The sequence below is a fragment of the Streptomyces sp. NPDC004266 genome (assembly GCF_042874095.1).
GTDB lineage: Bacteria > Actinomycetota > Actinomycetes > Streptomycetales > Streptomycetaceae > Streptomyces.
In genome coordinates, this window is the sequence record NZ_JBIAMM010000009.1 from 225,603 (window position 1) to 282,501 (window position 56,899).

General features: G+C 75.3%; 42 protein-coding genes and 1 pseudogene (1 of these 43 running past the window's edge). 19 read left to right on the forward strand and 24 right to left on the reverse strand.

Annotation, left to right across the window (positions count from 1 at the left end):
• A protein-coding gene (locus ACFYUZ_RS22805; RefSeq protein ID WP_389312005.1) for a BTAD domain-containing putative transcriptional regulator crosses the window boundary here: on the reverse strand, positions 1-2,069 show its 5' portion. The gene continues 1,189 nt to the left of window position 1, outside the view; 2,069 of the gene's 3,258 nt are visible here — the first part of the coding sequence; the start codon lies at positions 2,067-2,069; its stop codon lies beyond the left edge, outside the window.
• Between the two features lie 181 nt (positions 2,070-2,250).
• Between ACFYUZ_RS22805 and ACFYUZ_RS22810 the strand changes: the two genes are divergently transcribed.
• The 3 genes and pseudogenes from ACFYUZ_RS22810 to ACFYUZ_RS22820 all read left to right on the forward strand — a co-directional run bounded on the left by ACFYUZ_RS22810 (position 2,251) and on the right by ACFYUZ_RS22820 (position 3,876).
• Positions 2,251-2,799, forward strand: coding sequence for a hypothetical protein (locus tag ACFYUZ_RS22810; protein WP_389312007.1), 549 nt, complete (start codon positions 2,251-2,253; stop codon positions 2,797-2,799).
• Between the two features lie 3 nt (positions 2,800-2,802).
• Positions 2,803-3,150: pseudogene (locus ACFYUZ_RS22815) on the forward strand (serine/threonine protein kinase); the annotation flags it as partial.
• Between the two features lie 117 nt (positions 3,151-3,267).
• Positions 3,268-3,876: a hypothetical protein gene (locus ACFYUZ_RS22820; protein WP_389312009.1), complete on the forward strand. Its 609-nt coding sequence runs from the start codon at positions 3,268-3,270 to the stop codon at positions 3,874-3,876.
• A 130-nt stretch (positions 3,877-4,006) separates the two neighbouring features.
• Here ACFYUZ_RS22820 and ACFYUZ_RS22825 read toward each other — a convergent pair whose 3' ends face one another.
• The 4 genes from ACFYUZ_RS22825 to ACFYUZ_RS22840 all read right to left on the reverse strand — a co-directional run bounded on the left by ACFYUZ_RS22825 (position 4,007) and on the right by ACFYUZ_RS22840 (position 8,187).
• Positions 4,007-5,383: a DEAD/DEAH box helicase gene (locus tag ACFYUZ_RS22825; protein WP_389312010.1), complete on the reverse strand. Its 1,377-nt coding sequence runs from the start codon at positions 5,381-5,383 to the stop codon at positions 4,007-4,009.
• 94 nt (positions 5,384-5,477) lie between these two features.
• On the reverse strand, positions 5,478-5,681 hold the full coding sequence (locus ACFYUZ_RS22830) for a cold-shock protein (protein WP_033201600.1): 204 nt from the start codon (positions 5,679-5,681) through the stop codon (positions 5,478-5,480).
• A 142-nt stretch (positions 5,682-5,823) separates the two neighbouring features.
• A complete protein-coding gene (locus ACFYUZ_RS22835; protein WP_389312012.1) occupies positions 5,824-6,639 on the reverse strand; it encodes a DUF817 domain-containing protein in 816 nt (271 codons plus the stop codon).
• Positions 6,640-6,741: 102 nt separating this feature from the next.
• Positions 6,742-8,187, reverse strand: coding sequence for a glyceraldehyde-3-phosphate dehydrogenase (locus tag ACFYUZ_RS22840; RefSeq protein WP_030689790.1), 1,446 nt, complete (start codon positions 8,185-8,187; stop codon positions 6,742-6,744).
• A gap of 137 nt (positions 8,188-8,324) precedes the next feature.
• Between ACFYUZ_RS22840 and ACFYUZ_RS22845 the strand changes: the two genes are divergently transcribed.
• Complete coding sequence (locus ACFYUZ_RS22845) at positions 8,325-11,390, forward strand: BTAD domain-containing putative transcriptional regulator (RefSeq protein WP_389312015.1); 3,066 nt, start codon at positions 8,325-8,327, stop codon at positions 11,388-11,390.
• 147 nt (positions 11,391-11,537) lie between these two features.
• Here the strand turns inward: ACFYUZ_RS22845 and ACFYUZ_RS22850 are convergent, their stop codons facing one another.
• The 3 genes from ACFYUZ_RS22850 to ACFYUZ_RS22860 all read right to left on the reverse strand — a co-directional run bounded on the left by ACFYUZ_RS22850 (position 11,538) and on the right by ACFYUZ_RS22860 (position 15,183).
• Positions 11,538-12,179, reverse strand: coding sequence for a GNAT family N-acetyltransferase (locus ACFYUZ_RS22850; RefSeq protein WP_389312016.1), 642 nt, complete (start codon positions 12,177-12,179; stop codon positions 11,538-11,540).
• Positions 12,180-12,222: 43 nt separating this feature from the next.
• A complete protein-coding gene (locus tag ACFYUZ_RS22855) occupies positions 12,223-13,311 on the reverse strand; it encodes a serine hydrolase domain-containing protein (RefSeq protein ID WP_389312018.1) in 1,089 nt (362 codons plus the stop codon).
• Positions 13,312-13,416: 105 nt separating this feature from the next.
• Positions 13,417-15,183: a VanW family protein gene (locus ACFYUZ_RS22860; RefSeq protein WP_389312020.1), complete on the reverse strand. Its 1,767-nt coding sequence runs from the start codon at positions 15,181-15,183 to the stop codon at positions 13,417-13,419.
• Positions 15,184-15,776: 593 nt separating this feature from the next.
• On the opposite strand from ACFYUZ_RS22860, the gene ACFYUZ_RS22865 reads away from it, so the two are divergent.
• The 5 genes from ACFYUZ_RS22865 (at position 15,777) to ACFYUZ_RS22885 (ending at position 23,474) form a co-directional block, all read left to right on the forward strand.
• Entirely contained in the window at positions 15,777-16,544 is a 768-nt protein-coding gene (locus ACFYUZ_RS22865; protein WP_389312022.1) for an IclR family transcriptional regulator, read from the forward strand.
• Between the two features lie 45 nt (positions 16,545-16,589).
• On the forward strand, positions 16,590-16,919 hold the full coding sequence (locus ACFYUZ_RS22870; protein ID WP_389312024.1) for a putative quinol monooxygenase: 330 nt from the start codon (positions 16,590-16,592) through the stop codon (positions 16,917-16,919).
• Positions 16,920-17,025: 106 nt separating this feature from the next.
• Positions 17,026-18,060 carry a LacI family DNA-binding transcriptional regulator gene (locus tag ACFYUZ_RS22875; protein ID WP_389312026.1) on the forward strand — a complete coding sequence of 345 codons (1,035 nt, stop codon included), beginning with the start codon at positions 17,026-17,028 and terminating at the stop codon, positions 18,058-18,060.
• A 150-nt stretch (positions 18,061-18,210) separates the two neighbouring features.
• Positions 18,211-22,704, forward strand: coding sequence for an aminotransferase class I/II-fold pyridoxal phosphate-dependent enzyme (locus ACFYUZ_RS22880; RefSeq protein ID WP_389312028.1), 4,494 nt, complete (start codon positions 18,211-18,213; stop codon positions 22,702-22,704).
• Positions 22,704-23,474, forward strand: a complete 771-nt coding sequence (locus tag ACFYUZ_RS22885) for a class I SAM-dependent methyltransferase (protein WP_389312030.1) — start codon at positions 22,704-22,706, stop codon at positions 23,472-23,474. Before ACFYUZ_RS22880 ends, ACFYUZ_RS22885 begins: the two co-directional genes overlap by 1 nt.
• A 126-nt stretch (positions 23,475-23,600) precedes the next feature.
• On the opposite strand, the gene ACFYUZ_RS22890 is transcribed toward ACFYUZ_RS22885, so the two are convergent.
• The 4 genes from ACFYUZ_RS22890 to ACFYUZ_RS22905 form a co-directional block, all read right to left on the reverse strand.
• Positions 23,601-24,692 (reverse strand): glycosyltransferase family 4 protein, encoded by a 1,092-nt coding sequence (locus ACFYUZ_RS22890; RefSeq protein ID WP_389312031.1) that lies wholly within the window; start codon positions 24,690-24,692, stop codon positions 23,601-23,603.
• Between the two features lie 48 nt (positions 24,693-24,740).
• Positions 24,741-25,613 (reverse strand): PIG-L deacetylase family protein, encoded by an 873-nt coding sequence (locus tag ACFYUZ_RS22895; protein ID WP_389312033.1) that lies wholly within the window; start codon positions 25,611-25,613, stop codon positions 24,741-24,743.
• Positions 25,595-27,433: a glycosyltransferase gene (locus tag ACFYUZ_RS22900; protein ID WP_389312035.1), complete on the reverse strand. Its 1,839-nt coding sequence runs from the start codon at positions 27,431-27,433 to the stop codon at positions 25,595-25,597. The genes ACFYUZ_RS22895 and ACFYUZ_RS22900 overlap by 19 nt, the downstream gene beginning before the upstream one ends.
• Before the next feature lie 587 nt (positions 27,434-28,020).
• On the reverse strand, positions 28,021-28,824 hold the full coding sequence (locus ACFYUZ_RS22905) for a glycosyltransferase family 2 protein (RefSeq protein ID WP_389312037.1): 804 nt from the start codon (positions 28,822-28,824) through the stop codon (positions 28,021-28,023).
• Between the two features lie 218 nt (positions 28,825-29,042).
• Here ACFYUZ_RS22905 and ACFYUZ_RS22910 point away from each other — a divergent pair, with 218 nt between their 5' ends.
• The 5 genes from ACFYUZ_RS22910 (at position 29,043) to ACFYUZ_RS22930 (ending at position 36,660) form a co-directional block, all read left to right on the forward strand.
• Positions 29,043-30,893 carry a glycoside hydrolase family 15 protein gene (locus tag ACFYUZ_RS22910; protein WP_389312039.1) on the forward strand — a complete coding sequence of 617 codons (1,851 nt, stop codon included), beginning with the start codon at positions 29,043-29,045 and terminating at the stop codon, positions 30,891-30,893.
• Positions 30,894-31,349: 456 nt separating this feature from the next.
• On the forward strand, positions 31,350-32,423 hold the full coding sequence (locus tag ACFYUZ_RS22915) for a phosphatase PAP2 family protein (RefSeq protein WP_389312041.1): 1,074 nt from the start codon (positions 31,350-31,352) through the stop codon (positions 32,421-32,423).
• Positions 32,424-32,466: 43 nt separating this feature from the next.
• Complete coding sequence (locus tag ACFYUZ_RS22920) at positions 32,467-34,692, forward strand: NADP-dependent isocitrate dehydrogenase (RefSeq protein WP_389312043.1); 2,226 nt, start codon at positions 32,467-32,469, stop codon at positions 34,690-34,692.
• A gap of 96 nt (positions 34,693-34,788) precedes the next feature.
• Complete coding sequence (locus ACFYUZ_RS22925; protein ID WP_389312045.1) at positions 34,789-35,079, forward strand: hypothetical protein; 291 nt, start codon at positions 34,789-34,791, stop codon at positions 35,077-35,079.
• An 87-nt stretch (positions 35,080-35,166) separates the two neighbouring features.
• Positions 35,167-36,660, forward strand: coding sequence for a sigma-70 family RNA polymerase sigma factor (locus ACFYUZ_RS22930; protein ID WP_389312047.1), 1,494 nt, complete (start codon positions 35,167-35,169; stop codon positions 36,658-36,660).
• A 5-nt stretch (positions 36,661-36,665) separates the two neighbouring features.
• Here ACFYUZ_RS22930 and ACFYUZ_RS22935 read toward each other — a convergent pair whose 3' ends face one another.
• From ACFYUZ_RS22935 to ACFYUZ_RS22950, 4 genes are all read right to left on the reverse strand, one after another.
• A complete protein-coding gene (locus ACFYUZ_RS22935) occupies positions 36,666-37,394 on the reverse strand; it encodes a CAP domain-containing protein (protein WP_389312049.1) in 729 nt (242 codons plus the stop codon).
• Between the two features lie 137 nt (positions 37,395-37,531).
• The gene (locus tag ACFYUZ_RS22940) at positions 37,532-38,404 is read right to left on the reverse strand and encodes a universal stress protein (RefSeq protein ID WP_389312051.1); all 873 of its coding nucleotides are present in this window, start codon (positions 38,402-38,404) and stop codon (positions 37,532-37,534) included.
• Between the two features lie 164 nt (positions 38,405-38,568).
• Positions 38,569-39,909, reverse strand: coding sequence for an acyl-CoA dehydrogenase (locus tag ACFYUZ_RS22945; protein WP_389312053.1), 1,341 nt, complete (start codon positions 39,907-39,909; stop codon positions 38,569-38,571).
• A 159-nt stretch (positions 39,910-40,068) separates the two neighbouring features.
• Positions 40,069-40,524 (reverse strand): RrF2 family transcriptional regulator, encoded by a 456-nt coding sequence (locus ACFYUZ_RS22950; protein WP_389312055.1) that lies wholly within the window; start codon positions 40,522-40,524, stop codon positions 40,069-40,071.
• Positions 40,525-40,948: 424 nt separating this feature from the next.
• Here ACFYUZ_RS22950 and ACFYUZ_RS22955 point away from each other — a divergent pair, with 424 nt between their 5' ends.
• Complete coding sequence (locus tag ACFYUZ_RS22955; protein WP_389312056.1) at positions 40,949-41,812, forward strand: glutathione S-transferase C-terminal domain-containing protein; 864 nt, start codon at positions 40,949-40,951, stop codon at positions 41,810-41,812.
• Between the two features lie 29 nt (positions 41,813-41,841).
• On the opposite strand, the gene ACFYUZ_RS22960 is transcribed toward ACFYUZ_RS22955, so the two are convergent.
• The gene (locus ACFYUZ_RS22960; protein WP_389312058.1) at positions 41,842-42,879 is read right to left on the reverse strand and encodes an NAD-dependent epimerase/dehydratase family protein; all 1,038 of its coding nucleotides are present in this window, start codon (positions 42,877-42,879) and stop codon (positions 41,842-41,844) included.
• 142 nt (positions 42,880-43,021) lie between these two features.
• Here ACFYUZ_RS22960 and ACFYUZ_RS22965 point away from each other — a divergent pair, with 142 nt between their 5' ends.
• Together ACFYUZ_RS22965 and ACFYUZ_RS22970 are read left to right on the forward strand one after the other, a co-directional pair.
• Positions 43,022-43,261: a DUF5133 domain-containing protein gene (locus ACFYUZ_RS22965; RefSeq protein WP_093877469.1), complete on the forward strand. Its 240-nt coding sequence runs from the start codon at positions 43,022-43,024 to the stop codon at positions 43,259-43,261.
• A gap of 19 nt (positions 43,262-43,280) precedes the next feature.
• A complete protein-coding gene (locus ACFYUZ_RS22970; protein WP_389312192.1) occupies positions 43,281-45,668 on the forward strand; it encodes an ATP-binding cassette domain-containing protein in 2,388 nt (795 codons plus the stop codon).
• A 49-nt stretch (positions 45,669-45,717) separates the two neighbouring features.
• On the opposite strand, the gene ACFYUZ_RS22975 is transcribed toward ACFYUZ_RS22970, so the two are convergent.
• Positions 45,718-46,359, reverse strand: coding sequence for a DUF6058 family natural product biosynthesis protein (locus tag ACFYUZ_RS22975; RefSeq protein WP_389312194.1), 642 nt, complete (start codon positions 46,357-46,359; stop codon positions 45,718-45,720).
• 334 nt (positions 46,360-46,693) lie between these two features.
• Complete coding sequence (locus tag ACFYUZ_RS22980) at positions 46,694-47,944, reverse strand: D-alanyl-D-alanine carboxypeptidase family protein (RefSeq protein WP_389312060.1); 1,251 nt, start codon at positions 47,942-47,944, stop codon at positions 46,694-46,696.
• A 347-nt stretch (positions 47,945-48,291) separates the two neighbouring features.
• Here ACFYUZ_RS22980 and ACFYUZ_RS22985 point away from each other — a divergent pair, with 347 nt between their 5' ends.
• Together ACFYUZ_RS22985 and ACFYUZ_RS22990 are read left to right on the forward strand one after the other, a co-directional pair.
• Complete coding sequence (locus tag ACFYUZ_RS22985) at positions 48,292-50,340, forward strand: NAD-binding protein (RefSeq protein WP_389312196.1); 2,049 nt, start codon at positions 48,292-48,294, stop codon at positions 50,338-50,340.
• Between the two features lie 108 nt (positions 50,341-50,448).
• Complete coding sequence (locus tag ACFYUZ_RS22990) at positions 50,449-51,654, forward strand: cytochrome P450 (RefSeq protein ID WP_389312198.1); 1,206 nt, start codon at positions 50,449-50,451, stop codon at positions 51,652-51,654.
• A gap of 78 nt (positions 51,655-51,732) precedes the next feature.
• On the opposite strand, the gene ACFYUZ_RS22995 is transcribed toward ACFYUZ_RS22990, so the two are convergent.
• From ACFYUZ_RS22995 to ACFYUZ_RS23015, 5 genes are all read right to left on the reverse strand, one after another.
• Positions 51,733-51,978: a hypothetical protein gene (locus ACFYUZ_RS22995; RefSeq protein ID WP_389312062.1), complete on the reverse strand. Its 246-nt coding sequence runs from the start codon at positions 51,976-51,978 to the stop codon at positions 51,733-51,735.
• A gap of 62 nt (positions 51,979-52,040) precedes the next feature.
• Positions 52,041-52,517, reverse strand: a complete 477-nt coding sequence (locus ACFYUZ_RS23000; RefSeq protein ID WP_389312063.1) for an NUDIX domain-containing protein — start codon at positions 52,515-52,517, stop codon at positions 52,041-52,043.
• A 58-nt stretch (positions 52,518-52,575) separates the two neighbouring features.
• On the reverse strand, positions 52,576-53,781 hold the full coding sequence (locus ACFYUZ_RS23005) for an FAD-dependent oxidoreductase (protein WP_389312065.1): 1,206 nt from the start codon (positions 53,779-53,781) through the stop codon (positions 52,576-52,578).
• Between the two features lie 66 nt (positions 53,782-53,847).
• Positions 53,848-55,326: an FAD-dependent oxidoreductase gene (locus ACFYUZ_RS23010; RefSeq protein WP_389312067.1), complete on the reverse strand. Its 1,479-nt coding sequence runs from the start codon at positions 55,324-55,326 to the stop codon at positions 53,848-53,850.
• Positions 55,323-56,849 carry an FGGY family carbohydrate kinase gene (locus ACFYUZ_RS23015; RefSeq protein WP_389312200.1) on the reverse strand — a complete coding sequence of 509 codons (1,527 nt, stop codon included), beginning with the start codon at positions 56,847-56,849 and terminating at the stop codon, positions 55,323-55,325. Before ACFYUZ_RS23015 ends, ACFYUZ_RS23010 begins: the two co-directional genes overlap by 4 nt.
• Positions 56,850-56,899: the final 50 nt, after the last annotated feature.

Below are 56,899 nucleotides of genomic sequence, written 5' to 3' on the forward strand. Positions count from 1 at the left end.
TAGCGGCCCGGATGCGGTTCCTGGAGGAGGCTCGCGTCCACCAGGTCCTCCAGGATCCCCTCGGCGTGCGCACGGGGACGGCCCAGCACGGCGGCCAGGCCCAGCCCGTCGAAACGGACGGTCGGTACCGCCCCCAACGCCCGGAACCCCCGCCGCAGTTCGGGCTCCAGCCGGTCGTACGAGAGGCGGAAGGCGGCCTCCACGCTGCGGTCCTCCGCCCGCAGCTCGCCGAGGCCGCGCACGTCGTCGGACATCCGCCCGGCCAGGAACGCCAGGGTCCACGACGGGCGGTTCTGCAGCCGGGCGCTCGCGATCCGCAGCGCCAGCGGCAGGCCGGCGCAGCGCCGGGCGAGCTCCAGGGCGGCCTCGGGCTCGCGGTCCGCCCGCGCCTCCCCGAGGAGCGCGCGCAGCAGACCGACCGCGTCACCGGTGCCCAGCGGCTCCACGGTGAGCCGCACGTCGGCGTCGAGGCCGGGCAGGCGCTGCCGCCCCGCCACGAGGACACGGCTTCCCGGCCCCGCGGGCAGCAGCGGACGGACCTGCCCGGCGCTCCGGGCACCGTCCACGACGAGCAGCAGCCGCAGCCCGCTGGTGGCCGCGCGCCAGGCCGTGACCAGGTCCGCCGGCTCGTCCCCGGCCCCCATGTCGGCCGCGTCCGAAGGGAGCGGGTCCTCGCCTCCGCCCCGTACCGTACGGAGCAGCCGGCGCAGGGCCCGGTGCGGGCCGGCGCTCTCGTCGGCGGCGCCGTACGCCTCCAGATCCACGAACAGGCACCCGTCCGGGTGCTCCTCGGCGAGCGTCCACGCGGCCCGCACGACCAGAGCGGTCTTGCCGACGCCCGCCGTCCCGTCCACGGTCGTCACGGTCACCGCTCCCGGGTGCACGGCGCCGGTGAGGACCGCGAGCTCCGCCTCGCGTCCCACCAGGCAGGCGGTGTCCCCGGGGAGCTCGTTGCGCCGGGGGCGGGGCAGCCCGGCACCGGACCGAACGGAGGGGGCGGCGTTCCCGTCCTCGCCGGTGCGGCGGACCGGGCCTTCGACGTCCCCCGCCGCGCCGGGGCGGGCCGGCCCTCGGGCGTCCCCGTTCCCGCCGGGGCGGGGGACGCCGTCGGTGTCCCCGTCCGCGCCGGGGCGAGCCGTCCCGGCGCCGCCACCGGCGCGGACCCGTCCCCCGTCCTCCCCCTTCCCGCCGCGCCCCTCGTACTCCGGCGGCGCGTCCCCCGCGCCGGGCGCGGCCGGCTCCCGGGGCCCCGGCACCCGGCCGAGGAGCAGGGCGTCGTCACGGCGCAGGACGGCCTGGTGGACGCGGCGCAGGTCCTCGCCGGGTTCCACGCCCAGCTCGTCGAGGAGGCGGGCGCGGGTCTCCCCGTACACGGCCAGCGCCTCGGCCTGGCGGCCGCTGCCGTACAGCGCGCGCATCCGGAGGGCGGCGAGGGGTTCGTCGTACGGGAGGGCCGGCGACGCCGCCATGAGGCCGTCCAGGGCCTCCGCGTGGCGCCCGAGCAGGACGAGGCACTCCGCGTGCTCCTGGTGCAGGGCCCTGCGCAGCCGTGCGAGCCGCTGCCGCTCGGTGTCGGCGAGCGGCCCCGGCAGGCCGGGCAGGGGCTCGCCGCGGAGCAGCGCGAGCGCCCGGCCGCCCGCGTCGAGGGCGGCGGCGAGGTCGCCCGAGGCCTTCGCCCGCCGGCCGCGGGCCGCCTGCTCGGCGAGCTCGGCGAGGTCGGTGCTGGCCCCGCCGGGCTCGAAGCGGTAGCCGCCGCGGCCGCCGCCGATCACCGACCGGTCCGGCCCGGCGTCCGGCGCGTCCAGTGCCCTGCGGAGCGCGTACACGTAACTGGGCAGGACGCGGTGGCCCGTGCCCGGCGGTTCGGCGCCCCACACGTCGTCGAGGAGCTGCCGGTACGTCACGAAGCCCGGGGCGCGCAGGACCAGGGCGGCGAGCACCGCCTGCCGGCGGACCGGACCGAGGGCGACCGGGACGTCACCGCGCAGGGCCCGAACGGGGCCGAGCAGGTCGATCCGCAGGGGCCCGCTCGCCCCGGCCGGGCCCGCGCCCCGGTCCGCCGGTTCCACACCCACGTCCTCGCCCCCCACGTCCCCCGTGTGCCCGGTGCCCGCACCGCTTCCCCGGACCTTCGCTTCAGCAGCATTTCATCGGCCTTCCACCGCTCCGCGCCAGGGTGGTCCCGTCGGGCCGGCTGCCGCCGTGGGGGCGGCAGCCGGCCCACGTCGTCGACAGCAGGGAGACACCGTCATGTCACAGGCCGGCAGCAGGTCCGGCGCGCGGCCCGCCCGCCGCGCGGCCCGATGGGAGCGCTACCGGGTGACCCATCCGTTCTCCGCGCGGGACCAGGCGGGTCTGTGGGGCGCGATCGTGGGCGTCGTCGGGCTCGCCGTCCTGCTCGGATGGGCGCTCGACATGAAGGGCGGCGTCGTCGTCATGGCGGGGCTCCCCTTCGTCATCTCCTGGTACGAGAACCGGCGCACGGCGTTCCAGTTCGACGCGGCCGGCGCCCGGTTCGGCACCGTCCTGCTGCCCTGGAGCGACGTCACCCAGCTGGTCGTGGCCACCCCGGAGGGCGGCACGCACACCCTGATCGGCGCGCGGCTGCGCCGCGGCGCCTCCCTCCCGGCGGGCGGGACCGTCCTGGCCCACGACCCGGAGATGCCCGCGCCCATCCACGTCGCGGTCCTCCGCGCCAAGTTCGACCTGCGGAAGATGGTGGCCAAGGCGCGCAGGTACGCACCGGCGCACCTCCAGATCGTCCTCGCCGACCCGTCCGGCGAACGCGTGGCGGGGTAGACCCACCGCGAACTGAAGCCGTCCAACGTGCTGGTGACCGTGGACGGGCCGCGCGTGATCGACTTCGGCATCGCGCGGGCGAGGGACGGTCTCGGCGGAGACGGCCTCCACACCCGTAAGGGCATGCTGATCGGCTCGCCGGGCTCCCTGTCGCCCGAGCGGGTGCGCGGGCTCGAACTCGCCCCGGCCGGCGACGTGTTCTGCCTGGGCGCCGTGCTGGTGTACGCCGCCACCGGCCGGCTCCTCTTCGGCGCCACCGACACCGGACTCGGCGCCCACCCGTTCCGGATCGCGGAGGACGAGCCGGACCTGACGGGCGTGCCGGTCACGGCAAGGACTCCGGCGCGGGACTGACGGGCCTCGCCCCCGGTCGCGCCGATTGGCCTTCCGACAACTCCCTGAGGTAGAAAGCCCCGTCGATCAATCATGATCACGACATAGAGCACTCTCATTCGGGGGAATGGAAGAATGACCTCAACTCGCCGTGTCCTCAGCGCGATCGCGCTTCTCGCCGCCCTGGGCGGCGTCGCCGCCTGCGGTCCGGAGGACCCCGACGCCGAGGGTCTGACCGGAGGTTCCGGCAGCAGCGCCTCGCCGTCGGCCACGGCGTCCGGGACGACGGACCCCGCCGAGGCCGGAGACGGAGCCCCGGCCGACGACGTCGACGGCGACGGAAAGGGCGGCGACTGCGGCACGCCGCCGACCCTGCCCGCCGGGCACATGAAGCTGAAGGTCCAGCTCATGCGTGACTCCGGCGGCTTCGAGGCCTCGGAGGCCACGCCGCACTGCACGCCGAACGACTGGATCTACGGCGCCGAGCAGGGGGACCCGACCAAGCACTACGTCCTTCCCGACGGCGTCAAGGCGTATCTGGCCCTCGGCCCCGGCCAGTCGAAGCAGGTCGACCACGAGCAGCTGGCGCTGCACATCGACCGCTGCCACGCCCAGGAGATCGGAGCTCCCACCGAGGACTACCCCAAGGTGGAGGCCCCCTACGGCTGCTACGGCAACGTCTACGAGGTCACGCTGAACGCCAAGGGCGAAGTGGACACGATGAAGGAGATCTGGAGCGTCTGACGGCGTCCGTCGGCCCGGCCGGGGTCCGTACCCCGGCCGGGCCGACGAGCGACCCGGCCGTTCCTCACCGGGCCCGACGGAGGGGCGCCGTGTCCGGGCCCATGGCTCCGGGACGCGCCGAGCCGTCCCGTCAGCCGCCCCGCCGGACCTTCGCCGCCCGGCGGGCCTCCGCCGTCCTACGGGCCTCGGCGGCCCGCCGGGACTCGTTCTTCGCGCGGCCCGGGCGGCCGGGGGTGGTGCCGATGCCCCGGAAGGCCGCGCCGCCGCGCTTGCCGCCCTCCTGGCTCGGCGCGCTGCCGTCGACCGGTACGCCCGAGGGCTTGCGGGCGCCGGTGATGCGGGTCAGCTCGGCCTCGCCGGAGCGGATCCGGGTCTCGCGGGGGCGGACGCCGGCCTCCGCCATGAGGTGGGCCACGTCACGGCGTTCCTCGGGCGTGACCAGCGTGACGACGAGCCCCGACTCGCCCGCGCGGGCGGTGCGCCCGCCGCGGTGCAGGTAGTCCTTGGAGTCGGCGGGCGGGTCGACGTTGACGACCAGGTCGAGCTCGTCGACGTGGATGCCGCGCGCCGCCACGTCCGTGACGACCAGCACGGGGACCTCGCCGCTCCTGAAGCGCTCCAGGGTCCTGGCCCGCAGCGGCTGCGACTTGCCGCCGTGCAGCGCCGCGGCCCGCACGCCGCTGCCGAGGAGGTGCTTGGCGAAGCGGTCGACGGAGGCCTTGGTGCGCAGGAACATGATCACGCGCCCGTCCCGGGCGGCGATCTCCGTGGCGGTGGCGAACTTGTCGGGGCCGTGCACGTGCAGCACATGGTGCTCCATGGTGGAGACGGCGGCGCCCGAGGGGTCGACGGAGTGGCCGGCCGGGTCCTGGAGGTAGCGCTCGACCAGCTGGTCGACGTCACGGTCGAGCGTGGCCGAGAACAGCATCCGCTGGCCGGTGCCCGGCACCTGGTCGAGCAGCTCCGTGACCTGCGGCAGGAAGCCCATGTCGGCCATCCGGTCGGCCTCGTCGAGGACGGTGACGGCCACCCGGTCGAGACGGCAGTCCTTGCGCTCGACGAGGTCCATGAGCCGGCCGGGGGTGGCGATCAGGACCTCGGCCCCGTCGCGCAGCGCCGTGGCCTGCCGCCCGATCGACATGCCGCCGACCACGGTCGCCAGACGGAGCCCCAGGGCCCCGGCGTACGGGGCGAGGGCGTCGGCGACCTGCTGGGCCAGCTCGCGGGTCGGCACCAGGACCAGGGCGAGCGGCTTGCGGGCCTCGGCCCGCCGCCCGGCGGTGCGGGCGAGGAGCGGCAGGCCGAACGCGAGGGTCTTGCCGGAGCCCGTCCGTCCGCGTCCGAGGACGTCGCGGCCCGCGAGGGCGTCCGGGAGCGTGGCGGCCTGGATCGGGAAGGGCGTCTCGACGCCGCGGCGGGCGAGCTCCGCGAGCAGGTCGGCCGGCAGGTCGAAGGCGGCGAAGGTCACGGCCGCCGCGGAGGCGTCCTTGTGGGGCGTGGTGTTCATGCGGCACCTGGTCCGTGGAGAAGTCCGGTAAACGCGACGGGCCGGGGCCCCCACCACACGGGTGGGGACCCCGGCCGCGTCGGACGTGTCAACGTCAGGCGGGGAGGATGTTCTCCGCCTGCGGGCCCTTCTGGCCCTGCGTGACGTCGAAGGTCACCTTCTGGCCTTCCTGGAGCTCACGGAAGCCGGAGGTGGCGATGTTGGAGTAGTGGGCGAACACGTCCGGGCCGCCACCCTCCTGCTCGATGAAGCCGAAGCCCTTTTCCGAGTTGAACCACTTCACGGTGCCAGTAGCCATGTCATATCTCCTTCGGGGCGTAGCCCTGGGAGCCGCACTGTGCGGATCCCGGCGTCGCCGTGATGATTGCCCCGTCCGGAAAACTGCACCGAAAACACATCAAGTGCCTGACGATGTCGAATCGCCGAAGGCACTTGTAAGTTCAATGGGAACCACGACTGCAACTGGGCTCGACTGTAGCACGCTTCCGGCGGCCCTGCACGAAGAATGTCCGATTTGCCGTAAGGGTGAACGTGACCGTGACGAGGAGTGCCCAGGCGCCGAACTTCGTGAGGGAGACCGGCTGCCAGCCGTCCAGCTGGTCCGGGTAGCTCCAGGCGCCGACGTAGGTGGCCGCGTTCTCGGCGACCCAGAGGAAGAAGCCGATCAGGACGAAGGACAGGGCCAGGGGCATCCGGTGGTCGCTCTCGCCGACCCGGAACCGGACCCGGGTCCCCGCCGTCGCGGCGAGCAGCAGCGCGGCCAGGGCCCAGCGGGCGTCGGGCAGCCAGTGGTGGCTGAAGAAGTTCACGTACACGGCCCCGGCGAGGACCGCCGTGATCCGGGGCCGGTAGCCCGTGAGCCGCAGGTCGAACAGGTGCCAGGCGCGGCAGACGTAGCTGCCGAGCGCCGCGTACAGGAACCCGCCGTACAGCGGCACGCCGCCGAACTTCGTCAGGGCGTCCTCCGGATAGCTCCACGAGCCCATCCGCACCTTGACCAGCTCGAAGAGGAGGCCGATGGCGTGGCACCCGGCGATCACGGCGACGTCCCGGCCGGTGTCCCAGCCGACCTTCCACGCGAGGACGGTGAGCCCGACGCCGTACAGGAGCAGCAGGTCGTAGCGGGCGACCGGCAGCTCGGGCAGCAGGGCCGAGACGGCGATGCCACCGACGAGCGCGACGGCGAAGGCGCAGCAGCGCGCCTCCAGGACCGCGAAGCGCAGCAGCTGACGTATCCCGTGGGTGAGCGTCTCCATGGCCGGAGGGACGCCGGCGGACCGTGATCGGTTCGCCGGAACGGCGGCGCGCCGCACCTCCGGAGGGGAGGTGCGGCGCGCCGCGGTGCCGTGCGAGGGGGATCAGACCGCCGGGGACGGGAAGGTCGGGTACTCCACGCCGGAGACGTGCTGGACGACCCGGATGACCTGGCACGAGTAGCCGAACTCGTTGTCGTACCACAGGTAGAGGATCGCGTTGTCGCCGTCGACCTTGGTCGCGCCGGCGTCGACGATGGACGCGTGGCGCGAGCCGACGAAGTCCATCGAGACGGCGTCGGGGGCCGTGGTGAAGTCGATCTGGCGCTTCAGCGGCGAGTGCAGCGAGACGTCGCGGAGGTACTCGAGGACCTCCTCGCGGGTGGTCTCGCGGCCCAGGCGCAGGCTCAGGATGGCGATCGAGACGTCCGGGACGGGGACGCGGATCGAGCTGCCGGTGATCGGCGCCTTCAGGTCGGGCAGCGCCTTGGCCACGGCGGAGGCGGCACCCGTCTCCGTGATGACCATGTTGAGCGGCGCGGAGCGGCCGCGGCGGTCGGCCTTGTGGTAGTTGTCCAGCAGGTTCTGGTCGTTCGTGAACGAGTGGACCGTCTCCACGTGGCCGCGCAGCACGCCGTACTCGTCGTCCATGGCCTTCAGCGGCGGGACGATCGCGTTGGTGGTGCAGGAGGCGCAGGACAGGATCTGCTCGTCCGGCTTCACCGTGTCGTGGTTGACGCCGTGCACGATGTTCGGCACGTCGCCCTTGCCGGGCGCGGTCAGGACGACCTTGTCGATGCCGGGGCGCAGGTGCTTGGAGAGGCCCTCGCGGTCCCGCCACTTGCCGGTGTTGTCGATGAGGATGGCGTTGTCGATGCCGTACGCCGTGTAGTCGACCTCGGAGGGGTCGTTGGCGTAGATCACCTTGATCGTGTTGCCGTTGGCGACGATGGTGCTGTTCGCCTCGTCGACCGTGATCGTGCCCTGGAACTGGCCGTGGATGGAGTCGCGGCGCAGCAGCGAGGCGCGCTTCACGAGGTCCTGGTCGCCGCCGCCGCGGACGACGATCGCGCGCAGGCGCAGACCGTTGCCGGAGCCGGCCTTCTCGATGAGGAGGCGGGCGACGAGGCGGCCGATGCGGCCGAAGCCGTAGAGGACGACGTCGCGTCCGTCACGGCGCTCGATCTTGTTCTCGCCGGTGGCGCCCGCGACGGCCTCGGCGGTGAACTCCGCCACCGAGAGACCGCGGTCGTCGGTCTTGTAGTCGGCGGCCAGCACACCGATGTCGATCTGGCACGGGCCCAGGTCGAGCGTGGTGAGCGTCTCCAGGAACGGCAGCGTCTCGGTGACCGAGAGCTCCTCGCCGTCGATCTGCCGGGCGAAGCGGTGGGTCTTGAGGATGCTGACCACCGACTTGTTCACCAGGGAGCGGCTGTGGACCAGGACGGTGACGTCCTGCTCCCGGTGCAGCTTCCCGATGATCGGGATCATCGACTCCGCGATCTCCTCGCGGTTCTTCCAGCTGGTGAACGAGTCGTCATTGACAGTCACAAGATTATCTTTCGAGCTAGGCGGCGCTCATATGGTAACCCCCGGTCGGTTTGATCAATCAAGGGGTGCCGAACCGTACGATGGGTCACGTCGGGACCGCCTCGCTCGGGCGGACCCACCTACCAGGATGCGGGGGCATGGTGGTGAAGTTCGGGCTGCTCGGATCACTCGTCGTCCACGACGGGACGGAGCTGCGGCCGGTGCCCGGCCCCAAGGTCCGCGTCCTCCTCGCCGCACTGCTGCTCCACGCCAACCGCCCGGTCTCCCGGGACGCCCTCAAGGAAGCACTCTGGGGCGACTCGATCCCCGCCAGCGCCGACGCGGCCCTCGCCAACCACCTCACCAGGCTCCGCCGCGTCCTCGCCGCCGCCGACGGCGGGACCGACGCGCGGCTGCGCACCGTCGCCCCCGGCTACCAGCTGATCGTCAACGAGGGCGAGCTCGACGCCGACGTCTTCGAGGCCCGGGTCCGGGCCGTGCGGCGGGCGCACCAGCGGGGGGACTGGGAGGCGGTCCGCCGGGAGGCCGCCCTCGCCGAGCCCCTGTGGCGCGGCACCCCCCTCGCGGACCTCGCCCCCTTCTCCGACACCGAGGGGCCCGCGCTCCGCGTCCACCAGCTCGTGGAGGCACGCCTCCAGGCCCTCGAATGGAGCTTCGACGCCGAGCTGTGCCTCGGCCGCCACCACGAGGCCGTCGCCCCGCTCGCCACCCTGGCGGGGGAGCACCCGCTGCGCGAGGGCTTCCACCGGCGCCTCATGCTCGCCCTCCACCGCTCCGGCCGCCAGGCCGAGGCCTTCTCCGTCTTCCACCGGCTGCGCCGGAACCTGGTCGACGAGCTCGGCGCGGAACCCGGCGCCGCCGTCCAGGAGGCCCACGCGGAGATGCTCGCGGGCCACCCCGCGCCCGACCCCGCCCCCCGCCCCGCCACGGCCCGCCCGCCCTTCCAGCTGCCCTGCGAGAGCGAGGCCTTCACGGGCCGGGAGACCGAGGCGGCGACCGTACTGGCGCTGCTGGGGGTGCGTCCCGAGGAGAGCCGTCCCGAGCCGGAGACCCCCGGGGCGGACGACGCCACGGCCCGGGGCGCAGGCCCCGTCCCCGGCCCGGAGGGCGACACCGGTCCGGGCGGGGACGGCGGCCTCGGCCCGGCCGGGGGCGCCGGCGGCGGGGGCCGGAGCGAGCCCGCTCGGGCCCGGGTCGTCGTGATCTCCGGCATGGGCGGCGTCGGCAAGACCGCTCTCGCGATGCACGTGGCGCACCGGGTGCGCGAGGACTTCCCGGACGGCGCCCTCTACGCCGACCTGCGCGGCTACGGCGCGGGCGGCGCGCGCACGGCCCACGAACTGCTCGCCCGGTTCCTGTCCGACCTGGGCGTCCACCAGGACGCCCTGCCCGAGGACACCGACGACCGCGTCCTCCTCCTCCGGTCGGCGCTCGCCGAACGCCGCGTCCTCCTGGTCCTCGACAACGCGCGCAACGCCGCCCACGTCGCACCCCTGCTGCCGGCCGGCGGCCACAGCGCCGCCCTGATCACCAGCCGCCAGCTGCTCGCCGACCTGCCGCGCTCCGCCAGGGTCCCGCTGGCCCCGCTGCCCGAGTCCGACCAGTACGCGCTCCTCGCCGGGCTCGTCGGCGCCGAGCGGGTACGGAGCGAGCCCGAGGCCCTGGCCGCCATCATGGCCGCCTGCGGGGGCCTGCCGCTCGCCCTGCACATCGTCGGCGGCCGGCTGGCCTCCCGGCCCTCCTGGCCCCTCGCGCTCCTGGCGAGACGGCTCACCCCCCACCAGGGCCGGCTGGAGACCCTCGCCATGGGGGAGTTCGACGTCCGCCGCACCTTCGCCATGAGCTACGTGGCCATGCGGGACAGCGACCAGCCCCTGGAGCGCGAGGCCGCCCGCGCCTTCAGGCTCCTGGGGCGGGTGTGGCCGGCCCACGCGGTCACCCCGCAGTCCGCCGCGGCGCTCCTCGACGTCACGGAGGCCCGGGCCGCCGTCGTCCTCGACGTCCTCGCCGACGCCCACCTCGTCCTCAACCCCGAGCCCGACCGGTACCTGCTGCACGACCTGCTCGGCGAGTACGCGGCGCAGCGGGACGAGGAGGACACCGAGCAGGAGCGCACCACGGCCCTGGTCCGGCTGCTCTCCTGGTACGCCGCGGCCCTCGCGGCGGCGACGGTGGCCGCCACCCACGAGACGCAGTCCCCGCCGCCGCTCGGCACGGGGACCGTCAAGGACCTGTCGCTGCCCGAGTTCGCGGACGACGACGAGGCGATCCGGTGGACCGCGAGGGAGCTGCCGGCCGTCCGGGACGCCCTCACCCGCGCCGGGGAGCTCGGCCGCTCCGACATCGCCTGGCGGATCGCGGTGGGCCTCTTCGGCCATGCGAGCACGCACTGGTGGACGGGGGAGTGGGACGCCTGCCTGGCACAGGCCATGGACATCGCCCGGAGGCACGACGACCGGCTGGGGCAGGCCTGGCTGCACCGGCGCACGGCCGTCGCCCATGGCATGGCCTACCGGAACGAGGCCTGCCTGGAGCACCTCAGGATCGCCCTGGACCTCTTCAGCGAGCGGGCGGACCTCACGGCCCAGGCGTCGATCCTCGGCAACATGGCGGCGGTGTACCTGCAGCTCGAGGACTCCGAGCGGGCGCTCGTCCACGCCGAGCGCTCCCGCGACCTCTACGGCGCGCTCCGCAACCCCCGCGGCGAGGCGCTCATCCTCAGCCGGATCGCGGACGTCCACAAGATGCGCGGTGAGCCGGACCTGGCGGCCGCGGACTACCGGCGGGTCATCGAGCTGATCAGAGGGGCCGGGCACGGGGTGTTCCTCGCCACCGCCCTCACCAACTACGGCGACGTGCTGCGCCTCCTCGGCGACCGTGACGAGGCCTTCGAGGTCCTGGCGGAGGCGCTCGCCATCCGGCTCCGGATGGACGACCACGGGGGCACGGCCGACTGCCTCGTCTTCACGGCCCGGGCCCACCACCACTTCGGTGAGTGGGACGCGGCCCGCGAGACCTGGGAGTGGTGCCTGGAACTCGCCCACCGGTACAACCTCGCCAAGCGGATCGACGAGTGCCTGGAGGGCCTGAAGGCCCTCGCCTCCCAGGCGCTGTCGTCCCCGAGCGTGCCGTCCCCGACCGTGTCGCCCCCGAGCGTGGCCGCCCGGGCAGCGGCCTCCCCCGCCCCGGCGGACACCCCCTAGGGGCGCCCCGTCCGGGAAGGGCCACGGCCTCGCCGGCGGTCGCGAGGGGGCCTTCCGCCTTCGGGACCGGCCGGAGCCCCGGGGACCCGCGGCAGTCACCGGGGCGTCGCCCTCACCGGCCCCCGGACGGCTCGTGAGCGACGTCTCTCACCGCGCCGACGCGCGGCGCTCCCGGACGGCGGCCAGGCGCTCCTGGAGCGCCGCACGGCGCTCGGGCCACTCCTCGGCGACGATCGAGAAGACGGCGGAGTCCCGGAGGCGGCCCTCCTCGCCCGGCGCCCAGGAGGCGGCCCAGTTGCGCAGGACGCCCTCGAAGCTCGCGCCGACGCTCGCGATCGCGGCCCGCGAGCGGGCGTTGCGGGCGTCGGTCTTGAGGTCGACCCGGGCCACGCCCCAGCTCTCGAAGGCGTGCCGGAAGAGCAGGTACTTGGCCTCGGTGTTCACCCCGGTGCCCTGGGCGGAGGCCGCGAGCCAGGTGAAGCCGATCTCGACCGCGCACAGGCCCTCCCCGGAGGGCCACGGGCGGGGATCCAGGAAGGCGGTGGCGCCGACCACCCGGCCGGTCGCCACGTCGACCTGGACGTAGGGGGCGACCCTGCCGTCGGCGGCGCGGCCGAGCTGCGCGTCGACGTAGGCCCCGGTCTCCTCCCGGCGCGGCACCCAGGTGAAGCCGTACGAGTCCCTGTTCTCCTCCGCCGCCTCCGCGAGGCCGGCGGCGTGGTGACGTCCCAGCGGCTCCAGGCGGACGAACGCGCCCTCCAGAACCGGTCCTTCCCGTGTGAAACCCATCAGTCCGCACTCCGTACGCGTCGAGCCGTCCATGATCGTCCGATCAGGGGGCAGGGTCGCAGACCGGAGGCCCGGGCGGCATCTCGATTTCGCCCTGCGGCCGGCGGAAGGCGAGGGCCCGGAAGTCGTCCCTGACCCGGGCCAGCGGGCCGGGGTCCCGGGTGAGGCGGAGCCGGTTGGTGAGCAGGACGGCCCAGCGGCCGCGCGCGGGCGACACCCACAGGGCCGTGCCGGTGAAGCCGAAGTGCGCCCAGACGTCCTCCGCCGGTTCCGTGCCCGGCGCCGGGTGCCAGAACAGCCCGCGCGGCGGGACGAGCCGGCCGGTGCGGACGCGCAGCGAGGCGGCCGTCCACTCGGCGGAGAAGGTGCCGGCCACCGGGACGAGCAGATGGCGCAGGAACCGGCCGATGTCGGCGGTGGTGGTGAAGACCCCCGCGATCCCGCAGGCGCCGCCGAGGAGCCGGGCCGAGAAGTCGTGGACGGTGCCCCGGAGCGGGGCTCCGCTCTCCTCGTCGTACTCGGTGGGCGCGCACCGCTCCCCGGCCTCGGCGGGCAGCGGTCCGTACCGGGTCTCCGTCATGGCGAGGGGCGTCCAGACCCGGTCCCCGGCGAGCCGGGGGAGCGGCTGCCGGGTGAGGTGCTCGGCGAGGTAGCCGAGGACCAGCGCCGCCCGGTCGGTGTACGCGACGGCCTCGCCGGGCCGGTGCCGCAGGGGCTCGGCGAGGACGCCCTCGCGGACGTCCTGCGGATCGGAGCCGTACAGGTGCCGGAGGTTGGCGCGCAGCGGCAGGCCCGCGGTGTGGGTGAGGAGGTGGAGCGCCGTCGCCCCGGCGAGCGGCCGGCCCGCGGCCTCGGGCCAGTACGAGCCGAGCGGGGCGGACAGGTCGAGCTTCCCGGCGTCGACGAGCGTGCCGACGACCGCCCAGACCGCGAGGATCTTGGTGAGGCTCGCGACGTCGAAGAGGGTGTCGGGGCGCGTCGGTTCGCCGGGGCGTGCCGGGTCGAGCAGCCCGACCGCCCCCGACGAGAGGGTCGTGCGGGCGTCGCCCACGGCCCACGCGGCGCCCGGGTAGGTGCCCGCCCGCGCCGCCTCGTCGAGGAGCCGCTCGAAGGGGTCGCTGCGCTGTGCCAAGGCGTGCCTCCGACGGTCCGGGGAGGTTCGGAGCGCGGTCCGTCGGGAGACCGACGGGCCGCGCTCCGAAGTCATGCCCCGGGCGTACCGGAAGACACCCTTCCGTCAGTGGCCTTCGCCCTGCTGGGCGGTCGGCACGCAGGTCACCTCGTCGCGCGGGGTGTAGTGGGTCTTGTAGGTCTCCCGCTTGACCTCGACGCCGTCGTTCTTGAAGACGCGGTCCACCGAGATGTCGAAGCCCTCCAGGGGCGGCTGCGGCACACAGGCCTCACCGGTGCCCTCGCGCTTCGTGGGCTGCGTGATGTCGGTGCGCGGTCCGGCGACCGCCTCGACGGAGTCGTACTTCTTCGTGCCGAGGAAGCTCACGGTGACCGAGGAGTCCGTGGCGCTCGCCTTGATGTAGATCGGCTTGCCCGTGTCGTTGCGGAACTTCAGGTCGAGCGAGCCCCAGGCCACGGTCGCCTCCCGGCCGGCCGGGTAGCGCTCGATGTAGAAGGAGTGGGCGCCGTGCTCGACGGGCTGCACCCCCGCGAAGAACATGGCGTTGTAGACGGTGGTGGCCATGGCCGACACGCCGCCGCCGGGCGCGGAGCGGTAGGAGCCGTCGAGGATCATCGTGCCGTCGACGAAGCCGTTGTCCGGGGTCCGCTCGCCGACCGTCTTGTTGAAGCTCCACACCTCGCCCGGCTGCACCAGCGAGCCGTTGATGAGCTCGGCCGCCCGGCCGATGTTCGTCGTCCGGTACGGCGCGGTGGGGAAGTTCACCGTGAAGGTCGACATCTGCTCGGTGATGCCCAGACGGGCCAGCGAGGCGGTGGTCAGCTCGGGTTCGGTGACCTTGGTGGCCACCGGAGCCGTACGGGCCGCGTCGCCCGTCCTGGTGAGCAGGGGGCGCACGGCGTCGCCCAGGGCCTTCGCGGTCACCTCGTGTCCCGGCCGGCCCTCCGACTCCACGACCACCTTGCCGTCCCGCACCCCGAGGGAACCCTCCACCGGCGCGTTCGTCAGCGAGGCGAGGGGCCGTGCCACGTCCGGGTCGCGCAGCAGGGCCCGCTCGTCGAGGGAGGCGGTGAGGCGGCGGCCGTCGTTCCTGACGGTGAGGTGGTCGGAGAGCGTGGAGGGGGAGATCCGCAGCTGCCGGCCGGCCGCCGTGAGCGTCACGGGGCCGGACACGGCGGGCTTCGCGTACGTGTCGAGGAAGCGGGACACCTCGGCGGCGGGCAGCCTGGGCTCGGTCACCGAGACGGGGAGCGTCACCGCGGAGGCGCCGGTGGCGGCCGGGTAGGCCGCGCGCAGGGACTCGGCGGCGCGGCCCGTGTCCAGCTTGCTGCCCGTGACGGGCTGGGTCGCGACGGCCTTGCCGTCACGGAAGGCGACGGACCCCTCGCGGACCGCCCGGTCGTTCTGCTGCGCCAGATCGGCCACGGTGGCCCGGGTCTTGGCCTCGTCGTACGCGAGCACCGGCCGGATCTCGCGCTCGCCGGAGGAGAACAGCCGCCCGATCACGGTGAAGGGGTCGCGGGACGGGTCGGCCGCCAGGTCGGCGGTCTTCGCGACGTCCACGGTCAGACCGGCGGAGGCCGGGTCCACGGTGGCGGCGCGGTCGCCGACCCGTACGGGTATCGGCGCCTTCCAGGAGGCCGGGGCCGCGGCCGTCAGCTTGGCCCGGGCCTCGGCGCGGCTCATGCCGCCGATGTCCACGCCGTCGACCCGGGTGCCGGCGGATATGTCGTCCCCGGTGGCGACCAGACCCGCCACGTACAGGCCCCCCGCGGCGACGGCCACCACACCCGTCGCGATCGCCGCCGTCCGGAGACGCGGGCGGCGCCCCTCACGGGGCGTCGGGGCAAGGTCGTTCCTGGAGCGGGGCACACGCTCTCCCGGGGCGTCGAGGGTTGGGGCAACCACACGACGGTACGCCGAAAGAGTGTCTTATGCACATAAGAACGGTTTGACCTGCGGTGATACGGAGTGGGGCGAATCGACCACGGAACGTACGGCCGAACGGGTGGCGCCCCCCGCCTCGACCTGTGTGGGCCGCGCCGAGCTGGGCGGTGCCCTTCCGCCACCCGCCCGTGTGGGCAATCGTCCCGCTGGGCGGGACGGGTGGGCACACGGGACGGCGCCCTTGAGCGGCGCCTCCGCGTTCCGCGCCTGGACCCGCACCACGTGTGCGCCGTCACCAGGGGTGCGGGTCCAGGCCCGGGAGCCTCTGGCGCCGGCAAGGGGCGCCGTTCCGTTGTGCCCACCCGTTCCGCCCCAGCGGAACGCCTGCCCACAACGGGGGGGCGGCGGGGTGGGCGCCGCCCCGGCGGAACGACTGCCCACAACGGTGGGGCACCGACCCGGCGGACGCAGTCCGCGACGGGGCGCGCGGGGTGGGCGTCCAGGCGGACGGGCGCCCGCGACGGGGTGGAGGCGCGGCCCGTGGCCCCTCCCCTCGGGCCCCCGCCTAAGCTGGGGCGATGCCCGTCACCCCCGGCCCCGCCCGCCCCGGCCCCCAGTCCGTCGAGCGGGCCCTCGCCGTGCTCGACGCCGTCGCCGACGCGGACCGGCCCGTCGGGGCGAAGGCGCTGGCGCGGGAGCTCGGCTGCGCCCTCTCGACCGTCTACCACCTGACCGGGCCCCTGCTCGACCGCGGCTACCTCGTCCGCACCGCCGAGGGGTACGCGCCCGGCCCCCGCGTCCCGGCCCTGCACCGCTCCCACCAGCGGCACCACGGGCTCGCCGCCGGGACCGGCGAACTCCTGGGCCGGCTGCGGCGCGCCACGGGCGCCGAGGCGTACCACACCTCCTACCGCGACGGCCTGATCACGGTCGTCGACACCACCGCCCCCGTCGAGGACGCCGGCCACCCCTTCGCCCCGGGACCCGAGCCCCGCGCCCACGCGACCGCCCACGGCAAGGCGCTGCTCGCCGCGCTGCCGCGCCCGCTGCGCCGCCGCTATCTGGCGGAGCACGGCATGGCCCGCTTCACCGCGCGGACGATCACCAGCGCGGAGCGCTTCGAGGCCGAGGTGGGCCGGGTGCGCGGCCAGGGCTTCGCCGTGTCCGTGGGGGAGGCCGACCTCGCGTACACCTGTCTCGCCGTCGCCCTGCCCGACCGCGGCGACGGCATCGTGCACGCCCTGTCCGTCTCCCTGCCCACCGTCGAGTTCGGGCGGCGCCGGGGCGAGATCCGGGCCGCCCTGCACCGTGCCGTGCCCGACTTTCCGACCCTGCCGGAATCCTGAGCCGTCCCGCTCGCCCACCGCCCCCGGCCGCCGCAGGATGGACCCATGATCTTCATCGCCGTACGGTTCACCGTCCGCCCCGACCACGCCGACCGCTGGCTCGACCTCGTCGACGAGTTCACGCGTGCCACCCGCGCGGAGCCCGGCAACCTCTTCTTCGACTGGTCCCGCAGCGTCGACGACCCGAACGTCTTCGTCCTCCTGGAGGCCTTCGCCGACGCGGAGGCGGGCGCCGTCCACGTCGCCTCCGACCACTTCGCGGCCGGGCTCTCCGCCATGGCCGACGCCATCGCCGCCACCCCCGAGATCATCAACGTCGAGGTCCCGCAGCAGGGCTGGGGCGCCATGGCCGAGCTCGCCCCGACCGGCGTCTGAGGCGCTCGGCCGACGCCCCCCGGCGCGCCCCGCCCCGCCTGATAGGTTCGCGTGGAACGTCACGCGGGACGCGGGTGGGGCGGCGCCCCGAGGGGAGGAGCGGCACATGGCGGTGAGCGGGCGACAGACCGGCAGGCCCACCCTCGAGGAGGTCGCGGCCCGGGCCGGGGTCGGGCGCGGCACGGTCTCCCGGGTCATCAACGGCTCCCCGAAGGTGAGCGAGCAGGCCAAGGCCGCCGTCGAACGGGCCGTCGCCGAGCTCGGCTACGTCCCCAACCGGGCCGCCCGCGCCCTCGCCGGCAGCCGCACCGACGCCGTCGCCCTGGTGATCCCCGAGACCGAGGCGCGGCTCTTCGCCGAGCCGTACTTCCTCGACATCATCCGCGGAGTCAGCGCCGAACTCGCCGCCGCGGACAAGCAGTTGCTGCTGACCCTCATCCGCAGCGAGCAGGAGCGACAGCGCTTCGAGCAGTACCTCGCCGCGCAGCGCGTCGACGGCGTCCTCCTCGTCTCCGTGCACGGCGACGACCCCCTGCCCGACCAGGTCCGCGCCCTCGGCCTGCCCGCCGTCCTCAACGGCCGCCGCACCGAGGCCGAGCGCGTCGCCTTCGTCGACTCCGACAACACCGGCGCCGGCCGGACCGCCGTCGCCCACCTCGCCGCCCGCGGCCGGCGGGCGATCGCCACGGTCACCGGCCCCCTCGACATGTACGTGGCCCGCTGCCGCCTCGACGGCTACCGCGAGGGCCTCACGGAGGCCGGACTCACGCCCGACGAGACGCTCGTCGCCAACGGCGACTTCACCGAGGAGGGCGGCCGGCGCGCCATGCGGGAGCTCCTGGACCGCCGGCCCGACCTGGACGCCGTCTTCGCCGCCTCCGACGTGATGGCGGCCGGCGCGCGGGGCGTCCTGCGCGAGGCGGGCCGCCGGGTCCCCGAGGACGTGGCCCTGGTCGGCGTCGACGACTCGGCGGTCGCCCGGCACATGGACCCGCCGCTGACGAGCGTGCGCCAGCCCATCGAGGAGATGGGCCGCACGATGGCGCGGATGCTCCTGCAGGAGATCGCCTCGCCCGGCGACCCGGACGAACAGCCCCGCCGGATGCTGCCGACCGAACTCGTCGTCCGCGCCTCCTCCTGACGCCCACCCGCGCCCCGGCGGTCCCGCCGGTGCCGCCGGTGCCGAGATGCAACCGCACCGGGGGCCTCGGAGAATGGACACCGTACGGGGCCCTTACCCGCGAACAGGGCGCCCCCGAGGGCGTCCGACCCGACAAGGGGGCGGTGGACGATGTCGCTGCGCAGGCCGAACCGGCCGCCCGAGGCGCCCGGTGTGCCGCGCAGCTGGACCCTGGTGTACCTCGTGGTCGTGGCCGTGCTGACCGTCGCGTACCTGGAGGTCCCGGCCCGCCACACCACCCTGTGGGCGCTCATCGGGCTCAGCGGCGTCGTCGCCATCCTCGTCGGCGTCCGACGGAACCGGCCGTCCCGGCGCTGGCCCTGGCTGGTGCTCGCCGCCGCCAACCTCACCTTCGTGAGCGGCGACACCGCCTACAACGCCATGGAGGCCTTCTTCGGCCAGACCAGACCCTTCCCGTCCGTCGCGGACGCCCTCTACCTGGCCACCTACCCGCTGTTCGCGATCGGCCTCTACGGGTTCATCCGCTACCGGGCCGTCGGCCGTGACCTCGGGGTCGTCCTCGACGCGCTGATCCTCACCTCCGGCCTCGCGCTGCTCTCCTGGGTCAACCTCATCACCCCGCTCGCCAGGAGCGAGGACATGACCTGGATCCAGAAGGCCATCTCCATCGCCTACCCCCTCGGCGACGTGCTGATGCTGGCGATGCTCGCCCGGCTCCTCGTCCCCGGCGGGCTGCGCTCCCGGTCCGTGCAGCTCCTCACCCTCGGGACCTGCGGCATCCTCGCCTCCGACGTCATCTACGGCATCAAGCAGCTCGACGGCACCTGGGAGGTCGGCACCCCCTGGGACCTCGGCTGGGTCGTCTTCTTCACGGCCTGGGGCCTCGCCGCCCTCCACCCCTCCATGACCGGCCTCACCGAGCGCGCCCCCGAACCGGCCCCGCACATCGCCGAACGGCGGCTCGCGCTGCTCGCCGGGGCCTCCCTCGTCGCCCCCGCCCTGCTGCTCCTCCAGTCGCTGCGCCACGCGCAGAACAAGGACATCGCCGTCATCGCGATCTTCTCGGCCCTGATGTTCCTGATGGTCCTCGCCCGGCTCTGGGGCATGATGAGCGACCACGGCAAGGCCGAGGCCCACGAACGCAGCCTCAGGGTCGCCGCCGCCTCCCTCGTCGCCGCCCTGAGCCCCCGCGAGGTCGCCGGGGCGGTCGAGAGGGCCTCCGCGACCCTCTTCGGCGCCGGGGCCTCCCACCAGGTCCTCCTCCTCGCCCGGGACCGCCGCGGCGGCCTCACCGCCGTGGCCACCGCGGAACACCCCTGGAGCTGCCGCACCGACGAGCTGATCCGGCCCCGCGGCACCCCCTGGCCCGAGCTGGTCGCCGACGGCGTCCGGCTGCTCCCGCTGACCCGGCTCGACCCGTCCGTCGCCGCCGAGATCACGCCCGAGACCCACGTCCTGCTCTGCCCCCTGGAGCTCCAGGCCCCCTCCGGGGGCGAGCCGCTGCTCGGCGTGCTGCTCTTCGCGGGACCCGAGAAGAAGCTCGCGGAGATCTCGGCCCCCGCCCAGTCCCTCGCCTCCCAGGCGGCCCTGGCCCTCGAACGCTTCGGGCTCAGCGAGGAGGTCAACCGCCGCACCAGCGAGGCCTACTTCCGCACCCTCGTGCACAACACCTCGGACGTCATCCTGATCCTGGACGACGACGACACCATCCGGTACGCCAGCCCCTCGGCCGAGTCCATGTTCGGCCGCTCCCTGCTCCCCGGCACGCCGCTCACCGAACTCATCGCCCCCACCGACACGGCGAGCGCCCTGCGCCTCGTCGCCGACGCGCGGGCCCGCGGCGCCGCCGACGCCCGGGACGACTGGAAGCTGGTGCACGGCGGCTCCGGGGAGCTGGAGGCCGAGGTCCGGTGCAGCAACCTGCGCGACGAGCGCACCGTCCGCGGCCTCGTCCTCACCCTCCGCGACGTCACCGAGCAGCGGAAACTGGAGCGGGAACTGACCCACCGGGCGTTCCACGACTCCCTCACCGGCCTCCCCAACCGGGTCCTGCTCCTCGAACGCATCGAGCGGGCGCTGCTCCGCGGCCGCCGCGAGTCCACCCTGACCTGCATGCTCTTCGTCGACATCGACGACTTCAAGGTCGTCAACGACACCATGGGGCACTCCGTCGGCGACGAGCTGCTGGTCGCCGTCGCCCGCCGCCTCACCTCGGTCCTGCGGCTCACCGACACCGCCGCCCGGCTCGGCGGCGACGAGTTCGCCGTCCTCATCGAGGGGGCGCGCGAACCCCGCGACGCCGAGGCCCTCGCGGCCGAGATCGTGCACACCCTCAGCCAGCCGTTCCCCCTCACCGACGGCGCCGTCTCCGTGTCGACCAGCGTCGGCATCGCGACCGTGCTCGACAGCGCCCACGCCGAGGAGCTCCTCGGCCACGCCGACCTCGCCCTGTACGCGGCCAAGGCCGCCGGCAAGAAGCGGTGGCGGCTCTTCCACCCCGAGCTCCACTCCCGGCTCGTCGCCCGCCACGAACTCCAGGCGGGCATGGACCGGGCCATCGCCGACCACGCCTTCGCCCTGCGCTACCAGCCGATCGTCGAGGTGGACGGCGGCGCCCCGGCCGGTCTCGAAGCGCTCATCCGCTGGCCGCACGCCCGCCGCGGCATGGTGCCGCCCGACCAGTTCATCACCCTGGCCGAGGAGAGCGGCCACATCATGCCGCTGGGGGCCTGGGTCCTGGAACACGCGGCGCTCGACATCGCCCACTGGCAGCGCGCCCACCCCGACCGCACCCCGCTGCGGGCCAACGTGAACGTCTCCGCCCGGCAGTTCCGCGACCCCGGGTTCCTCGAAGAGGTACGGCGCGCCCTCCACTCCTCCGGACTCGCGCCCGGCTCGCTCGTCCTGGAGCTCACCGAGACCGTCCTCATGCGCAAGGACGCCCAGATCGGGACCACCATGTCCGCCCTCAAGGAGCTGGGGGTCGGGATCGCCATCGACGACTTCGGCACCGGCTTCTCCTCGCTCAGCTACCTCCGCGAGTTCCCCATCGACGTCCTCAAGGTCGACAAGTCGTTCATCGACGACCTCCCCACCGACCCGCAGCAGGTGGCGCTCGTGGAGGGCATCGTGCGCATCGCCGACGTCCTCGGCCTCCAGGTCGTCGCCGAGGGCATCGAGCACGAGGAACAGCGGGCGCTGCTCGCCGAGATGGGCTGCCGCTACGGGCAGGGCTACCTCTTCGCCCGCCCCATGACCGCCCACCAGGCCGAGTCCTATCTGCACCACGCCCCGCCCGAGAGCACCCGGACCGGCGTCCGGGCCGCCGCCCGTCAGGCCGTCCGGCTCGCGGGTCCCGCCCCGGCCGTCCGCAGCACCGCCCCGCCCCCGCGCGAGTCGCGCTGGCGGGACCTGGAACACCTCCAGCGGACCAGCCTCATGTGCGACGCCGTCATCGACGAGGTCGACGGCCGCCGCATCCGGGTCGGCGACGACTGGCTCGTCGACTTCGCCTCCTGCAACTACCTCGGCTTCGACCTCGAACCGGCCATCATCGAAGCCATCGAACCCGAGGTCCGGCGGTGGGGCACCCATCCCAGCTGGTCCCGGCTCATCGGCAGCCCCCGGATCTACCCCCGCATCGAGGAGCGGCTCACCGACCTCCTCGGCGCCCCCGACACCCTGCTGCTGCCCACCATCACCCTCATCCACCAGTCCGTCATCCCGCTCCTCGCCGGCACCGGTCAGGTCTTCGTGGAGGCGCAGGCCCACCGCACCGTGTACGACGGCTGCGTCGGCGCGCGGGGCCAGGGCGCCGAGGTCCACCGCTTCCGCGCCGACCGGCCGGAGGAGCTGGCGGGGCTGCTGCGCGGCGCGCCCGCCGACGCCGGCCGGCTCGTCTGCATGGACGGCGTCAACAGCATGACCGGCAACTACCCCGACCTGCCCGTCCTCGCCCGGGTCTGCCGGGAGAACGGCGCCCTGCTGTACGTCGACGACGCCCACGGCTTCGGCGTCATCGGGGAGCGCCGCGCCGACGAGAGCAGCCCGTACGGCTCGCGGGGCAACAGCATCGTCCGCCACCTCGGCGAGAGCTACGACAACCTGGTCCTGGTCGGCGGCTTCTCCAAGGCCTTCTCCTCCCTGCTCGCCTTCCTCGCCGTACCGAGGTGGCTCAAGGACCACCTCAAGGTGGCGGCGGCCCCGTACCTGTACTCGGGCCCCTCGCCGACCGCCTCGCTCGCCACCGCCCTCGCCGGACTCGACCTCAACGACGAGCGCGGCGACGAGATCAGGGCCCGCCTGTACCGCAGGACGGCCCGCGTCCTCGCCCATGTGCGGGGCCTGGGCATCGCCACCCCCAACACCGACGGACTGCCGATCGTCGAGATCCCCCTCGGCGACGCCGGGGACCTCGACGCCGTCGCCACCTTCCTCTGGGAGCGCGGCATCTACGTGACGCTCGCGTCGTACCCGCTCGTCCCGCGCGACCGGGTCGGCTTCCGCATCCAGGTCACGGCCGCCAACACCGACGAGGAGATCGACCAGCTGTGCGCGGCCCTCACGGAGCTCGCCGCGCGGTTCGCCCTGCAGCCCGCCGCGGCCGTCCGCCCCGTCGCGGCCGGCAGGTCCGCGGAGGAGTGATGGGCCGGACCCCCCAGGGCCCCCCGGAGACGGGCCGGGTGCGCCGCAACCGGGACGCCGACTGGAACGACTGGCCCGTCGCCGACTACCTGGCCGAGAACTACCGCAGGCTCCACCCCTGCGACATCGGCGTCATCCGCCACCACTCCGCCGTCTACCGGCGCTTCGCCCCCGGAGGCCTGCCCCGCACCCTGGAACTCGGCGCCGGTCCCAACCTGTACCCGCTGATGCTCGCGGGCGCCGCGAGCCGCGGCGTCGACGCCCTCGAACCGAGCGCCGCGAGCGTCCGCTACCTGCGCGGACAGCTCGCCCACGGCATCGACGACAGCTGGCGGCCCTTCTACGGCCTGTGCCGCTCCCTCGACCCAGGCCTCCCGGCGGACTGCGCGGAGGCGCTCCGCCGGGTGCGGGTCGTCCGGGGCACCGCCGACGACCTGGCCCCCGGCACCTACGACCTCGCCTCGATGAACTTCGTCGCCGAGAGCGTCACCGAGGACTTCGGAGAGTTCACCGCCCTCTGCGACGCCTTCGTCCGCGCCGTCCGCCCCGGCGGCACGCTCCTCGCCGCCTTCATGGAGCGCATGCCGAGCTACCGCATCGGGGCCGGCCCGGTCTGGCCGGCCTGCCCGGTCGACGAGACCGCCCTGCGGGCCGTGTTCGCCCCCCGTGCCACCGGGCTGCGGATCGCCAGGCTCGCGAAGGACCGCACCCTGCCCGAGTACGGGGACACCGGCGTCCTGCTGCTCACCGGCGAGCGGCCCGCCCCCTGACGCCCGGCCCGCCCCCTGACGCCCGGCCCGTCAGCCGGCGCCGGCCCCTCTCCCGGCCGACCCGGCCCCGTCCGCCACGGCCCGTCCGCGTCCGCCACGGCCCGGTCTCCGTCCGCCACGGCGCCGTCAGGACAGCAGCTCCCGGTAGAGCGCCCCGTACCGGGAGGCGAAGCGCTCCGGGCCGAAGTGGTCCTCGACGAGGGCCCGCCCCCGCTCCGCCAGCATGTCCCAGGAGCGCGGCTGGTCGAGCAGCCACGCCAGCTGCTGCCCGGTGCGGCGCCCGTCGCCCGCCGGGGCCCGCAGCACGGCGTGGCCGAAGTCGGCGAACTGGGGGAGGTCGCTGAGGACCGAGGGCCGGCCCGTGGCCAGCGCCTGGAGCACGGTGAACGGGATGTCCGGAGTGCCGCCGAGCGCGACCGGCGGGTACAGCAGCACCTGGACGGAGGCGAGCAGGGCGTGCATGTCGTCGACGTATCCCCGCACCTCGACGTCGGGCAGTCCGGCCGCCCCGGCCCGCTCCCGCAGCGCCTCGTCGAGGGCCGCGGTGTCCTGCCCGGGCCGTCCCCGCATCGCGAGCACCAGCCGGAACCTGGCTCCCTCCCGATGGGCCTCCGCCGCCGCCTCGATGGCCGTCTCCGCCCCGCCGTGCGGCTCGTGGCGCCCGGCGAAGAGGACCGCCGGGAACCCCTCGGGCCGCGGCAGGTACGGCCACTCGTCGAGGGCGATCATCGGCGGGACGACACGGACGTCGCCGAAGTCGGCTGCCCGCAGCAGACGGGCCATCGACTCCGACAGGGCGACCGTCGTCCCCAGGGGCCGGGAGGGGCCGAGAAAGCGGTTGTCCGTCACGCCGGGCACGGTGTGCACGACCGGCCGCCCGTCGAACAGCAGCGGACGCAGGCGGGAGAGGGCCGGGAAGGCGCGGCCGATGGTCAGGAAGGCGTGCACCAGGTCGACCCGGCGGGCGAACAGGGTCCCGGCGAGCGCGGACTGCACCCGTGCGGGGGCGTGCGGCGCTCCGCCCCGGGAGAGGACGCGGACCGGCCGCCCGCGCTCCGGAACGGACCGCTCCTCTTTCGGCCACCGGGTGAACCACACGAAGTCCACGTCCGGCAGCGACCCGAGGACGTCGGCGGCCAGCCGCAGGGCGCCGCCCTCCGCCCCGTTCAGCGGACCGCCGGTCAGGAGCAGGACCCGGGGCCGCTCACCGCGGCGCATCGGGCACCCCCGCGGCGGCCGGCCCGGAGGTCGGGGCGAGCGGCCCGGTCACGGCGCACCGCCGGCGGCCCGGGCCCTCGTGCCGTGCGGCCGGGCGGGGGCCCGGGAGACGATCGCGTCCCCGGTCGCCGGCAGCAGGTACACCTCGGGGGCGCGCGGGATGCGGCCCCCGGGGAACAGCGCTTCGGCCTGCGTCCGATAGCCCCGGATCAGCTCCGCCTTCCGGTCGAGGTCCCGCTCCCAGGCGCGGGCCGTCAGGCGGTGCCGGCCGGTGAACTCCGCGTCGGCGGCGGCCGTCTGGTCGTACGGGAAGTCGCTGTAGTACACGACCCGGCGGCCGCTGCGCTCGGCGGCGGTGCGGGCCAGGACGTGGTCGGCGTGCCCGCCCACGCCGAGCGGTGCGAGCACCAGGCCGCCGGAGCGGGCGGGCAGCAGCGCCTCGATGGCCTCCCCGGCCGCGCGCAGGGTCTCGGCGTCGTGCCGGGAGACCCGGCCCCGGGACAGGTGCAGCCGGTACGTCGGGTACACGTGCGCCAGCTCGGGCAGCAGCGGGGCCAGCCGTCCGACGCCGGGACGGGCCCGCGGCAGCCGCCGGAACAGCCCGTCGACCAGGCCGACGTGGCGCCAGTCCACGCCGAGCAGCTCCAGGACCCGCCGGTCCTCCTCGCGCCGGTCGGCGAACAGCTCCTCCGCGTCACCGGCCCGGGTCCGCCTCAGGTACTGGCGGGCGGAGAGGGTGTACGGCGGGGGCGCGGCCTCCGTGAACAGCGTGGCGACCGTCACCGGCGCCCGCCGTCCCGCCCAGCCGAGCAGCGCGCCGCAGGACAGCACGGCGTCGTCCAGGTGCGGCGAGAGCACGATCATCGGGACGCCGGAGCCGAGGACGGTCCGGACGAAGGCGGTCAGCGGGTCGTCTGCCATGACGCACCCCTCCTCCTCGGCCGCCGCGCGGCGGCCGGCGAGTCCACGAGCCGGTGGGCCAGCGCCAGGTAGCGGCCCGTCATCTCGTCCCACGCGTAATGCTTCGCCGCGGTGCCGGCGCGGTGGCCGAGACGGCGGCGCAGCGCCGCGTCCGTGGCCAGCTCGGTCATCCGCGCGCCGAACGCCGCCACGTCGAACGGCGGCACGGCCACGTCCCCGTTGCCCCGCATCCAGTGCAGCGCGGGCAGGTCGAAGTGCAGCACGGGTTTGCCGTACGACATGCCCTCCAGGGCCGCCAGGCCGAAGGTCTCGTGCCGCGACGGCATCACCAGGAAGGCGCTGTCGCGCAGCAGCTGGCGCTTGCGTTCCTCCCCGGCGTACCCCACCCAGTGGATCCGGGGCCGCGGGCCGGGAGTGTGCGCGGCGACGAGCGCGGCGAGGCGGCGTTCCTCGGCGGGGGTGCCACAGCCCGCGAGCAGCAGGTCGAGCGGGGGCCGGGCCCGGTCGTAGGCGAGGAGCAGCAGGTCGAGGCCCTTGACCCAGGTGTCGATCCGGCCCAGGAAGAGGATGAACTGTCCGGACCCGAGCCGGGACTCGTCGAGGAGGTGCTGGTCGACCCCGCTGGGGATGACCTGCACGTCGGCCTTGGGGCTGAGCCGGCGGATCGTCGATCCGTCCGCGGTGTTCAGCGCCACGATGTGCCGGTAGCAGCGCAGGCCGAGCCGCTCCACCAGCAGGGACGGGACGCGGTACCGCCGCCACGGGCTCTCCGCGTGGCGGCCCTGGTCGATGCCGATCACGGGGGCGCCGGTCGTCAGGGGCAGGAAGCTCGTCGAGAACGGGGGAGTGAAGCTCTCCAGCCACAGGTCGTGGCGGATCCGGCGGGCCGCGAACGGCAGCAGCACGAGGAACAGCAGCCGCCCGGCGCGCGGGCCCGCCCGGCCCACCGGGAGCCGGACGTAGCGGATGCCGTTCCGGTCCTCGGTGCCGCCGCGCCGGCCCGCCGTCACGACGGTCACCCGGAAGTCCTCGGCGAGCCGCCGGGCCACCTTGCCGGCCACCAGCGCTCCGCCGCTCCGGCAGGCGGAGGCGTCCGCGCCGTCGTAGACCGACACCACCACGTGCCGCCGCTCCCCGCCCGTGCCGCGCTCCGGCACGGCGGCCGCCCGCTCCCGTTCCCACAGCACGTCGAGGATCCGTTCCAGGGCCGCTTCGGCCACCAGGGGCGGAGGCCCGTCGCCGTCGATCCAGACGATCCCCGGCAGCCGCCGCGACCAGCCTCGGCAGCGGTCCCACCAGGCGGCCGGCGAGCCGGGGCTCTTCGGGCCGAGGCTCCACAGCGTCTCGGGACCGGTCTCCACGAGGAGGGTGAGACCGTAGCCGTCGGCGATCCGGCGGAAGCCGGCCCCGCCGCCGGAGGCGGGGAGGCCGAACCTCACCAGTTCGTCCAGCGGCCCGTGGTCCGTCAGGACCACGGCCTGTCCGCCACGCGCCCGCGTCCGCGCCCGCAGCCGGGCCGCGGCGATCCGCGCCGCGAGCTCGGCCGCGTCGAGGAAGGCGTGGACACGGCGTGGCCAGGGTCCCCGGCGCTCGGGATCCGTGGCGCGCCGCGCCCACGCGCCCCGGCCCGGTTCCGCCGTCTCCCTCACGTGAGGCGGAACCGGGAGCAGGCGGCACAGGAGGCAGCCGTGGCAGGCGAGGACGCCGACGGTGACCCCGCGCTCGCGCAGCAGCGCCGCGAGCCGGCGCACCAGTGAGGAGGTGCCCGCGGAGTCGGGTCCCGACACCGCGACGAGCAGAGGCCCTCGGGAGGCGGTCATGGCGTCCGCCTCCGCCGCTTCCCGACCGTCGCCGAAGGAGGCCGGGGAACCCGCCGGCACGCCCCGCGGGGCGTGTGCCGGGCCCCGCGCGGCGCGGGCACGCGGGGCGGGGCGATCGGGGTGGGGGCGGGTCCGCGGTCACGCGGGGGAGGGGCCCCGGAGATGCGGGACCGGGACGTCGCGGCCGGCCCGGGCGGGCAGGCCGATGGGCCTGAGCCGCTGCCGCGGCGCGCGGTGCGCCTGCGGGTCGTACGGGCGCGCCGCCGGTGTCCGGCGCCCCGCGGCCGGCCCACCCGGCTCCGGGGCGGAGGGGCGACGGGGCCGATCCGGTCGGAGGCCCGGCGGGCGGGGTGCGGGGCGGTGGGGCGGGGGGAGCGGAGGAGCGGACGGCGCCGGGCGTCGGCGAGGGGCCAGTCGGTCACGCGTCGCAGCGGGTGCGGAACGGGTGCCACCGGCGTTCGGCTGAGGGGGCTGGAGGTCACGACGAGCCTCTTCCGTCAACCGACCCTGCCGAGGGTGTGCGCTCAAGGCATGGTCTGTCCTGAAATGTTGCTTTCTTCAGCGATAGCACTGTTCGATATGGTTCGTCAACCGGAGTCGTCAGGAGAACCCCGGGAGCGCCGGGCAGGACCGTGCGCCAGGCGCGACAGGGTGTTGTGCGGCCGCTCGGCGAGGAGGGCGCCGAGGATGCGGGCGCCGTCGCGGATCGTGCGGGGGTGCGACGGACCGTGGCGGCCCTCGTGGCGGCGAGGCAGTTCGAGGCTCGGCACCTCGGCGACGCGCAGCCCGTAGTGCAGCGCGTGCGTGACGAGTTCGGCCCCGAGCTCCACACCGTCCTCGCGCAGGTCGAGAAGATCGACGAAAGGGCGCCGGAACGCACAGAATCCGTACCAGAGATCGGTGAGGTGCTGGCCGTAGAGCCGGCGGGCGATCCGCAGCAGCGCGCGATGTCCGAGCCGCCGCGACAGCGGATAGTCGGCGTAGTCGCCGCCCGCGATGAAACGCGAGCCCTTCACGAAGTCGTAACCGCTTTCCAGGTAATGCAGGTAATGCGGGATCTCGTGCGGCGACATGGTGCCGTCGGCGTTCATCAGGACGACCAGGTCCCCGGTCGCCGCCAGCAGGGCCGCGTGCGGGATGTCGCCCCGGGTGGAGTCCCAGTCGCCCAGCCGGCGCACGCTGAGCCCCTCGCGCGGGGCGTCCTCCCCGGCGGGCCCGCCGACCAGGACGACCTCCCGCACGCTCGACGGCACCTGGTCGAGGAGCCGGTCCAGCGCCGCTCCCGGGCGGCCGCCACCGGGGCGGACCGTGAGGACGAGGCTCACCGTCCGGGTGCCGGAACGGGGGGCCCGGTCGGTCGACCGGCGCAGAGGATGCGCATCGCCGCTCATCGGGAACCGCTACTCATCGGTACGCCCTGACTCGTCGGTTCGGCCGTCCGGTGACCGGACCGCGTTTCTCAGAATCCTGCGCCCGGGGCGACGCCGTCAAGGAAAACGGAAGAATATGCGGCTCGTCGCGAAGGGATGACCCGCCCCTTCGCGCGGACGTTCCCCCCTGTCACCTGGTCATTTCTGCGCGTGTTCCCCGAGAGGAATACAATCCCGTCATGGCAGGGCGAATTGAGGACTACGCCCTCGTCGGTGACCTGGAGACCGCCGCGCTCGTCGGGACCGACGGGTCCGTCGACTGGTGGTGCGCGCCCCGCTTCGACTCGCCCGCCTGCCTCGCCGGCCTCCTCGGCGATCCGGACCACGGCAGCTGGATCCTCGCCCCGGCCGGCAACGGCCGCTGCACCCGCAGGAGTTACCGGGGCGGCACTCTGGTCCTCGACACCTTCTGGGAGACCCTCTCCGGCACGGTCCGGATCACCGACTTCATGCCGCCGCGCGCACCGGGCCTCCCGGCCGACGGCGGCCCCAGGATCATCCGCCTCGTCGAGGGGATCGCGGGACGGGTGGCCGTGCGCGGCGAGTTGAGGGTCCGCTTCCACCACGGCAGCATCGTCCCCTGGACCCGCTCGACGGACCGGAGCACCGTCGTCTCCGTCGCCGGCCCCGACTCCGCCCACCTCTCCTGCGGGCCCGGCGTCGAACTCGACGTCACCCCGGAGCGCACGAGCTGCGAATTCACCGTCACCGCCGGCCGGCGGGTCGCCTTCGTCCTCGGCTGGAGCCCCTCGCACGCCCCGCCGCCGCCACCCCCCTCACCCGCCGACGTCGCCGCCGCGCTCACCCGCACCCTCGACTTCTGGAACGAATGGGCCGCCACCCTCCGCTACGAAGGCCCCGCCCGCGAGGCCGTGCTCCGCTCCCTGCTCACCCTCAAGGCCCTCACCTACGCCCCCACCGGCGGCATCGTCGCCGCCGCCACCGCCTCCCTCCCGGAGTCCATCGGCGGCCTCCGCAACTGGGACTACCGCTTCTGCTGGCTGCGGGACTCCACCTTCACCCTCTCCTGTCTGCTCCGCAGCGGCTACCGCAGGGAGGCGCTGGCCTGGACGGAATGGCTGCTGCGCGCGGTCGCGGGCGACCCCGCCGACCTCCAGCCGCTGTACGGGGTCGAGGGCCAGCGACGGCTCCCCGAGACGCACGCCGACTGGCTGCCGGGCTACGAGAACTCACAGCCGGTCAGATTCGGCAACGCGGCCGTCGGCCAGTTCCAGCTCGACATCTACGGCGAGGTGCTCAGCACCGTCTACTCGGCCGTCCGCGCGGGCGTCGTCCTCGACCCCGCGGCCTGGGCCCTGGTCGCCTCGCTCCTGGAGTATCTCGGCAAGCGCTGGCGGGAGCCGGACGAGGGCATCTGGGAAGTCCGGGGCCCACGCCGCCACTTCGTCCACTCCAAGGTCATGGCCTGGGTCGCCGCCGACCGGGCCGTCCGCCTCGCCCGCGTCGCCGGACTGCGCGGCTCCCTCGGGCACTGGCAGGCGCTCCGCGCCGAACTGCACGCGGAGATCTGCGCCCGCGGGTGGAGCGAGGAACAGCACTCCTTCACCCAGTACTACGGGAGCCGGCAGGTCGACGCCACCGCCCTGCTGATCCCCCGGCTCGGCTTCCTGCCCGCCGGCGACCCCCGCGTCCTCGGCACCGTCCGGGCGATGGAGCGGCTCGACGACCACGGGTTCCTGCGGCGGTACGGCGACGTCCGGGACGGCGGCACGCACGACCTCGACGACCTCGGCGGCACCGAGGGGGCCTTCGTCGCCTGCACGTTCTGGTACGCCGACGCGCTCGCCGTGACGGGCCGCGCCGACGAGGCCAGGGCCGTCTTCGAGCGGCTCCTCGACGTCCGCAACGACGTCGGGCTCCTCGCCGAGGAATGGGACCCGGTGGCCGGCCGCCAGCTCGGCAACACGCCCCAGGCGCTCAGTCACGTCGCCCTGGTGAACACGGCGTTCACCCTCTACGGCACCCGCCGCCACGACCGCGACCGTTCCGGTCGGCTCGCTGTGGCGTGATGCGCCGCGCTCCGGCGCCGGCCCGGGAACAGGGGGCGGACAGGGACGGGTGCGTCGTCGTTCCGCGCGCACCGGCGCTCCTGCTCGCGCTCTCCGGAGCGGCCGCGCTCCGCACCGGCCGGTCGCCGGCCCGGCAGCGGCGGCGCGTCTTCCGGACGGTGCCGCACGGCCGGGGGCGGCCGGCGAGGGGCGCGGCGTTCGCGAGCCAGGCGTCCGGGCCGCTCGCGGACGACCCCGTCCTGCGTTCCGGCCCGGGCGCGGTGACCCTCCCGGGCCTGCTCGGCGGCCTCGTCCTCCTGGCCCCGGCGCAGGCCCCGCGCCGGGACCGCCGACACCGTCCGCCTCCCGGCCCCGGGAGGCGGCACCGCGTGCCCGACCGTTCCGTTCCCGCTCGTCGGCGTGTCGTTCGGGTGCGTCCAGCGGGCGCCACGGGCGCGCGTGGGTTCGAATCGGGGCATGGCTTCCTATGACAGGCCCCGCGCCGGCGGCTCCCCGAGGCCGCTGAAGACCGGTGACACCTGGTGGTACGCCGCCGTGGCCGGCGAGGCCGCCGGCTCGTTCAGCACACGGGCCCGCACCCGGACCCGGCGTGCCTGCCTCGGGGCCGTCCTCGTCCTCACGGTCGTCTACGCGGGACTCGTGCTCACCGCCACCGGCCGCCGCTGGGGCGACGCCGCCGTGACCGGCCGGCGCGCCGACTCCGTGGCCGTCACGGTGATCCGCGACCACCCCTCCCTCGCCGGGCTCACCACCCTCTCCCTCGTCCTCGGCTGCGTCCTCCTCCTCGCCGTCGGCCTCATACGCAGGCGGTACGCCCTCACCGGCGCCGCCGCCGGTGCGGTCGTCACCGCCCTCGCCGTCACCGGACTCCTCCAGCGGTACGCGCCCAGGCCCCGGCTCGTCGACACCGCGGGCGCCCTCGTTCCCAGCGGATTCCCCAGCGTCCAGACCACGCTCGCCCTCGGCGTCGCCCTCGGTCTGGTCCTCGTCGTCCCCCACCGGCACCGCGCCTTCGCCGTCGGCGTCGCCACGCTCTGGGCCGCCGCCGTCGGCACGTACACCATCGCGTCGGGGCAGCACCGGCCCGGCGACGTCATCGCCGCCGCCCTCGTCGTCCTCGCCGTGCTCTCCGGCCTCCTCGCCGTCATCGCCCGCAAGGGCAAGGTCCGCCCCGCCCCGCGCCGCGGCACCGCCCTGCCCGGCCTCCTCGCCACCGTCCCGCTCGTCCTCCTCGCCGTGGCGGGCCTGGGCGCCGGACTGTGGCTGCTCGGCGACACCCTCGCGCTGCCCGCCGCCGCCCCGTACGACCCGGCGGAGCTCCGGCTCGCGCACCGCTGCGGCCAGGCCCTCGCCGCGGGGGTGGTCGCCGCCGCGGGCCTGATCCCGCTCTTCCTGCTCCGCCGCGTCGACGTGGACGGCGGCCCCGCCCCGTACCGGCTCGGCGGCCCCTTCGTCGAGGCCGCGGGCGCCCCGCACGACGGGGAGCTCGTGGGGCCCTTTACCGAGGACGCCGATCACGAGATATCTTGATGTCGAGCAATCTCGCATACGCAGACGTGGAGCGGAGCACCTGGTGACTGACTCGACCATCATCTACACCCACACTGACGAGGCGCCTGCCCTGGCGACGTACTCGTTCCTGCCCGTGATCCAGGCGTATGCCTCGCAGGCCGGAGTCACGGTCGAGACGCGTGACATCTCCCTCGCGGGCCGCATCATCGCCGTCTTCCCCGAGTTCCTGGAGGAGGGCCAGCGCATCCCCGACGCCCTCTCCGAGCTCGGTGAGCTGGCCAAGACGCCCGAGGCCAACATCATCAAGCTGCCGAACGTCTCGGCGTCCATCCCGCAGCTCAAGGCCGCGATCGCCGAGCTCCAGGCGCAGGGCTACGCCCTCCCGGACTACCCGGACGACCCGAAGACGGACCAGGACAAGGACGTCCGCGCGCGGTACGACAAGATCAAGGGCTCGGCCGTCAACCCGGTCCTGCGCGAGGGCAACTCCGACCGCCGCGCGCCCGGCTCGGTCAAGAACTACGCCAAGACCCACCCGCACCGCATGGGCGCCTGGACCCCCGAGTCCAAGACGAACGTCGCCACGATGAGCGAGAACGACTTCGCCTCCACGGAGAAGTCCGTCGTCATCGCGAAGGACGACACCCTCCGCTTCGAGTTCACCGCCGCCGACGGCACCGTCAGCGAGCTCCGCGAGCCGCTGAAGGTCATCGCCGGCGAGGTCGTCGACGCCGCCGTCATGCGCGCCGCCGCCCTGCGCACCTTCCTCGGCGAGCAGGTCGCCCGCGCCAAGGCCGAGGGCGTGCTCTTCTCCGTGCACCTCAAGGCCACGATGATGAAGGTCTCCGACCCGATCGTCTTCGGCCACGTCGTGCGCGCCTTCTTCCCGAACACCTTCGCCAAGTACGGCGAGGTGCTCGTCGCCGCCGGCCTGTCCCCGAACGACGGCCTCGGCACCGTCCTGGGCGGCCTGGACGCCATCCCGCACGGCCTCGGCGCCGAGATCAAGGCCTCCTTCGAGGCCGAGCTCGCCGAGGGCCCCGCCCTGGCGATGGTCGACTCCGACAAGGGCATCACCAACCTGCACGTGCCGTCCGACGTCATCGTCGACGCCTCGATGCCGGCCATGATCCGCACCTCCGGCCACATGTGGGGCCCGGACGGCCAGGAGGCCGACACCCTCGCGGTCCTCCCGGACCACAGCTACTCCGGCGTCTACCAGGCCGTCATCGAGGACTGCCGCGCCCACGGCGCCTTCGACCCGTCGACCATGGGCTCCGTCCCGAACGTCGGCCTCATGGCGCAGAAGGCCGAGGAGTACGGCTCCCACGACAAGACCTTCGAGATCGCCCAGGCCGGCACCGTCCGCCTCGTCGACTCCGAGGGCGTCGTCCTCCTGGAGCAGGAGGTCGCCGAGGGCGACATCTTCCGCGCCTGCCAGACCAAGGACCTGCCCATCCAGGACTGGGTCAAGCTGGCAGTCACCCGCGCCCGCGCCACCGGCGCCCCGGCCGTCTTCTGGCTGGACGAGAACCGCGCCCACGACGCGCAGCTCATCGCCAAGGTGAAGCAGTACCTGCCCGAGCACGACACCGAGGGCCTGGACATCAGGATCCTGTCCCCGGTCGAGGCCACGAAGTTCTCGCTGGAGCGCATCCGCCGCGGCGAGGACACCATCTCGGTCACCGGCAACGTCCTGCGCGACTACCTGACCGACCTCTTCCCGATCCTGGAGCTGGGCACCAGCGCCAAGATGCTGTCGGTCGTCCCGCTGATGGCGGGCGGCGGCCTCTTCGAGACCGGCGCCGGCGGCTCCGCCCCGAAGCACGTCCAGCAGCTCGTCAAGGAGAACTACCTCCGCTGGGACAGCCTCGGCGAGTTCTTCGCCCTGGCCGCCTCCTTCGAGCACCTCGCGACCACCACGGGCAACAGCCGCGCCCAGGTCCTCGCCGACACCCTCGACCGCGCCACCGGCACCTTCCTCAACGAGGACAAGTCGCCGACCCGTCGCCTCGGTGGTATCGACAACCGCGGCAGCCACTTCTACCTGGCCCTCTACTGGGCCCAGGAGCTGGCCGCCCAGACCGAGGACGCGGAGCTGGCCAAGGTCTTCGCCCCGCTCGCCGAGACCCTCTCCTCGAACGAGCAGAAGATCGTCGACGAGCTCGTCGCCGTCCAGGGCTCCCCGGCCGAGATCGGCGGCTACTACCAGCCCGACCCGGCCAAGGCCGCGGCCGTGATGCGCCCGTCCGCCACGTTCAACGAGGCCGTCGCGTCCCTCGCCTGAGCCGGCGCGTGACCCGCACCGCCCCGGCCGGAACTCCTCCGGCCGGGGCGGTCCCGTCGGTGGCGCATCTCACCCCCCGGTGTGACCCTGGAGGGCATGAGCTGGGCATCTTGGACGACCGCCGGTGTCTACACCGGGCGAGGTGGGGTGCTGACCGAGGAGGTGGGCGTCGTCACGGGCGATCTGACCGTGCACACGACGTTCGCCGACCGCGAGGCACGCGTGGCCGTGCAGTACAGCGGCGCATCCGACTGGTTCACCATGTCGGGCAGTCCCGTTCCGTGCGGATCGGAGGAGGAGAGCCGCGACCTGCACGACGCCGTCGTGGCAGCCGTCCGGGAGGGGAACGGGGCCACGGTCCCGAACCTGCCCGTACCCCCGAGATAGCCGCCGTCCCCACAGAAGTGTTATCCCTCCCGTACCCACGGGTCTCCCATGCCGGGGGACTCGGACCAGGGATGAGGGAGCACACCCATGCACAGCGACGAGCGACGCACCACCGCCCTCGTGGAGGCGGCCAGGGCGGGTGACGCGGACGCCAGGGACGCGCTGGTCCGCGCCCACCTGCCGCTCGTCCACGACATCGTCGGCCGGGCCCTCGACGGCCATGCCGACACGGACGACATCGTCCAGGAGACGATGGTCCGCGCCCTCGACGGCCTGACCGGCCTCCGGGACCCGTCCCGCTTCCGGTCCTGGCTCGTCGCCATCGCCATGAACGGCATACGGCGCCGCTGGCACGAGCGCCGGCGGGCGCCCGTGCCCGGCCTCGACCGGGCCACGGACCTCGCCGATCCGGCCGGCGACTTCACCGAGCTCACCATCCTGCGCCTCGGCCTCTCCGGGCAGCGCCGCGACGTGGCCCGGGCGACCCGCTGGCTCGACGAGGACGACGCCGAGCTCCTCGCCCTGTGGTGGCTGGAAGCAGCGGGCGAACTCACCCGCGCCGAGCTCGCCGAAGGCCTCGGCGTCACTCCGCAGCACGCCGCCGTCCGCGTCCAGCGGATGAAGGAACGCCTGGACACCGGCCGCGCGGTGGTCCGCGCCCTGGACGCCCTGCCGCCGTGCCCGGAGCTCACGGAGACCCTCACGGCCTGGGACGGCCGCCCCTCCCCGCTCTGGCGCAAGCGGATAGCCCGCCACCTGCGCGCCTGCGCCGCCTGCACCTCCCGCGTGGCGGGCCGCAGCGGCCTCGCCCCCGTCGAGGGCCTGCTCGTCGGCATCGGCCTCGTCCCGCCCCTGACGGCCGCGGCCACGCTCACCGACGCACCGGCGACCGAGCACACCGCCCACGCGGCCGAGCTGCCCGACGCCACCGGCCCCGCCGGACGGTGGACCCCGCTGCGGCGCGCCTCCGCCGCCGGGGTCGCGGCCGTCGCCGTCCTCGGGGCGGCCGCCCTGCTCGTACCGCCGCGGCCGGAGGCACACGTCCGTCCCGACCGGCCCGTCGCCGCGCCCACGACCGCCCCGGCCACGACCCTCCCGGCCCCGGCCGCCCCGAGCGCACCGGTCACCGTCGCCGCCCCCGTACCCACGACCACCGCCCCCGCGCCCCGCCGCACCCGGCGCCCGGAGCCGACCGCCGACCCGGGGGAGCGGGTCACCGCCCTCGTCAACCGGCTCCGGGCCTCGGCCGGTTGCGCCCCGCTGCGGACCGACCCCCGGCTGGTCGAGGCGGCCCGCCGCTACGCCCGCGACATGGCCGCGCGCGGCTACTACGGACACAGCAGCCCCGAGGGCGACTTCGCGGACGCCCGGATCACCGCCGCCGGATACGACTGGAGCGCCTGGGCGGAGAACCTGGCCCGCGGCGCGGCCGATCCGGAGACCGTCGTCGAGGACTGGCGGGACGGAGCCATGCACGAGCGGAACATGCTCGACTGCCGGTACCGGGACACCGGCGTGGCGACGGTGCCCGGCTCCGGCGGCAGGATCTGGGTGCAGCAACTGGCCACGCCCCTGGAGTGAGCTCTTCAGCGTCTGGCGCCGAAGTCCTGCACCCACCAGGGGCCGTTGGCCGCGAGGGTCACCCCGACGCCGATGTCCTTGAACGAACAGTTGAGGATGTTCGCCCGGTGCCCGGGGCTGTCCATCCAGTCCTCCATGGCCCGGGCCGGCGTCTTCGGCCCGCGGTGGATGTTCTCCCCCCAGGTCGACCACTCGTATCCGGCGCCGCTCATCCGGTCGCCCGCGTCCCGGCCCTCCGGGCTGTGGTGCTCGTAGTAGTCGCGGGCGGCCATGTCGTCGGCGTGTCCCTGGGCCGCGCTCCGCAGCTGCCCCTCCGAGCGCAGCGGACCGCAACCGGCCTTCTCCCGCTCGGCGTTGACGAGCGAGACGACGTCCCGCACGAACCGCGCGGCCTTCCCGGTGGCGGCCCCTTCCGGGGCCGCCGCCCCGCGCGGGGCGGCGGCGGCCGGCGTGCCGGTGGCCGGGGCGGCCACGTACATCCCGGCCACCACCGTGAGGACCACCGCCGCGGAACCGGAGAGGGCGACGGCGGTGCGGAACGACGGGCGGCGCGGCCCGTGCCGCCGCGCCCCGCCGGCTCTGCGGTGCCGACCCCCGGCGCGCCCCGCCGGGACGGGCGGCCGAGAACCGGCGGGGCCGTCGGGACGGGCCGGGTCCCGGAAGCCCTCGGGGCCGTCGGGGCGGGCCGGGGCCTGGGGGTCTTCGGAGGGGCCGGGACGGTCGTGGTGCCGCATGGAGCTCCGTTCTCTCGCCGAGGTCGCCGGACGGCCGGTGCCGGAAGGGCCACCGGGACGACGGCGGTAAGGCTTTCCGGCCCCCGCGGCCCCGACACTCCCCGTCAACACGGCGCGTCAACCCGTGTCCGAGCCTGTCAGCCCTGCGGGATGACCGCCACCGGGCAGGGCGCGAGGTGGAGCGCCGCGTGCGCGACGGAGCCGATCCTCGGCCCGACGGCCCCGCGCCGGGCCCGCCGGCCGACCACCAGCAGCTGGGCCCCGCCCGAGACGGAGAGCAGCACCTGCCCCGCGCTGCCCAGCTCGACGTGCTCGGAGACCGGCACGTGGGGGTACCGCTCGCGCCAGGGGGCGAGCGCCTCGCGCAGCGCCTTCTCCTCGTACGGGACGAGCCCGCCGGCCTCGTCCGCGAGCCGCATCGAGGCCGGGCTGTACGCGTACAGGGGCGGCAGGCTCCACGCGCGCACGGCCCGCACGGCCGTCCCGCGCGCGGCGGCGGCCCCGAAGGCGAAGGCGAGCGCGGCCGCGCTGTCCTCCGGGCTGCCGAGCTGACCGACGACCACGTGTCCCGACGGCGGTTCGGCCTGTTCGCCGTCGCGGGACCGGACGGCGACCACCGGGCGGGCGGAGGCGGCGATGATCTGCTGCCCGTACGAGCCGAGGAGGAAGCCGGCGACGGCGCCGTGGCCGCGCGAGCCGATGACGAGCATCTCGGCCCGGTCCTCGGTGCCGAGCAGCGCGGGGACCGGGGTGTCGGGGAGCAGTTCGGCCGTGAGCGCGAGCCCCGGGTGGCGGGCGGCGATCGCGGCCTCGGCCTCGTGCAGGACGGCGTGGGCGGCGCGCTGCTGGGCGTCGGGGTCCTGGACGAGGGGCAGGTCGAGCGGTTCCCAGCGCCACGCGTGCGCGAGCCGTAGCGGGAGGCCCCGGTGCAGGGCCTCCCGGGCGGCCCAGTCGGCCGCGGCGAGGCTCTCGGGGGAGCCGTCCACTCCTGCGACGATCTCACGACTCATCAGGCTGCCTCCGTCGGTGCGGTGACGGGCCCGCCGGCCGGCGGGCCCTCCTCCCTCCAGCTTGGGCCCATCGGCGGTTCCACGAGAGGGCCGGACGTCCCGACATGCCGGTCCGTCCGTCCCTCCGTCCGCCGCTCGGGCGGTGGGGAGGTTCCTCGACGGGCTCAGGCCAGCAGGGTGAGCCGGGCGTGGGTGCCGTGGAGGTAGTGGTCCCCGATGTCGCGCAGCCGGTGGGCCGCCTGGGTGGGGGCGGTGAGCGCGCGGGCGTTGCGCCAGAAGCGGTCGAAGCCCGGCCCGCCGCCGTGGGCGTCGGCTCCCGCCGTGCCGTCGACGAGTTCGAGGATGCGCGTGGTGATGTGGACGGCCGCCCGGCCGGTGACCGTCTCGGCCGCCGCCACGAGGACGGCGATGTCGGCGCGTTCCTCCAGGCCGAGCGACCGCTCGGCGAGCAGCCCCCCGGCGAGGGCGTGCGTCGCCCGCTCCACCACCGCGGCGGCGGCGTGCGCCGCCGTCGCCAGCTCCCCGTAGGCGAGCAGGAGGTACGGGTCGTCCCCGGCGCCGACGGCGCCGTCCGTGCCCGTCGGGCCTCCCGCCCGGTCGGCGGGGACGGGGCCCGCCTGTCCGGCGCGGCTGATGTCCCGGGCCTCCGCGAGCGCCCCCTCGGCGATGCCGAGCCCGACCTGGACGAGGAGCAGCCGCAGGGCGAGCGGCGCGAGGGTGGTGAAGGGCGCGACGGCGTGCTCGTCGTGCGGGAGGCTCCCGAGGACGTGCCGGGCCTCCACCGGAACGTGGTCGAACGTGACGGTGCCGGCCCCGGCCAGGCGCTGGCCGACCCGGTCCGTGGCGGCCTCCGTGAACACCCCCGGCAGGCCCGGGTCCACGAGGACGACGAGGAGGTCGCCGGTGCCGCCGGGCCGTGCGCCGACGACGAGCCGGTCGGCGACCGTGACGCCGGAGGCGAAGGCGCGGCGCCCGTCGAGGATCCAGCCGCCGCCGGTGCCGTCGGCGGGCGTGAGCGTGAGGCCGGGGGCGGATTCGACGTGCGGCGGTTCGATGCCGCCGGCGAGCAGCCAGCGCTCCTCGGCCGTGTGCGCGTCGAGGGCGAGCGCGGGGGCGCCCGTGTCGCCGGCGTCGTGCGCGGGGCCGAAGAAACGGCTGCTCCAGGACAGCGCGTAGTGGTGGGCGAGGAGCTCGCCCACCGAGCTGTCGGCGGCCGAGATCTCCCGTACGACCGCGCAGGCGGCCCGCCAGTCCGCGCCCCGCCGGTTCGGCCCCGGCGCCGTGAGGAGGCCGGGCAGCCCCGCCTCCTGGAGGCGGGCGACCTCGTCGAAGGGGGCCTTGCCGGCCCGGTCCCGGGCGAGGGCGTCGACGGCGAGGTCGTCGGCGAGCTCGCGGGTGACGCGGGGCCAGATCTCGTCGTCGCCCGGCCGGTCGGCGGGCCGGCCGGCCGGTGCGGAGGCGGTCCGTATCGCTGCTCTCTTCGGCGATCTCCTCGGCGTACTCACGTCACCTCACCCGATCCCTAGTATCCCCACTGGAATAGTAGGGATAGTGACAGAGGTGACCGCGCGGCCCCAAGGGGCGTCCATGGAATGGACAAGGTCGTATCGGTGGGCGAGACGCCGGCGGGTCGACGCAGGTGACGTGAGGCGAGCCCCGCCCGGTCAGGGGTTGGTCCAGGCCTCCGGATCGTCCGCGAGCGCCACGATCCCGGCCGGCAGCTTCGCCGACGCGAGCTCCGCGAGGGACACCCCCAACACGCCCCGGACGCTGGCCCGCAGCGCGATCCACAGCGTCAGCAGCGACTCGGCCGGTCCCGAGTACGACAGGTCCGGCGGCCGCTCCCCCCGCACGGAGACCAGGGGGCCGTCCACGCAGCGGATGACGTCCGCGACCGAGATCGTCTCGGCCGGACGGGCCAGCCAGTACCCGCCGTTGCCGCCGCGCTGGCTCTGCACCAGACCGCCCTTGCGCATGTCGCCGAGGATGCCCTCCAGGAACTTGTGCGAGATGTCCTGGTCCACCGCGATGGTCTCCGCCTTCAGCGGTCCCGCGTCCTGGGCTGCGGCGAGCTGGAGGGCGGCCCGCACCGCGTAGTCGGCCCTGGCTGAAATGCGCATGCGCGCATTATTCCGCACGGGGGCGGCCGGGGCCGTGCGCCCGCGCGGCGACCCGTACCGGCACGTGAGACGGCCCGTACCGCACCCTTGACGGCGCCCGGGGCCCGCCGGACACTCAGGGACGGAAACCGAGCGAACAGGTAGGGAACCATGGGACGCACCGGCCGGAGGGACACCTCACCCGCCTCGTCCCTCCCGCGTCCGCTGCCCCTGACGTCCCGCCGGCACATCGATCTGCTGCGGGTCTGCAGCGCGGCGAGTCGCCGCCCCCGCGCGTGCGTCCACCCCGTCCGCTGAGACGCCCGCCGCGGTCCGCCCGTCTCCTCTTCCCGTACCTCTGCCGCCCCGGGCCCCGCGCGGCCGCCGCCGCACGGCGCCGTCGCGCGCCGCCCGACCCGGCACCGAGCACCCCCGAGGGAGAACCATGTCCGTCGTCGTCCCGTCCCGGCTCCTGCCCGCCTCCGCCGCCGTGCCCGTCTTCCGGGGCCGGATCGGCCGCGACGCGAACAGCGGCCACTACGCGGTCCCGCACCGCTACCGCCTCCACGTCGACCCGTCCGACCCCCGGTGTCTGAGCATCGCCCTCACCCACGCCCTGCTCGGACTCGACGCCACGCTCCCGCTCACCGTGCTCCCCGGCACCCCCGACACGCCCGACGGCGGGTACGCCGTGCTCCGCCCGCTCTACGAGGCGAGCGCCCACCTCTACACCGGCCCGGCCGCCGCCCCCGTCCTCAGCGACGGCTGGACCGGACGGATCGTCAGCACCCACGTCCCCGACATCCTCCGGGACCTCGCCCTGCGCTTCCGCGGCGACGGCCCCGACCTCCTGCCCGAAGCGCACCGCGACGCCGTCGACGCGATCGCCGACCTGTGCGAGCGGAGCGTCAACCGGGCGGCCCAGCGCGCCGGCGAACTCGGACTCGACGGCGAATCCGCCCACCACGACCCGCTCACCGTCCTCTTCGCCGCGCTCGGCTCCCTGGAACGCCGCCTCACCCACCGGCCGTACGTCCTCGGCGACGCCCCCACCGCCGCCGACGTGCACGTCTGGGTCACCCTCGTCCAGCTCGACACCGTGCACCGCTGGCACCTCGACGCCGCCGCCATGGACCGCGTCGCCGCGCACCCCGCCCTGTGGGCCTACGCCCAGCGCCTCGCCGCCCGCCCCGACTTCGCCCGCCACCTCGACATCGACGCCCTCCTGCGCCGCCACCGCGCCCACTGCCGAGGCCGCGAGGCCGCCGGCGCGGCGATACGCCTCGTCGACTGGTCCGCCGGGCGCTGACGCGCCCGCCCCGGCCCCGGCGGGCGCCGTCAGCCGATGCGGCGCCCCGCCAGCGGAGCCGTGTCGTCGCCCGTGCCCTCGCGGATCCCGCGCAGGAACGCCTCCAGGGCCTCCAGCGAGCTCGCCGCCGGCTCCCAGCCCAGCTCCCGCCGGGCCCGCTCGGTGGCGAGCAGCGGCAGGTGCCGCAGCGCGTCGAAGAGGCCCGGGGAGGCGGGGACCAGCCGCAGCCGCCAGGCCGCCGACAGGGCGCCCCGCACCGCGCCGGCGGGCACCTTCACCGGCCGGGCGTGCAGCAGCTCACCCAGCGTCGCGCCGTCGATCACCGGCTCCGCGGCGAGGTTGAACGGACCCCGGACGTCCCGCAGCAGCGCCCTGCGGTAGGCGTCCGCCGCGTCCTCGGTGTGCAGGACCTGAAAACGGAGACCCTCGAACTCCGGGAGCAGCGGCAGCAGTTCGGGCCGCATCAGCTGCCCGGGGAAGAACCGCCCCGCGAAGATCCGCCGCTGCTCGCTCGCCGACTCCTCCTTGAAGAGGAACGCCGGACGCATCCGGACCACCCGGGTCAGCGGATGGTCCCGCTCGAAGGTGTCGAGGACCCGCTCCAGATAGGCCTTCTCCCGGGTGTACGCGGCGCCCGGCCACCCGTGCGTCGGCCACGCCTCGGACACCGGGGAGCCGCCGTCGGGACCGGGGGAGTACGCGCCCACCGAGGAGGCGTGCACCAGGACCGGCACCCGCGCCGCCGCCACCGCGTCGAAGACGCGGACCGAGCCCAGGACGTTGGTCCGCCAGGTCTCCACCGGATCATGGGTCGGCCCGAACCGCCAGGCCAGGTGCACCACCGCGTCCGCGTCCGCCACGTACTGCGCGAGCCGGGGCTCGTCCCCGTCCCGTGAGAGGTCCAGCTCGGCCCACTCCACCCCGGGGAGCTCGAAGCCGGGCCGGCGGCGGGCGAGACCGAGGACGGAGCCGACGCCCGGCTCACGCGCCAGGATCCGGATGAGGCTCGTGCCGACGTTGCCGGTGGCGCCCGTGACGACGACGCGCGAAATCGTGCTCGGATTCATGTCTCCGACCCTCCGCCATGGGCGGCGGAAGCGCATTCCGGCAGCCGCCCTGGCCATCGCCGTCACTCAGAGTGGCCGTATGGGTCGCGGACCCGGCCCACGGCCGGGAATATGAAGCGACTCAGGAGACAGGAGAACGGCCATGCTGCTGCCCGACAGGAACACCGTCGACCGGCTGCTCCGGCACTTCCGCGCCCAGGAGCGGACCGTGCAGGACAGGCCGTGCGACCTGTCGGCCCGCCGGCGCTTCGAGGACACGGCGTACACCCTGTGCGTCCTGATGGGGGTGCGCACCGCCCGCGAGGCCGTCCTCGCCGCGGAGCGCTACGTGACGACGGCGGAGATCAGGAATCGAGAAGCGCGCCCCCCGTGCCGCCACTAGCGTGACCGCCATGAACACGATGAACACAGCCCCGGGCGAGGACGAGCGGGCGTCCGCACCCCACGCCGCCGACCGGCACGACCTGATCCGCGTGCACGGCGCGCGGGAGAACAACCTCAAGGACGTGAGCATCGAGATCCCGAAGCGCCGTCTCACGGTCTTCACCGGCGTCTCCGGCTCGGGCAAGAGCTCCCTCGTGTTCGACACGATCGCCGCCGAGTCGCAGCGGCTGATCAACGAGACGTACAGCGCCTTCGTCCAGGGCTTCATGCCGACGCTCGCCCGGCCCGAGGTCGACGTCCTCGAAGGCCTGACGACCGCGATCATCGTCGACCAGCAGCGCCTCGGCGCCGACCCCCGCTCCACCGTCGGCACCGCCACCGACACCAACGCGATGCTGCGGATCCTCTTCAGCCGCCTCGGCGAGCCGCACGTCGGACCGCCCAGCGCCTACGCCTTCAACGTCCCCTCGGTCCGGGCCAGCGGCGCGATCACCGTCGAACGCGGCGACAAGAAGACCGAGAAGGCGACCTTCGAGCGCACCGGCGGCATGTGTCCGGGCTGCGAGGGCCGGGGCACGGTCTCCGACATCGACCGCGGTCGGCTCTACGACGACTCCAAGTCGCTCGCCGAGGGCGCGCTCACCATCCCCGGCTACACCCCGGGCGGCTGGAACTACCGGCTCTACAGCGAATCGGGCTTCGTCGACGCGGACAAGCCGATCCGCGAGTACACCGAGAAGGAGCTGCGGGACTTCCTCCACCACGAGCCGGTGCGGATGAAGATCGCCGGGATCAACATGACCTACGAGGGTCTGATCCCGCGCATCCAGAAGTCCTTCCTGGCCAAGGACAAGGAGGGCATGCAGCCCCACATCCGGGCGTTCGTCGAGCGGGCCGTCACCTTCACCACCTGCCCCGACTGCGACGGCACCCGGCTCAGCGAGGGCGCCAGGGCCTCGAAGATCGGGCGGATCAGCATCGCCGACGCCTGCGCGATGCAGATCAGCGACCTCGCCGCCTGGGTCCGCGGCCTCGACGAGCCCTCGGTGGCGCCGCTGCTCACCGCGCTCCAGCTGACCCTGGACTCGTTCGTGGAGATCGGCCTCGGCTACCTCTCCCTCGACCGGCCTGCGGGCACGCTGTCGGGCGGCGAGGCGCAGCGCGTCAAGATGATCCGCCACCTCGGCTCCTCGCTCACCGACGTCACGTACGTCTTCGACGAGCCCACCATCGGCCTGCACCCGCACGACATCCGGCGGATGAACGACCTGCTGCTCCAGCTGCGCGACAAGGGCAACACGGTGCTCGTCGTGGAGCACAAGCCGGAGGCCATCGGGATCGCCGACCACGTCGTCGACCTCGGCCCCGGCGCCGGCACGGCCGGTGGCACCGTCTGCTTCGAGGGCACCGTGGACGGGCTGCGCGCCTCCGGCACCGTCACCGGCCGCCACCTCGACGACCGGGCCGCCGTCAAGGAATCGGTCCGCGAGCCCACCGGTGCCCTGAAGATCCGGGGCGCGTCGACGCACAACCTGCGCGACGTCGACGTCGACATCCCGCTCGGCGTGCTCACCGTCGTGACCGGCGTCGCCGGCTCCGGCAAGAGCTCGCTCGTGCACGGCTCGATCCCCGCCGGCGAGGAGGTGGTCTCCGTCGACCAGAGCGCGATCCGCGGCTCCCGGCGCAGCAACCCCGCCACGTACACCGGACTGCTCGACCCGATCCGCAAGGCCTTCGCCAAGGCCAACGGCGTGAAGCCGGCGCTGTTCAGCGCCAACTCCGAGGGCGCCTGCCCCACCTGCAACGGCGCGGGCGTCATCTACACCGACCTCGGGATGATGGCCGGCACCTCCTCCACCTGCGAGGACTGCGAGGGCAAGCGGTTCCAGCCCGCGGTCCTCGAACACCTCCTCGGCGGCCGGGACATCAGCGAGGTGCTCGCGATGTCCGTGACCGAGGCCGAGGAGTTCTTCGGCTCCGGCGAGGCGCGCACCCCGGCCGCGCAGCGGATCCTCGCCCGGCTCGCCGACGTCGGGCTCGGCTACCTGAGCCTCGGCCAGCCGCTCACCACGCTCTCCGGCGGCGAGCGGCAGCGCCTCAAGCTGGCCACGCACATGGGCGACAAGGGCGGCGTCTACGTCCTCGACGAGCCGACCACCGGCCTCCACCTCGCCGACGTCGAGCAGCTCCTCGGCCTGCTCGACCGGCTCGTGGACTCCGGCAAGTCGGTCATCGTCGTCGAGCACCACCAGGCCGTCATGGCGCACGCCGACTGGATCATCGACCTGGGCCCCGGCGCGGGCCACGACGGCGGGAAGATCGTCTTCGAGGGCACGCCCGCCGACCTCGTCGCGGCCCGCTCGACCCTCACCGGCGAGCACCTCGCGGAGTACGTCGGCGCCTGACGGGCGCGCACGACCGGCGACCCGGGGGCTCCGGCCCCCGGGCCGCCGCTCAGCGAGCCGCGCGGGGAAAGAGCGCCCTGGGCGTGTCCACGCAGGTGTCCCGCGAGACCGGTCCGCCGAACCGCAGCCGGTCGTACGCCGTGAACGCCGGCTCCAGGGCGTCCAGCTCGTCCACGCGCGCGTGGAGGGCGGCGCGCCACTCCGGCGAGGGGTCGTCCCCGGCCGTCGCGAGGCACGCGGTGATCTCCGCCGTCAGCTCGTCCTTCCGGTGGATGTTCGCCGGGGTGACCGCGTGCAGGCAGACGTACCGGCCGCTCAGGTACGCCGCCCACTCCTCCCCGCCCCGGCCCGGGTCCTCCCAGTGCCCGGTGAACCACGCGCGCAGGCGGTCGGCGCCGCCCGCCGCGTCGGCGAGCGCGAACAGGTCGCGCGGCACCATCTCGGCACCGTCCGACCGCAGATAGCCGGGCAGCGGCAGCAGTCCCGCGAGCATCAGCGACCGGACCTCGTCGGGGTCCCGGCCGAGCGCGGCGCACAGCGTGTCCAGCGGGACGAACCGGGCGGTGACGTACGCGTCGTCGTCGGCGGTCATCGGATGGTCGCCGTTCACCTCGCGGAACCGCTCGGCGATCCGCGCGGCGGGCGACGGCCCCTCCGCGGCCCGTCCCTCCGCGGCCCGTCCCGCCGGTATGCGGTCCTGCGCGGGCCGGTCCGCCGGCGTCCGGTCCTCTGCGGGCCCGTCCGTCGGGGGCCGTTCCCGCGCGGACCCGTCCGTCGGCATTCGGCCCTGCGAGGGCCCGTCCGTCGGGGTCCGGTCCTCCGCCGCCCCGTCCTCCGCCGCCCACGCCGTCGGCGTCCGGTCCGTCATCGCGTCACTCCTCGGGAAGGCCGTCCGGGCCGGTCCCGGACGGTGTTCCCGCAGGCTAGGAGCCGGACCGTGCGGCGCCCACCGAACCGTCGCCGGCACGGCCCCGGCCCGGTGTCTCCAGCGGCGCCGCACGACCGGCGGCCGACGAGGCGGGGCGTCAGGCCCGGCGGGCCGTCCTGCGCCGCCACCCCCACAGGGCGAGCGCGGCGGCGCAGGCCGAGCCCACCAGGGTCAGCGGAAGGCCGGCCGACGGGCCCGAGGGCTCCGCCTCCCGGGGCAGCCTCGCGGGCGCGGCCGCCGTCTCGGCCCCGGGCCGGGGCGCCGCCGCCTCCGCGCCGCGTCCCTTCCGGGCCACCGGCACGGCCCGCGTGCCCGGGTCGGCCGCCGCCTTCGCCCGTACCGGCGCGAGCGAGCCCACCGGCCGCACCCGGCCCGCGGCCTCGAAGCCCCAGTCGAGCAGCGACCGAGCCTCCTCGTACACGGCGAAACCGCCGCCCTCCTGGGGGTTCATCACCGAGACCACGAGCGTCCGGTCACCGCGCCGGGCCGCCGAGATCAGGGTGTTGCCCGCGTTGCTCGTGTAGCCGTTCTTGATCCCGAGGAGCCCGGGGTAGCGGTCCACCCCGTCCGCGCCCGTCAGGAGCCGGTTGGTGTTGGCGATGCCGTACGACCAGGAGCCGGCCGGGAAGTCCGCGTACGCCGTCGAGCAGTACCGGGCGAAGTCCGGGTCCTGGAGCCCGGCCCGGCCGAAGACCGCCAGGTCGTACGCGGAGGACACCTGCCCGGGCGCGTCGTACCCGTCGGGGGAGACCACGTGGGTGTCCTCGGCGCCCAGGGAGCGGGCCTTCTCCTGCATCTGCCGGGTCGTCGCCTCCCAGCCGCCGTTCATCGCCGCCAGGACGTGCACGGCGTCGTTCCCCGAGCTGAGGAAGACGCCCTTCCACAGGTCCGAGACCTTGTACGTGTACCCCTCCTTCACCCCGACCAGGCTGCTGCCGGCCCCGATCCCGGTCAGCTCGGAATCGGCCACGGTGTGCCGCTCGGACGGCGCGTGACGGGGGAGCGCGGTGAGCGCGAACAGCGCCTTGAGGGTGCTGGCCGGAGGCAGCTTCCGGTGCGCGTTCCGGGCGGCGAGCACCTCGCCCGACGAGGCGTCCGCCACGACCCACGACAGCGCGGAGACCGAGGGCACGGAAGGAGCTCCCGGCAACCGCTGCACCTGCGTGCCCCGCCGGTCGAGGCGCGCCCGGTCGACGTACTGGCGCGCGGGCGGCGTGGGCTCCCCGACGGAGGAGGCGACGGAGGGGACGGGTGCGGCGGGGGAAGCGGCGGCCGCCGGAACGGGCAGCACGAACAGCAGCGCCGCGGAACCGGCGGCGGCATGACGGACAGCTGACGTGACGATCATTCAGCCACCGTAGGAAGGAGGTGCGGACCGCGCAGATCGGAGTGCGCCGACCGGCGTAGCGCGTGTGGCGTACGGCGGCGCGTCGTGCGTCCGGCCGGGTGGCGCTCCACGGTCCGCCCCGGCCGGGACCCGCTGTCGGTGGCGCAGGGCATCCTTGTGACGTGCCCTCATACCCGCACCAGAGCAACGCCGTTCCGGACCGTGCCGCCGGAGCCGCCCCCGCCGAGCCGGCGGGACGGTCCGTCCCCGGCCCCGCCAGGGCGCCCGGGACGCCCCCCGTCACGGGCCCGTTCGGCGCGCCCGCCCTCCGGACCGAGCGGCAGGCCCGCACCGCCCCCGCCGGGCACATGATCGTCTGCGGCGACGACGCCCTCGCCCACCGCCTCGCGCGCGAACTCCACGAGGTGTACGGGGAGCAGGTCACCCTCCTGGTGCCGGCGATGCCCGACGCGCCCCGCGCCCCCGCCGGCCGCACCGGCCGGGCGCTCGCCCTCTTCGGGCGGGTGACCGCCGCCGTCACCCGCACCACCGCGGCCGGAGCGGCGGCCGCGCCCCCGGCGGACGGCGCCGACCCCACCGGCGCCCTGCGGGTCGTCGAGGCACCGGAGGCGGACGACCGGGCCCTGACGGAAGCCGGAGCGGAGCGCGCCGCCGCCCTCGCCCTCGTCCACGAGGACGACGAGACCAACATCCGGGCCGCGCTCACCGCCCGCCGCCTCAACCCCCGGCTGCGCCTGGTGATCCGGCTCTACAACCGCAAGCTGGGCCAGCACCTGGAGACCCTCCTCGACCAGGCCGCCGCCGTCGCCGAGCCGGGGCTCGACCCCGAGAAGCTCGACGCCGCCACCACCGTCCTCTCCGACGTCGACACCGCCGCTCCCGGCCTCGCCGCGGCCGCCGTCGCGGGCACCAGCAAGGTGGTCCAGGCCGGGGGACTGCTGCTGCACGCCGTCGACCGGCCGCCCGTCGCGGGCCGGGCGCCCGACCCCGGACTCTTCACGCTCGCCCTGCTCTCGGCCACCGCCGGCGACCCGGCCGGCTGCGAGGGCTCCGAGCGCAGCGGGGACGAGGGCCCGCGCCTCCTGCCGGACGACCGGACGGTCGCCGCCGCCACCGGACGGGCCGCCGTCACCCTCGAAGCGGTCACCCCGGCGGGCCCGGCCCTCCCGGCGGCCCGTCTCGCCACCTCCGCGCTGCCCGTCGCCTCGCTCTTCTCCCGCCGCCTGCGCTGGTCCCTCGCCGGCGCCGTCGCCGCCGTCCTCGCGCTCGCCCTCGCCTCCACCTTCACCACCGGCGACCACCCCCTGCACGCCGCCTACCTGACGCTGCTCGACGTCTTCGCCATCGGCGACCCGGCGGTCGGCGAACCGACAGGACGGCAGGTCCTGCAGATCCTCGCCGGCTTCGTCGGCCTCCTCCTGCTCCCGGTGATCGTCGCGGCCCTCCTCGAAGGACTCGGCACCTTCCGCACCGCGACCACCCTGCGCCGCCCGCCGCGCGGCCTCTCCGGCCACGTCGTCCTCCTCGGCCTCGGCAAGGTCGGCACCCGCGTCCTCGCCCGGCTCCGGGGACTGAACATCCCGGTGGTGTGCGTCGAATCGGACCCCGAGGCCCGGGGCGTCGCCGTCGCCCGCAGGCTGCGCGTCCCCACCGTCATCGGCGACGTCACCGAGGAAGGCGTCCTGGAGGCGGCCCGCATCCACCGCGCGCACGCCCTCCTCGCCCTGACCAGCGTCGACATCACCAACCTGGAGGCCGCGCTCTCGGCCCGCGCCGTCACCCCCGACCTGCGGGTCGTGCTGCGGCTCTACGACGACGACTTCGCCACCGCCGTCTTCCGCACCCTGCGCACCGCCCACCCCGGGGCCCTCACCCGCAGCCGCAGCGTCTCCCATCTCGCCGCGCCCGCCTTCGCGGGCGCCATGATGGGCCGCCGGGTCCTCGGCGCCGTACCCGTCGAGCGCCGCGTCCTCCTCTTCGCCTCCGTGGACGTCGCGGACCATCCGCTCCTGGACGGCCGGACGGTGGCCGAGGCCTTCCGGCCCGGCGCCTGGCGGGTCATCGCGCTCGACAGCGGCGGCCACGGCCCCTCGGGCGAGGGCTGGCGCCTGGCGCCCGAGCGGCTCCTCGGCCCGGGGGACCGGGTCGTCGTGGCCGCCACCCGGCGAGGCCTGGCCGAACTCCTCGGCCGGGGCGACCGAGGCGCTCGGGGCGACCGGGGTGCGTGGGGCGACCGAGGCGACCGAGGAGGTCCGGACGGCCTGGTCGCCCGGGGGAACCGAGGCGAGCGTGACGGACGGGCCGACGGAGGCGAGCGGCGCGACCGGGGCCGCCCCGGTGCCACGCCCGGCAGGGAGAGCGTGCAGGACAACTCCGTACGAAACGAGCGGGGTTGACCGTAGGATCTGACCGCTCACGCGCCGAGACGGTCCCCTCCGCAGTCAGGAGTCCCTTCCTTGAACACACCGCACACCACCCCGCCCGCCGCCCGCCCGCCGCACCGCATGGACCCGGCGGGCGGCTGCCCGCACGCGGCGAACGCCCGGCTGCTCGCCGAGGGCGCCGTCACCCCCGTGGTACTGCCCGGGGAGATCGAGGGCATGGCGGTGCTCGGCCACGACGCGCTGCGCGACTTCCTCTCCCACCCCGACGTCGCCAAGGGCCCCCAGCACTTCACCGCCCTCGCCGAGGGCCGCATACCCGACGGCTGGCCGCTGCGGACCTTCGCCACCGTGCCCGGCATGACCACCGCCGACGGAGCCGACCACCGCCGGCTGCGCACCCTCGTCAGCAGCGCCTTCACCGCCCGCCGCGTCGAGGAGCTCCGCCCCCGCGTCGAGACCGTCACCGCCGGGCTCCTCGACGGACTCGCGGAAGCCGCCCGCGCCGGCGACGGCGTCGCCGATCTGCGCCGCCACTACGCGCTGCCCCTGCCGCTCGGCGTCATCTGCGAGCTCCTCGGCGTCGACCCGGCCCATCAGGACCGGCTGCACCACCTCTCCAGCCTGGTCGTCGCCACCGACACCGAGCCCGCGCGGGCCGTCGCCGCCAACCGCGAGCTCGTCGAGCTCCTGGGCTCCATCGCCGCCGACAAGGCCGCCGCGCCCGGCGACGACCTCACCAGCGCCCTCATCGCCGCCCGGGACGAGGGCGGCGACCGGCTCAGCCAGCCCGAGCTCATCGGCACGCTGCTCCTGATGATCATCGCGGGCCACGAGACCACCCTGAACCTCGTCACCAACGCGGTCCGCGCGCTCTGCGCCCACCGCGAGCAGCTCGCCCTCGTCCTCGACGGCCGCGCCGACTGGGCCGACGTGGTGGAGGAGACCCTCCGCTGGGACAGCCCGGTCAGCTACTTCCCGTTCCGCTACCCCACCCGTGACCTCACCGTGGACGGCACCCTCGTCCCGCGGGGCACCCCCGTCCTCGCCGGGTACTCGGCGGCGGGCCGCGACACGAAGGCGCACGGCCCGGACGCCGACCGCTTCGACATCACCCGCGCCGGGGCGGTGAAGCACCTCTCGCTCGGCCACGGCCCCCACTACTGCCTGGGCGCCCCGCTGGCCCGGATGGAGGCGGCCGTCGCCCTGGAGGCGCTCTTCACCCGCTTCCCCGACCTGGACCTCGCGGTCCCGGAGGCCGAGCTGACCCGCCACTCCGGCTTCGTCGGCAACAGCGTCCGGGCCCTCCCCGTCCGCCCGAGAGCCTGACCGCGCGCCGCCTCCGGCGCCGGCACCCGCCACGGCCGGGCGGACGGAGCCGCCCCGGTCGTGCCGGGCGCGCCGCCGTCAGCCGGTCCGCCCCCAGGCGCTCGTGGGGGAGGCCCGCAGGGAGGAGACCAGGCGCAGCAGCCGGTCCTCGTTCCCGGCGAGGCCCGCGGCGCGGAGCGCCTCGTCGGCCTCGGCCATCGGGTGGGTGAGCATCACTCCCGCGTACGGGGCGAGCTGCGGGTCGGCCAGCACGGCCTGCGTGGACTCGAGCAGCCGCAGATACGCCTGGGCGGCCGCGCGCTCGCTGGCGGTGATCGTGGTCATGTCGGGCTCCCTCTCGACAGTTCGGCGCCCACCACCCTCTCGTACGGGTCTGACAATCGGGCTCAGACCGGTCCGCCGAGGTGTGCCGTCAGCCGCTCCAGGAACACCCGCTGCCCGGAGACGAGCAGCGGAGCGGCGGCCTCCGGAGTGAACCAGCCCACCCGGTCGATCTCCGGGAAGGCCTCCCGGACGCCCGACCGGGGCGGCCACTCCATGACGAAGGTCCCCGGCACCACCTCGGCCGGGTCGAGGTCGCCCTCGACGGCCCACACGGTGACGAGCTTCCCGTTCCGCTGGCGGGCCTCGCCGAGGGCGAACCACTCGCCGTCGGGGGCCGGGAGGCCCAGCTCCTCGAGGAACTCACGGCGGGCCGCGGCCTCGGGAGCCTCGTCGGGCTCGTACTCCCCCTTGGGGATCGACCAGGCCGACTCCTCGCGGGCCGCCCAGAGGGGCCCGCCCATGTGACCGATGAGGACCTCGACGCCCCCGCCCGTCGTACGGCGGAAGACCAGAAGGCCCGCGCTGCGCTTGTCCGGCATGCGCCCCAGTGTGGCCGAAGGGCCCGGCCGCCGCAGCCCCCCGCGCGGCCTTTCGCCCCTACTCCTCCGCGTCGACCGTCACCGGGCCGCCCACGAGGTCCACGCCGCTCGTCCACCCAGCCCCCAGCCGCACCGAACGCCACGGGACGAGCGTTCCGTCCAGCCGCTCCCGCCGCAGCGGGACACCGTCCTGGGCGACGGTCAGGACCGGGCGCGCGAGCCGTCGCTCCGGCCGCACGAGCAGGGGGGCGGCCTCCGGCCCCAGCAGACCGGGCGTCACCCATCGCAACGGGCCCGCCGCCGTCACGGGCACCCCGGCGGCGGGCCAGGGGCGGCCGCCGAGGCGTTCGAGCACCGCCCCGGCCACCGCGCGCCCCTCGGCGGCGGCCACCAGCGCCGGCTCCACCCCGCGCAGGAGGTTGCCGACGGCGAAGACCCCGGGCTCGGCGGTGCGGAAGCCCCGGTCCGTCAGGGGACCCCGGGTGCCGGGCGCGAGCGGCAGCCCGCGGGCGCGGACGAGCTCGTGGTCCGGGATCCAGTCGCCGGTGAGGACCACCGTGTCGCACCGCAGCACGGCCGGCCGGCCGTCCCCGCCCCGCACCGCGACCCCCGTCAGCCGGCCGCGCCCGAGGAGCTCCGTCACGACCGCGCCGACGAGGACCGGCGCTCCCGCGAACAGGACGGCGCGGCAGGGGCGTTCGGCGACGACGGCCGCCACCTCCACCCCGGCCGCGCGCAGCGTGCGCACCGCGCCCCGGGCCACCGGGTCGCCGCCGACGACCACCGCCCTGCTCCCGATGTGCTCCCGTCGCGGCCCGAAGCGCAGGACCGTCCGCTGGAGTTCGCCCGTGGTCAGCACCCCCGCGGGCCGCGTGCCCGGGACGAGCCGGGCGCTGCGGGGCCGCTCGCGGGCCCCGGTGGCGAGGACCACCGCGCCCGCCCGGATCCGTTCGAGCCCGGTCGGGGCGGTGACGTCCAGGGTCAGGGGCCCTGCCCAGCCGGTGGCCGAGACGCCGGTACGGACCGCCGCCCCCGCCCGCAGCGCCTCCCGCACCGCGCGCCGCGCGTACGCCGGGCCGTCCAGGGCACGTCCCCGGGCGTCCGCGCCGAACCCCGGCCGGGAGCAGTGGCGCGGCACCCCGCCGGCCGTGGCCTCCCGCTCCAGGACCTCGACGCGGCCCGCGCCCGCCGCCGCGAGCCGCGCGGCCGCGGCGAGCCCGGCGGGTCCCGCGCCCACGACGAGGACGTCGACCGCACGGGTCACGACGCCCCCTCCCCGTACCGCGCCCCTCGGCTCACCGTGCTCCCTCTCCGTGCCCCGTCGCCCGGCTCACCGTGCTCCCTCTCCGTACCGCGCCGCCCGGCTCGCCGAGTCCCCTTCCCGTACCGCGCCGTCCTCTTCCCGCGCCCGCTCCTCGAACAGTGCCCGCACCTCCGCGCCGCAGTGGTGGCCCTGGCAGCGGCCGCCCCGGGCGCGGGTCCTGCGCCGCAGCCCGTCGAGGCCGCCGGGCGGGATCGTCGAGGCGAGCGCGGCCCGGATCTCGCCCAGGGTGACCCGCTCGCAGTGGCAGACGATCGTCCCGAACTCCGGGTCACGGGCGATGAGCCCGGCGTCCCGGTACGGCCGGGGGAAGGCCTCGCCGAGGTTCGGCATCCGGACCGGGGCGAGCGGGCGGACCGGCCCCGGGTCCAGGCCGCAGTCCGCCAGGAGGCCGAGCACGTGCTCGGCGATGGCCAGGGAGGCGGTGAGTCCGGTGGAACGGATCCCGCCCACCGTCACGTACCGCAGCCCGGGGTGGGCGGCGATCCGGTAGTCCTCCTGTCCAGTGGCGGCCCGCAGTCCCGCGTAGACGGCGGTGACCTCCTCGTCGAGGAGGGCGGGGAGGATCCGGCCGCCCTGCTCGCGCAGCCCGGCGAGGCCCTCCGCCGTCGTGCCCGTGGCGGTCTTGTCGTCCAGGTCCTCGGCGGTGGGCCCGAGCATGACGTTCCCGTACACCGTCGGCGAGACGAGCACGCCCTTGCCGAGCGGTCCGGGCACCGGCAGCAGGATGTGCCGGACCAGGTCGCGGGCGAACTTGTCGAAGACGAGCAGCTGGCCCCGGCGCGGGGTGACGGTGAAGTCCTCCCGGCCGACCAGCGCGTCGAACACGTCGGCGTGGAGACCGCAGGCGTTCACGAGGAGACGGGTCCGCAGCACGCCGCGCCGGGTGACGAGCCGGTGGTACGGATCGCCCGGACGCACCTTCTCCACCCGGCAGTTCAGATGCAGGTCCACCCCGGAGCGGACGGCCTGCGTGGCGTACGCGAGGGTGGTCGTCCACGGGCAGATCACGGACTCGCCCGGCACCTCCAGGGCGCCCAGGGCGCCGCGGCCCAGGTGGGGCTCGCGCACCGCGAGTTCCCCGGCGTCGAGCAGCCGCGTGGTGCGGTGGCCGTTGCGCTCCGCCTTCTCCGCGAGCCGGGGGAGCGTCGCCCGCTGCTCCTCGTCCCAGGCGACCAGCAGCGCCCCCAGCGGTTCCACGGGGATGCCGGCCTCCCGCGCGTACGCGCCGAGCAGGCGGTGTCCCTCGCGCACCAGCCGGGCCTCCAGAGTGCCGGGCAGCGCGTCGAAACCGGTGTGCAGGATGGCGGTGTTGGCCTTCGAGGTGCCGTCGCCGACGTCGTTCGCGGCCTCCACGAGCGCGATCCGCAGCGGATGGCGGGCCAGGGCCCGGGCGATCGCGGAACCGACGACGCCCGCGCCGACGACCACGACGTCGTACTCCGCGGCCTCGCCGGTGGGCAGCGGCCCGGTCCGCGTCACGCTCATACGGCCGCGCCGCCGAAGCCGCCACCGGCACCGAGGCCGTCACCCGCACCGGTCCCGTCGATGCCGTCCCCCGCACCGCCCGCGCCCGCCGACCGCTCCACCAGCGCCGCGACCTCCGCGCGGAAGCGCGCGAGGCGCGCCGCCGCCTCGTCGGCCGAGATCCGGGGCTCGTACACGGCCGAGGGCTTCCACTCCGGCACGGCCTCGCGGAGCGTGAGCCCCGGCTGGTGTCCGAGCCGGGCGACCGCGCCGACCCCGAGCGCCGTGGCGTCGGGCAGCGAGGAGACCTCGACGGGGAGCTGCAGCAGATCGGCCTGGGTCTGCATGAGCAGCGCCGACCGGGTCAGCCCGCCGTCGGCGCGCAGCGCGGTCAGCGGCGCGCCCCGGTCCGAGGCGGCGGCCGCGGCGAGCTCCACGACCTGGGCGGCGATGCCCTCGCACAGGGCACGCACCAGGTGGCCCGGCCCGGTGTCCAGGCCGAGACCGGTGACCGAGCCCCGCACGTCCCCGCGCCACCAGGGTGCGGCGAGCCCCGCGAACGCCGGGACGAAGGTGACGCCTCCGCTGTCCGGGACGCCGCCGCCGACGGCGTCGAGCTCCCCGGCGCCGGAGATGACGCCCAGGTCGGTGAGCCAGCGGACGGCCGAGGCGACCGTGTACACCTGTCCGTCGAGGCAGTGGGCGACGCGCCCGCCGAGCCGCCAGGCCACGCAGCTCACCAGGCCGGAGGCGGTGCGGCGGGGTTCGGGTCCGGTCTGCGCGAGGAGGAAGGCGCCCGTGCCGTAGGTGCACTTGGCGGCGGCGGGGTCGTCCGCGCTCTGCGTGAGGAGCGCCGCCTGCTGGTCCACCAGAAGGCCGGTCAACGGCAGCGCGGGGCCGAAAGCGGTCGTGGTGCCGACCGGGGCGTCGCAGTCCACGACCCGGGGGAGCGCCTCGCCGCCGAGTCCGTACAGGTCGAGGGCGGTCTCCGACCAGGCGACCGTGTCGAGGTCGAGGAGCCCGGTCCGTCCGGCGGTCGCCGCGTCCGTGACGAACGCGCCGGTGAGCCGGTGGACGAGCCAGGCGTCGCTGGTGGTGACCACTCCGGCGCCGGTGGCGTGGCGGCGGATCCAGGCCATCTTGGGCGCGGCGAAGTAGGGGTCGACCGGAAGTCCGGTGAGGCGGCGCAGTTCCTCGGCGTGGGCGTCGAGGCCGGCGCAGACGGAGGCCGCCCGGCGGTCCTGCCAGACGAGGGCGTCGGTGAGCGGCTCCCCGGTGACGGGGTCCCAGGCGAGCACGGTCTCGCCCTGGTTGGCGAGGCCCACGGCGACGACCGGCACGTCCGCCTCGGCGAGCGCCGCCCGTCCGGCGGCGACCACGGAGTCGTACAGCTCACGCGGGTCGACCTCGACCAGGCCGCCGGGGAGGTGGCGGGGCCGGACGGGGGCCGTCCCGGTGCCGACGACACCGCGCTCGGGGCAGAGGACGAGGGCCTTCGTGCCCGACGTGCCCTGGTCGACGGCGAGTACCGCTCCGCCCGTCATCCCGCTGCTCCCTCGCTCGCACCGCTCGGTGATCATCCGGTCACCGAAAA

What these genes read in the sequence shown, in the direction of transcription:
- ACFYUZ_RS22810 (WP_389312007.1), top strand. Translation starts at nt 2,251, where the DNA reads ATGTCACAGGCCGGCAGCAGGTCCGGCGCGCGGCCCGCCCGCCGCGCG.
- ACFYUZ_RS22820 (WP_389312009.1), top strand. Translation starts at nt 3,268, where the DNA reads ATGACCTCAACTCGCCGTGTCCTCAGCGCGATCGCGCTTCTCGCCGCC.
- ACFYUZ_RS22825 (WP_389312010.1), bottom strand. Translation starts at nt 5,383, where the DNA reads ATGAACACCACGCCCCACAAGGACGCCTCCGCGGCGGCCGTGACCTTC.
- ACFYUZ_RS22830 (WP_033201600.1), bottom strand. Translation starts at nt 5,681, where the DNA reads ATGGCTACTGGCACCGTGAAGTGGTTCAACTCGGAAAAGGGCTTCGGC.
- ACFYUZ_RS22835 (WP_389312012.1), bottom strand. Translation starts at nt 6,639, where the DNA reads ATGGAGACGCTCACCCACGGGATACGTCAGCTGCTGCGCTTCGCGGTC.
- ACFYUZ_RS22845 (WP_389312015.1), top strand. Translation starts at nt 8,325, where the DNA reads ATGGTGGTGAAGTTCGGGCTGCTCGGATCACTCGTCGTCCACGACGGG.
- ACFYUZ_RS22850 (WP_389312016.1), bottom strand. Translation starts at nt 12,179, where the DNA reads ATGGGTTTCACACGGGAAGGACCGGTTCTGGAGGGCGCGTTCGTCCGC.
- ACFYUZ_RS22865 (WP_389312022.1), top strand. Translation starts at nt 15,777, where the DNA reads ATGCCCGTCACCCCCGGCCCCGCCCGCCCCGGCCCCCAGTCCGTCGAG.
- ACFYUZ_RS22870 (WP_389312024.1), top strand. Translation starts at nt 16,590, where the DNA reads ATGATCTTCATCGCCGTACGGTTCACCGTCCGCCCCGACCACGCCGAC.
- ACFYUZ_RS22875 (WP_389312026.1), top strand. Translation starts at nt 17,026, where the DNA reads ATGGCGGTGAGCGGGCGACAGACCGGCAGGCCCACCCTCGAGGAGGTC.
- ACFYUZ_RS22880 (WP_389312028.1), top strand. Translation starts at nt 18,211, where the DNA reads ATGTCGCTGCGCAGGCCGAACCGGCCGCCCGAGGCGCCCGGTGTGCCG.
- ACFYUZ_RS22885 (WP_389312030.1), top strand. Translation starts at nt 22,704, where the DNA reads ATGGGCCGGACCCCCCAGGGCCCCCCGGAGACGGGCCGGGTGCGCCGC.
- ACFYUZ_RS22890 (WP_389312031.1), bottom strand. Translation starts at nt 24,692, where the DNA reads ATGCGCCGCGGTGAGCGGCCCCGGGTCCTGCTCCTGACCGGCGGTCCG.
- ACFYUZ_RS22895 (WP_389312033.1), bottom strand. Translation starts at nt 25,613, where the DNA reads ATGGCAGACGACCCGCTGACCGCCTTCGTCCGGACCGTCCTCGGCTCC.
- ACFYUZ_RS22900 (WP_389312035.1), bottom strand. Translation starts at nt 27,433, where the DNA reads ATGACCGCCTCCCGAGGGCCTCTGCTCGTCGCGGTGTCGGGACCCGAC.
- ACFYUZ_RS22905 (WP_389312037.1), bottom strand. Translation starts at nt 28,824, where the DNA reads ATGAGCGGCGATGCGCATCCTCTGCGCCGGTCGACCGACCGGGCCCCC.
- ACFYUZ_RS22910 (WP_389312039.1), top strand. Translation starts at nt 29,043, where the DNA reads ATGGCAGGGCGAATTGAGGACTACGCCCTCGTCGGTGACCTGGAGACC.
- ACFYUZ_RS22915 (WP_389312041.1), top strand. Translation starts at nt 31,350, where the DNA reads ATGGCTTCCTATGACAGGCCCCGCGCCGGCGGCTCCCCGAGGCCGCTG.
- ACFYUZ_RS22925 (WP_389312045.1), top strand. Translation starts at nt 34,789, where the DNA reads ATGAGCTGGGCATCTTGGACGACCGCCGGTGTCTACACCGGGCGAGGT.
- ACFYUZ_RS22930 (WP_389312047.1), top strand. Translation starts at nt 35,167, where the DNA reads ATGCACAGCGACGAGCGACGCACCACCGCCCTCGTGGAGGCGGCCAGG.
- ACFYUZ_RS22935 (WP_389312049.1), bottom strand. Translation starts at nt 37,394, where the DNA reads ATGCGGCACCACGACCGTCCCGGCCCCTCCGAAGACCCCCAGGCCCCG.
- ACFYUZ_RS22940 (WP_389312051.1), bottom strand. Translation starts at nt 38,404, where the DNA reads ATGAGTCGTGAGATCGTCGCAGGAGTGGACGGCTCCCCCGAGAGCCTC.
- ACFYUZ_RS22950 (WP_389312055.1), bottom strand. Translation starts at nt 40,524, where the DNA reads ATGCGCATTTCAGCCAGGGCCGACTACGCGGTGCGGGCCGCCCTCCAG.
- ACFYUZ_RS22955 (WP_389312056.1), top strand. Translation starts at nt 40,949, where the DNA reads ATGTCCGTCGTCGTCCCGTCCCGGCTCCTGCCCGCCTCCGCCGCCGTG.
- ACFYUZ_RS22960 (WP_389312058.1), bottom strand. Translation starts at nt 42,879, where the DNA reads ATGAATCCGAGCACGATTTCGCGCGTCGTCGTCACGGGCGCCACCGGC.
- ACFYUZ_RS22965 (WP_093877469.1), top strand. Translation starts at nt 43,022, where the DNA reads ATGCTGCTGCCCGACAGGAACACCGTCGACCGGCTGCTCCGGCACTTC.
- ACFYUZ_RS22970 (WP_389312192.1), top strand. Translation starts at nt 43,281, where the DNA reads ATGAACACAGCCCCGGGCGAGGACGAGCGGGCGTCCGCACCCCACGCC.
- ACFYUZ_RS22980 (WP_389312060.1), bottom strand. Translation starts at nt 47,944, where the DNA reads ATGATCGTCACGTCAGCTGTCCGTCATGCCGCCGCCGGTTCCGCGGCG.
- ACFYUZ_RS22985 (WP_389312196.1), top strand. Translation starts at nt 48,292, where the DNA reads ATGATCGTCTGCGGCGACGACGCCCTCGCCCACCGCCTCGCGCGCGAA.
- ACFYUZ_RS22990 (WP_389312198.1), top strand. Translation starts at nt 50,449, where the DNA reads ATGGACCCGGCGGGCGGCTGCCCGCACGCGGCGAACGCCCGGCTGCTC.
- ACFYUZ_RS22995 (WP_389312062.1), bottom strand. Translation starts at nt 51,978, where the DNA reads ATGACCACGATCACCGCCAGCGAGCGCGCGGCCGCCCAGGCGTATCTG.
- ACFYUZ_RS23000 (WP_389312063.1), bottom strand. Translation starts at nt 52,517, where the DNA reads ATGCCGGACAAGCGCAGCGCGGGCCTTCTGGTCTTCCGCCGTACGACG.
- ACFYUZ_RS23010 (WP_389312067.1), bottom strand. Translation starts at nt 55,326, where the DNA reads ATGAGCGTGACGCGGACCGGGCCGCTGCCCACCGGCGAGGCCGCGGAG.
- ACFYUZ_RS23015 (WP_389312200.1), bottom strand. Translation starts at nt 56,849, where the DNA reads ATGACGGGCGGAGCGGTACTCGCCGTCGACCAGGGCACGTCGGGCACG.